Genomic DNA, 54367 nt, shown 5'->3' with positions numbered 1-54367 from the left:
GCTGGTAGCGGGTCTTGTAGTGCATCTTGGCGGAGCCGCGCACCCAGTAGCCGAGATAGACATGCGGCAGGCCCATCTGGTGGGTACGCGCAATGTGGTCGAGGATCATGAAGGTGCCGAGCGAGCGGCGGTCGAGCTTCGGGTTGAAGAAGGAATAGACCATCGACAGGCCATCGCTCATCAGGTCCGTCAGCGCCACGCCAACCAGTTCGCCCTTGGGCTGGTCGCCGAGCCCGGCGCCCGGCACGCGCTTGCGGTATTCTATGAGGCGGGTGTTCACATGCGTGTCCTCCACCATGATCGCATAGTCGAGCGCCGACATGTCGGACATGCCGCCGCGCGGGTGGCGGTCGTCCAGATAGCGGCGAAACAGCGCGAACTGTTCGGTGGAGGGCTGGGCCGGCAGCATGGTGCCGACGAGATCGCCGTTGACGGCGATCAGCTTGCGCATGGTGCGGTTGGGCACGAATTCATTGGCCAGGATGCGCACGGACACGCAGGCGCGGCAGCCTTCGCAGGCGGGGCGATAGGCGATGTTCTGCGAGCGGCGGAAGCCGCCTTGTGTCAGAAGGTCGTTCATCTCCGTCGCACGCTGGCCAACCAGATGGGTGAAGACCTTTCGCTCCATCTCGCCGGGAAGGTAGGGACATGCTGCCGGGGCTGTCAGATAAAACTGCGGAGAGGGCGTCGCCTGTGTATTCATCCGCGCAAATTGACCTTCGTTGCAAGACTTGCCGCTGAAATGCGTGGGTTGCGCAACATGATTTGCGAGCGCCACGGCAATAGCATGGCGCAAGTTAGAAAAACGTCAACCTTCCGCGAAGGTCATCCGCACCGGGAAGAGGCCGATGCGGGGCAAACGACTGTTCAGTCTGCACGGGCGATCACGGTGCCGAGCAGGAGATCATGCACAAGACGCGATCGGTTGGTAAAGAGGCCAGCCAGCAGGATGAGCGGCGTCAGCACCGAGTTCAGGATCCAGAACAGCACCATGTGAACGATGGCGGTCAGGAAGTCGATGCGCCGGCCATCGAGCCGCAGCATCACGAGACCCATCATCCGCATGCCCGGAGAGGCCTGCGTGCGGCCGCCCAGGGTGAAACCGAAGTAGAGCAGGGCAACGATGACGAAGAGGGCCGAATACAGGAACCAGCCGAGACCGAGCGTGATGACGCCGAGGAAGAACACCACGACGGAAGCCGGTATGCACAGCAGCAGCACCATCACGTAATCAACGATAAAGGCAAACACGCGCCGGGACAGCACACCGCTATAGGCGCGCCAGTCATCCGGTGCGGCAATGATGGGGGAATTGTCCAGCGACATGGTTTTCGGGCTCCGTTGTTCCACCCTGATATGGGAGCCTTCGGCCCCCTTCACAAGGTGGAAAGGCGAGGGGCGCGCTGGGCGCCCATACGATCCTGCCCGCCGGGGCTTCTTCAGGCGCTCTTCAGCTTGCGCGCCGCATCCACCGCGAAATAGGTGAGGATCCCGTCGCAGCCGGCCCGCTTGAAGCAGAGCAGCGTCTCCATCATGATCCGCTCGCCATCGATCCAGCCGTTCATGGCGGCCGCCTTGATCTGGGTGTATTCGCCGGAAACCTGATAGGCGAAGGTCGGCAGGCCAAAAGCCTCCTTCATGCGCCAGCAGATGTCGAGATAGGCAAGGCCCGGCTTCACCATCAGCATGTCGGCGCCTTCCTCCACGTCAAGTGCTGCGTCGCGCAGCGCCTCCGTGCCGTTGGCCGGGCTGATGTAATAACTGTTCTTGTCGCCCTTTAAGAGGCCGCCGGTGTTGATCGCCTCACGATAGGGGCCATAGAAGCCCGAGGAAAACTTCGTGGCATAGGACATGATGCCGACATCCTGGTGGCCGGCCGCGTCGAGCGCGCGGCGGATCGCGCCGATGCGCCCGTCCATCATTTCGGACGGCGCGATGATGTCGGCGCCGGCATCCGCTTGCATCACGGCGGCGCGTGCCACCTGGTCCACCGTCTCGTCGTTGACGATGATGCCGTCGCGCAAAATGCCATCATGGCCGTGGCTGGTGAACGGATCGAGCGCCACGTCGGTGATGAGGCCGATATTGGGCACCGCCGTCTTCACCGCGCGGGCGAACTGGTTGATCAGGTTGTCGCGCGCGAGAATTTCCGAGCCGGTCGGGTCGCGCTTGTCCATCTCCACGTCCGGAAAGGGGGCGATGGCTGGAATACCGAGATCGGCTGCCTCGCGGATGGCTTCCACTGCCTTGTCGACGCTCATCCGGTTGACGCCCGGCATGGCGCGGATCGGATCGACAATGTTTTGACCGGGCACGATGAAGATCGGCCAGATCAGGTCGTCCACCGTGAGCCTGTTTTCCTGGGTCAGACGCCGCGTCCAGTCGGCCTTGCGGTTGCGACGCATGCGACGGTGGCCGGTGATCTCGTCCACGAGGTGGGTCTTGTCGTTCATGGCGGGCTCGCTTTCGTCAATTCCAGTATTGCGGCTGGCTTATCATGCTGGTGCCCGCTTTGCGAAGAGGCAGGCTGCCGCAGGCAGAACGATCGCCCGCCTCGGCGGCCAGTGTGGACAGGGCGGCGGCGCGGCCGCCCTGTCCTCCCCATCCAAACACACCCTCCCGGCTGGCGGGCGGCACGGAACCGGTCTATCTTCCGCGCCATGGACGCTGATTCACCCGCGACACCGAGGCTCAGTCTCACCGAGATCCTGTTCGTGGTCTTCCTCAGGTTGATCGCCGTGGTCTGCCTGTGGTTCGGCCTGCAATACTGGGGCATGCTCGTTGGCTATTCCTTCGAGGGGCGCGCCCGTTTCGACCTGCTCAACCTTCCCTGGCGTGCCGCGGCAGCCTCGCTTGCCGTTGTCTATCCGGTGGCAGCGCTCGGCTTGTGGCTGGCGGTGTCCTGGGGCCCGGTACTCTGGGCCATCGCCGCCGGCATCCAGCTCGGCATGTACGAGGTCTGGCCTGAAATCTTCGGTCGCAATCTCATCATCCCGCTGACGCACGCGCTCGTGGCGCTGCTTTACGTGGTCTTCCGGCTCGCCATCTGGCTCGATGAACGGCGCAAGCAGGAGGAACGGGTAAGGGTCGATTTACCCTGATTGCGACGGATTTTCCGTGTCTCTTGCCACCGAAATCTTGCGCAAGTCCTTGAAAAATATGGGCGCATATTCGGGACGGGTTACGCTCCCGGGGGTGGCGCAAGCCGGTGGCTCAGCGGTTAAACCCTTGTTAGCCCTGTGTTTTAAGTCGAATTTTATGCGCATTCGATAGTGTCTCTCACAAGGCGGGAAAACAGACACCGCCAAACGAAACAGTGAGGCAGACATGTTGAACACCAAGATCAAGCCCCAGGCGCAGTCTGTGGCCGACGCCCAGGATGAAACGATCCGCAGCCTCTATATGGAGTCGCTGCATCTGGTCGAGCGACTGCATCGGCGACTGCTCGATGTCATCAAGGACGAGTTCGACCGCCAGGGTCGTGACGACGTCAACGCGGTGCAGGCCCTCCTGCTCTTCAATATCGGGACCTCCGAACTGACCGCCGGCGAGTTGCGCTCGCGTGGATACTACCTCGGTTCTAACGTTTCGTATAACGTCAAGAAACTGGTCGATCTGGGCTTCATCAACCATCAGCGTTCGCGCATCGACCGCCGCTCGGTCCGCATCAGCCTGACCAAGTCCGGCCAGGAGATCGCCGAGGTGGTTGCCAAGCTCTATGAGCGCCATATCGGCTCCATCGAAAAGGTCGGCGGCATCGGCGAGGGCGAATTCGCCCAGATGAACAAGCTGCTGCAGCGCCTCGACCGCTTCTGGAACGACTCCATCATGTACCGCCTCTGAAGAGTGCGCTCCTCCCGCGCTTTTCCTTCCCCATCGCCGCTGACTGATCCCAGAACCTCCAGTCGCGATCGGAACCGGATGCGTCCCCTGCGCATCCGGTTTTCGCGCTGTGTGCCCCGCCAGCGGCGCGCCGGCGATGAAGTCTTGCAACAGCAGGCAAAACTCACGTTGCAACACGCCGACGTGAGCGGCTTTGTGCTGACAAGATGTGGCCATATTGCTATGGGACCCGCCATATCTGGTTGTGGAATCTTCCGGCTTGCTTGAGCGGCCGGCCCATCCCGCAGGCTGCGGGATGGAACATCGCCACAGGATGCTTTGTTAACCATATCCGTGTATGCACGCCTGATGTGTTTGCGGATAACGTGGATCGAATGATGTCGAAAAAGAGCGAATCCGAACTTCTGTCCCGCCGGACCGTGCTGCGGTCGGCTGCTTCCTTGGGGGCGGTTGCTCTCGCGGCGCCTGCGCTTGCGCAGGATGCGCTGCAGGAGATCATTTCGGCCCCGCAACGCGGCACCTGGGATGACCAGTTTGATGCCAATGCCGCCTCCCGCACGGCCGTTGAGGTTGTGTCCAACAATCCGGTGCTGGGTCCGGCCTCGCCGATGTATCTCCAGCAGGCGATCGCCACTTACCAGACCATTGTTGCGAATGGTGGCTGGCCGCAGGTGCAGCCCAGCCAGGCCGGCATCCGCATCGGTTCTGCCGAACCTGCCGTCCAGCAGCTGCGCCAGCGCCTGATGATCGCAGGCGACCTGCCGCGCTCGGCCGGCATGTCCAATTCCTTCGATTCCTACGTGGATGGCGCCGTCAAGCGCTTCCAGGCCCGTCACGGCCTGCCGGTCGATGGTGTGCTCGGCGATTACACGCTGAAGGCGATGAACATTCCGGCCCAGACCCGCCTCGGCCAGCTGGAAACCAATCTCGTCCGCATCCAGTCGATGTCGGGCGATCTCGGCGACCGGCATGTGATGGTCAACATTCCCGCTGCCTATATCGAGGCTGTCGAAAACGGCCGCGTCGTGCTGCGCAACACCGCCGTCGTCGGCCGCATCGACCGCCCGACGCACATGATCAATTCCAAGATTTACGAGGTCATCCTCAACCCGTACTGGACGGCGCCGCGCTCGATCATCGAGAAGGATATCGTGCCGCTGATGCGCAAGGACCCGACCTACCTGTCGCGCAACAACATCCGTCTGTTCGATGGCCGCGGTCAGGAAGTGGCGCCGGAAACCGTGGACTGGTTCGCCCCCAAGGCGCCGAACCTGATGTTCCGGCAGGACCCCGGCAAGAACAACGCCATGGCGTCGACCAAGATCAACTTCCATAACCCGAACAACGAATACATGCACGACACGCCCCAGCAGGGCCTGTTCAACAAGCTGATGCGCTTCGAATCCTCGGGCTGCGTGCGCGTGCAGAACGTCCGAGACCTCATCACCTGGCTGCTGCGCGACACGCCCGGCTGGTCGCGCCAGGAAATCGAGCGCGTCATCGCCTCGCGCCAGAACAACCCGATCAAGCTTGCGGTCGAAGTGCCGGTCTATTTCGTCTACATCACCGCCTGGTCGGCGAAGGACGGCGTCGTGCAGTTCCGCGACGACATCTACCTGCGTGACGGTGCGACCGAACTTGCGTTGCAGACCAAGACCGGCGTCGAGCAGAATGCCGGCCCGATCGATGACGACATGCTGCCGCGCAATTGAGCGGCAGGTTCAGCACATCGGCATGGCCGCCCCACCGGGCGGCCATTTTCATGATGGGCTAAAGACGCGCGACACAGGGGAGCACGCCGATGGACAAGAACGGGCCTCTGGAAAAGAACTGGACCGTGCTCCGCTCGGAGCGCCTGCTGAAGGACCGCTGGATCGACCTGCGTGCCGATCGCTGCCAGACGCCGTCCGGCCGCGAGATCAGCCCCTATTACGTCCTCAGCTATGCCGACTGGGTGAACATCGTTGCGATCACCGAAGCCGACGAGGTGGTGATGGTGCGCCAGTATCGGCATGGCGTTGCCGCCTGGGTCACGGAACTGCCGGGCGGCGTTGCCGATCCCGAGGATCCATCGCTGGCCGGGGCCGCCGCCCGCGAACTGCTGGAGGAAACCGGCTACCGCGTGGCGGCCCTTCCGGAGCCCGTCTGTTCGCTCTATGCCAATCCGGCCACCAACACCAACCGCGTCCACACTTTTCTGGCCCGCGGTGTGACCTTCGATCGGGCGCCGAACCTGGAGGCGGGTGAGGAGGGCATGAGCGTGCATCTTGCGCCGGTTGCCGAGGTGGTCGCCGGCCTGCGCTCGGGGGGCATTCTCCAGTCCATGCATGTGGCGGCTCTCAGTCTGGCGCTGATGGCGACCGGCCATATCCGCACCTGACGCTGCCGGATTGGGGGCAGGAGACGGATGCGCGACCTCCTGACGCAGCGGAAAACCGCGGGAAAATGTGCGACGTAGCAATTTGGTCGCTGCCTCCCCCGGCAAATGTCGCTGCACGTATTGCCCTTGCCGGGGCGGGGGGATATGACGCCATCGCATCAGTTTCTTGCAGGAGCCCTGACATGTCGCATCGAGATGCATTCTTCTCCCGTCCGCTCTCCGAATCCGATCCGGAAATCTTTGGCGCCATCGAGAAGGAACTCGGTCGTCAGCGTCACGAGATCGAGCTGATCGCCTCGGAAAACATCGTCTCCCGCGCCGTGCTTGAAGCCCAGGGCTCGATCATGACGAACAAGTATGCCGAGGGCTATCCGGGCAAGCGCTATTACGGCGGCTGCCAGTTCGTCGATATCGCGGAAGAACTCGCGATCGAACGCGCCAAGAAGCTGTTCGGCGTCAACTTCGCCAACGTCCAGCCGAATTCCGGTTCGCAGATGAATCAGGCCGTGTTCCTGGCGCTCTTGCAGCCGGGCGATACCTTCATGGGCCTCGACCTGAATTCCGGTGGTCACCTGACGCATGGTTCGCCGGTCAACATGTCCGGCAAGTGGTTCAATGTCGTCTCCTACGGCGTTCGCGAAGATGATCACCAGCTCGACATGGACGAGGTGGCCCGCAAGGCCGAAGAGCACAAGCCGAAGCTGATCATCGCCGGCGGCACGGCCTATTCGCGCATCTGGGACTGGAAGCGTTTTCGCGAGATCGCGGATTCGGTCGGCGCCTATCTGATGGTCGACATGGCCCATATCGCCGGCCTCGTTGCCGGTGGCGTGCATCCGTCGCCGTTCCCGCATTGCCATGTGGCCACCTCCACCACCCACAAGTCGCTGCGCGGCCCGCGCGGCGGCATGATCCTCACCAATGACGAGGATCTGGCGAAGAAGTTCAACTCGGCCGTCTTCCCCGGCCTGCAGGGCGGTCCGCTGATGCATGTGATCGCCGCCAAGGCCGTTGCCTTCGGCGAGGCGCTGCAGCCGGAATTCAAGGACTATGCCGCCCAGGTAGTGAAGAACGCCAAGACGCTGGCCGAGACGCTGATCAAGCACAATCTCGACATCGTCTCCGGCGGCACCGACAACCACCTGATGCTGGTCGACCTGCGCAAGAAGAATGCCACCGGCAAGCGCGCGGAAGCCGCTCTCGGCCGCGCCTACATCACCTGCAACAAGAACGGCATTCCGTTCGACCCCGAAAAGCCTTTCGTCACCTCCGGTGTTCGCCTCGGCACGCCGGCCGGGACGACGCGCGGCTTCAAGGAAGCCGAGTTCGCCGAAATCGGCAACCTGATCGTCGAGGTTCTCGACGGCCTGAAGGTCGCCAATTCGGATGAGGGCAATGCCGCCGTGGAAGCCGCCGTGCGCGAAAAGGTCGTGGCTCTCACCGACCGCTTCCCGATGTACCCCTACATGTAAGAGGCAATTCGGTCGATGCGCTGCCCCTATTGCGGTTCCGAAGACACACAGGTCAAGGACTCGCGTCCGGCGGAGGATTTCACCTCCATCCGCCGGCGGCGCATCTGCCCGGATTGCGGCGGGCGTTTCACCACCTTCGAGCGCGTGCAGCTGCGCGAGCTGACGGTGACCAAGAAGACCGGCCGCAAGGTGCCTTTCGATCGCAACAAGCTGGTGCGGTCCTTCCAGATCGCCCTGCGCAAGCGCCCGGTCGATGCCGATCGCATCGAGCGGGCGGTATCCGGCATCGTGCGTCGGCTCGAAAGCTCGGGCGAGAGCGAGATCTCTTCCGAGCAAATCGGCCTGCAGGTGCTGGAAGCGCTGAAGAGCCTCGATGACGTGGCCTTCGTCCGCTATGCCTCGGTCTACCGCGATTTTTCGCATGCCGAGGATTTCGAGAAGGTGATTGCCGAGATCAACGCGAAGATCGGCCGCGACTCGACGGCGGAGTCGTGATCCGATGGTCGTGACACCCGAGGACCGGCGCTTCATGGCGGCCGCCATCCGGCTGTCGCGCCGCCACACGGGTCTCACCGCCACCAACCCGTCCGTCGGCTGCCTGATCGTCAAGGATGGCGTGATCCTGGGCTCTGCCGTCACGGCGCGCGGCGGGCGTCCGCATGCGGAAACCCAGGCCCTGGACCTTGCGGGCGAGGGCGCGCGCGGCGCCACTGCCTATGTCACGCTCGAACCCTGCTCCCATTACGGCAGGACGCCCCCTTGCGCCAATGCGCTGGTTGCGGCTGGCGTTGCCCGTGTCGTCGTGTGCCTCACCGATCCGGATCCGCGCGTCTCCGGCCGTGGCCTCACGATTTTGCGCGATGCGGGCATCGAGGTCGTCAGCGGCGTGCTGGAGGAGGAGGGGCGTCGGGCGCTCGAAGCCTATCTCATGCGCCAGATGAAGGGCCGCCCGCATGTGACGCTGAAGCTTGCGGTTTCCGCCGATGGCATGATCGGCCGGCGCGATGCCGGGCAGGTGGCGATCACCGGTCCCGTATCGCGTGCGCAGGTGCATGCCTTGCGCGCTGAAATCGATGCGATCCTCGTCGGCATCGGGACAGCCATCGCCGACGATCCGGAACTGACGGTCAGGCTGCCGGGTCTGGAAGAGCGTTCGCCGGTCCGTATCGTGCTCGACCGCCAGCTGCGTCTGCCGCTGACATCGAAACTGGTGCGGAGCGCGAGGGACGTGCCGGTCATCGTCGTTGCGGCTGGCAGCGCAGAGGGGGATTTTGCTCCCGACGTTTCCATTTCGGATGAAAACCTCCGCCGCCAGCATCTCACGCAAGCCGGCGTCGAGATCCTCGCCGCGGACGACCTCTCGTCGCTCCTCACGCAACTGGCCGACCGCGGCCTGTCCTCGCTGCTGGTCGAGGGCGGTGCCTCCGTTGCCCGTGCCTTCCTCGATGCCGGACTGGTCGATCGCATCCTGCTGTTCCAGGGCAAAGGCGTGATCGGCGCCGATGGCATTGAATCGCCGGTAACGGCACACGATATCCCGAAGGCGTACAAACCGGTCCGCCGCATGCGGTTCGGCACCGACACCTGCTGTGATTACGAAAGGGAATTTGAATGTTTACGGGTATCGTGACGGATGTCGGCACCGTGTCCGACCTGGTGCCGCTCGATGAGGGCATCCGCCTGCGCATTGCCACCAATTATGATCCCGCCACGATCGATATCGGCGCCTCCATTTCGCATGCCGGCGTCTGCCTCACGGTGACGAAGCTCTCCGAAAGCGACAGCAACATGCGCTGGTACGAAGTGGAAGCCTGGGAAGAGGCGCTGCGGCTGACGACGATCTCCTCCTGGAGCGTCGGCACCCGCGTCAACCTGGAGCGGGCGCTGAAGATCGGCGATGAACTCGGCGGTCACATTGTCTCCGGCCATGTGGATGGCAAGGCGGAAATCCTGTCCGTCACGCCGGAAGGCGAGGCCGTCCGCATCCGTCTGCGTGCACCGGTCGAGTTCGCACGGTTCGTGGCGCCGAAGGGATCGGTGGCGCTCGACGGCACCTCGCTCACCGTCAATGCCGTGGACGGTACGGATTTCGACATCCTGCTGATCCGCCACACGCTGGAGGTGACCTCCTGGGGCGAGCGCAAGGCCGGCGATTTCGTGAATTTCGAGGTGGATACCATGGCCCGCTATGCCGCGCGCCTGGCCGAGTTTCCGTCTGCCGTGAAGGCCGGTTGACCGGAGGCGTCCGGCCGGCTGCCGGACGCCGGTTCTTCCTGCGGAACCGCAGGTCGCGGATCAACGCATGTAGAGCACGAAGCTGCCATCGGCGGCTTCATCCGCATAGATGACGTTGCGGATCTCGACATCCTGTGCCTTCAGTTCCTTCGTCAGCACAGGGTTCTCGCGGATGGCCACCTGCAGGTCCTTCACCTCCTGGCTCTGCGGCGACAGGTCATTGAGATAGTCCTGCAGGCTGACATGATCCTCGATCTCGTCGGTCCGCATCAGCAGGAAACGCGGATTGTGATCCGCCGCCAGCGCTCGGTCCGCCGCCGACATCGCTGCCTGGCTGGTGCCCGCAAGGGCGGCGGTGGCCAGAAGACCGGTCATGCATACTGTGATCAGGCGTTTCATCGCTATACTCCTCCTCATGGGTCGGGAAAGCGGCCATGCCGTTGCCGACCGGGATCATGGTCGCGCCGATCGCCTTCAAATCCAATTCACCAGCCTGTCATAAATGGTTAAATCTTGGCCATGTTTCCGGGCGTCTCGGCTGTGACAGGCCGGCGCAGCACAACCACGTCGCCATGATAGTTGGCCCGCGCGAACTCCGTGAAGCCGAGGCGGCTGGCAAGGATGCGCGAGGGCGTGTTTTCCGGTGCGATGATCGCCGTCATCATGCGGCCTGCAAAGCGTTCATCCGCCCAGCCGATCAGCGCGGTCATCGCCTCCCGGGCGTAGCCTCGCCCATGAAACTTGGGCAACAGAACCCAGCCGGTCTCCAGCGTGCCGACGAGGGAGGGCGTCATGTCGCGACGCACCTCGTGAAATCCTGCCTCGCCAACAAAGCACCCGCTCTGCCGCTCCTCGATGGCCAGAAAACCGAAGCCCATGTAATGCCACATGCCGGCACGGTTCATGAGACGGATCCAGCTTGCCTCTGCCGTCGAGGGCTTGCCGCCGATATGGCGCACGACAGTCTCATCGGCCCAGAGCGCAGTAAAGTCCGGGTAGTCGGCAAGGCTGTGCGGTCTGAGGATGAGACGCTCGGTCTCGAGTATGGGCATGTCCGGCATCGGTCTGGCACTCCGGTCTCTGTCGCGAGGGCGTAATCTGACCGCTTCTGCCGGCCGCGGCCAGCCGGCCCTTTGCGAAAATCGCTTGCCATTCCGCGCGCGCCGTGGTTTGACCGGCCCAATTCCCAACATCTCAAATCGCAGAATTGCGACCAGGACGACCCATGACCGATTCTCTGAAGCCTCATCTCCTCATCGTCGAGGCCCGCTTTTACGACGATATGGCCGACGCGCTGCTCCACGGCGCAACCTCGGCGCTGGACGAGGCAGGCGCCACCTATGACGTGATCACCGTGCCGGGCGCGCTCGAAATCCCGCCGGCGATCGCCATGGCGCTCGACGCGGCCGAACAGGGCGGCGTCAACTACGACGGTTTCGTCGCGCTCGGCATGGTCATCCGTGGCGAGACCTATCACTTCGACATCGTCGCCAACGAATCCTCGCGCGCGCTGATGGATCTCGCCGTGTCGGAATCGCTTGCGATCGGCAACGGCATCATGACCGTCGAGAATGACGAGCAGGCCTGGGCGCGTGTGAAGAAGAGCGAGAAGGACAAGGGCGGTTTCGCGGCCCGCGCGGCTCTCACCATGATCGAGCTGCGTGAAAAGCTGGGTGCCTGAGCCATGTCCAAGGATCTGCAGCCGCCGGTGAAACCGGCCAACCAGCGGGGTGCCGCCCGTCTTGCCGCCGTGCAGGCGCTGTATCAGATGGATATCGGCGGCACTGGCGTGCTGGAAGTGGTGGCCGAATACGAGGAACATCGTCTCGGCCAGGAACTGGACGGCGATACCTATCTGAAGGCCGATCCCTCCTGGTTCCGTTCCATCGTCTCCGGCGTCGTGCGCGACCAGACGAAGATCGATCCGCTGGTGCGGGCCACCCTGCAGGAAGGCTGGCCGCTGTCGCGTCTCGATTCCACGCTGCGTGCCATCCTGCGTGCCGGCACGTTCGAAATCCTGGAGCGCAAGGACGTGCCCGTGCCGGTGATCGTCACGGAATATGTCGAGATCGCCCAGGCCTTCTTCTTCGAGGGCGACGAGCCGAAGATCGTCAATGCGGTGCTCGACCGCATTGCCAAGCAGGTGCGCGGCGAAACCAGGAAATAGGCAGGGATCATGGACAGCACAGGCGGCGGTGGACTGGAGCGGCAGCTTGCGGCCGCCAAGCGCACGGTCGCCCTGCTGGCCGGCACCCAGGCCATCCTCGGCTCGGCGGCGCCCATGACGATTTCTGTCGGTTCGCTGGCCGGCTATCAGTTGCTGGCCGCCGATAAATCGCTGGCGACTGCCCCGGTCACCGGTTTCAATGTCGGAACCGCGCTCGGCGCCATGGGCATTGCCATCGTGTCGCGCTTCCTTGGTCGCCGCGCGGCCTTCATGACCGGCGCCATGATCGGCGCCACCGGCGGCACGCTTGCCACCATCGCGCTGTTTCGTGGCGAGTTCTGGCTGTTTGCCTTCTCCCTGATGCTGATCGGCATCTGCGGCGGCTTCACCCAGAAGATCCGCTTTGCCGCCGCCGATGCCTCGCCATCCTCCTACAAGCCCAAGGCGATTTCCTGGATCCTCGGCGCCGGCATCGTCTCCGCCGTCATCGGGCCGCAGCTGGCGATCTGGGCAAAGGACGCCTTCGAACCGGTCACCTTTGCGGGCACTTTTCTGGCGCTTTTGCCGCTTTGCCTGGCGGCGATCGGCATCCTTGCCTTCCTGAAGCTTCCGCAGCCGACAAGGACCTCCGCATCCGGCCAGCCGGCCCGGCCGCTCCGCGAGATCATCGCCACGCAACGTTTCGCCACCGGCATGGTCTGCGGCATCGGCACCTATGCGCTGATGTCCTTCGTGATGACGGGCGCGCCGCTCGCCATGGTGGTCGGCTGCGGCTTTCCGACGGAGCTTGCCACGCTCGGCATCCAGTGGCATGTGCTCGCCATGTTCGGCCCGAGCTTCTTCACCGGCATGATCATCGCCCGCATCGGCGCGGAAAAGGTGGTGGCGCTCGGCCTCGTCACGCTGATGGCCTGCGCGGTCGTTGCCCACATGGGCATCGAACTGTGGAACTTCTGGGCGGCCCTCGTGCTGCTCGGCATCGGCTGGAATTTCGGCTTCATCGGCGCCACCTCCATCGTTGCCTCCACCTATCGCCCGCACGAGGCCGACAAGGTGCAAGGGTTCCACGACATCATCCTGTTCGGCACCGTGGCGCTTTCTTCCTTCTCTTCCGGCAAGGTCTTCACCGCCTATGGCTGGTCCTTCATGAACCTGTTCATCTGGCCTGTCGCGATTCTCTGCCTGGTGCTGATCGGCCTGCTTCTTCTGCGGCAGCAGTCCGCAACCTCAGCTTGATTTTTGGCAAATACGCCATTCTCCGTCTGAAGTAGGGTGTTCAGGCTCCCCTTGCCGGGCAAGCCCTTGACGCCATTTCATCACAACCGCAATCTCGCGGGCGAACGGCATCATACGTTCCTTGGGAGGGGAGCCTTGCCGTTCCATGCCGGCGTAATGTTTGCGGCCGGCCTTTTGGGAGAGGAACAATCGTATGACAGTGATACTGGGTGTGATCGTCTGCGGTCTCTTGTCGGTGGTCTACGCCGCCTGGGCCACACGGTCGGTCCTGGCCGCGGACCAGGGCAATCCGCGCATGCAGGAAATCGCCGGCTATATCCGGGAAGGCGCGCAGGCCTATCTGACGCGCCAGTACATGACGATCGCCATCGTCGGTGCGGTGGTGACGATCGGTACATGGCTGCTCTTGTCCGGCCTTGCCGCCATTGGCTTCGTCATCGGCGCCGTCCTGTCCGGGGCGGCCGGCTTCATCGGCATGCATGTGTCGGTGCGCGCCAATGTGCGCACCGCCCAGGCCTCCTCGCACAGCCTGTCGGCCGGCCTCGACATCGCCTTCAAGTCCGGTGCCATCACCGGCATGCTGGTGGCCGGTCTCGCGCTGCTTGGCGTGTCGATCTACTACTGGATCCTGGTCTACCTGCTGGGTAATGCGCCCGGCAGCCGTCACGTCATCGATGCCCTGGTCGCGCTCGGCTTCGGCGCCTCGCTGATTTCCATCTTTGCCCGTCTCGGCGGCGGCATCTTCACCAAGGGCGCCGATGTCGGCGGCGATCTCGTCGGCAAGGTGGAAGCCGGCATTCCCGAGGACGATCCGCGCAACCCGGCCACCATTGCCGACAATGTCGGCGACAATGTCGGCGATTGCGCCGGCATGGCGGCCGACCTGTTCGAAACCTATGCCGTCTCGGTGGTGGCGACCATGGTGCTGGCGGCAATCTTCTTCGCCGGCGTTCCGGCGCTTGGGCTCATCATGCTCTATCCGCTGGCCATCTGCGCGGTCTGCATCCTCACCTCGATAGCCGGCACCTTCTTCGTCAAGCTCGGTTCCAATGGTTCGATCATGGGCGCGCTTTACAAGGGGTTGATCGCCACCGGCCTGCTCTCCATCGTCGGGCTCGGCATTGCCACCAGCCTCACCATCGGCTGGGGCGCCATCGGCACCGTGGCCGGCAAGGAGATTACCGGCGCCAACCTGTTCGCCTGCGGCATTCTCGGCCTCGTGGTGACCGCGCTGATCGTGGTGATCACCGAATACTACACGGGCACCAACAAGCGCCCGGTCAATTCCATCGCCCAGGCCTCCGTCACCGGCCACGGCACCAATGTCATCCAGGGGCTGGCCGTCTCGCTCGAATCGACCGCGCTGCCGGCCATCGTCATCGTTGGCGGCATCATCACCACCTATCAGCTGGGCGGCCTGTTCGGCACGGGCATCGCGGTCACCGCCATGCTCGGCCTTGCCGGCATGATCGTCGCACTCGATGCCTTCGGCCCGGTCACCGACAATGCCGGCGGCATTGCCGAAATGGCAGGCCTTCCGCCGGAAGTGCGCAAGTCCACCGATGCGCTGGATGCGGTCGGCAACACCACCAAGGCCGTCACCAAGGGTTATGCCATCGGCTCGGCCGGCCTCGGCGCGCTTGTCCTGTTTGCCGCCTATTCCAACGACCTCGCCTATTTCGCGGCGAACGGCCAGCAATATCCGTATTTCGCCGGCATCGGCGAGATCTCCTTCAGCCTCGCCAATCCTTACGTGGTGGCCGGCCTCCTCTTCGGCGGCCTGATCCCCTACCTGTTTGGCGGCATGGCGATGACGGCCGTCGGCAAGGCCGGCAGTGCTGTCGTGGAGGAAGTGCGCCGGCAGTTCCGTGAAAAGCCCGGCATCATGCAGGGCACGGACCGGCCGGATTACGGCCGTGCCGTCGACATGCTGACGCGGGCGGCGATTCGCGAAATGATCCTGCCCTCGCTGTTGCCGGTGCTGGCACCCGTCGTCGTCTATTTCGGCGTGCTGGTGATCTCGGGATCGAAGGCCTCGGCCTTTGCGGCGCTCGGCGCCTCGCTGCTCGGGGTCATCATCAACGGCCTGTTCGTGGCGATTTCGATGACCTCGGGCGGCGGCGCCTGGGACAATGCCAAGAAGAGCTTCGAGGACGGCTTTGTCGACAAGGACGGCCAGAAGCACTTCAAGGGCTCGGATGCGCACAAGGCTTCCGTTACCGGCGATACCGTGGGCGATCCCTACAAGGATACCGCGGGGCCTGCCGTCAACCCGGCGATCAAGATCACCAATATCGTGGCGCTGCTGCTGCTGGCGATTCTCGCCGCCTGACGCAATATCCCTCGACACAAGACCCCGAAATGAAGAAACCCGCGGATCGTCTCCGCGGGTTTCCTGTGTGTCGAATGTCTGCCGGACTCAGTTGCCGAGCAGGTTGCGGAAGGCTGCCGCGCCCGCATTGGCGCCCGAGCCGGCACCCGTCAGCAGCTGCTGCAGGAAGGTCAGGTCGCGGCCGCCGGTCGGCGTCGTGCGGCTGATCGTATCGAACACCTTGCCGTCCTGCATCGTGTAGACGGCGCGGCGGGTCACGATGCCCTTCTTGTCGAAGTAATAGGCGACGACCGTCTGGTCGACGATGCGCGGCTTCATGAAGGCGACCGGGCGCTGGCGCTTCTGGGAAATGTAATAGAACACTTCGCCGTCGAAGGTCGCCGTGGTCGACGGCGTGCCCATCGAGAGCAGAACCTGCTCGCGGCTGGAGCCCACGGGCGTCAGGTCGAGCGCATCCTTGTCCAGCACGTAGCCGTTATACATGGTTTCGCCGATGCCGGTGCTGCAGCCGGCCAGACCCAGCGTCATGGAGACCGCCAGGATCGCGGCCTTGCCGGCCATATTGACTTGAGACCCAAACACCCGCTTGCTCAACACGCTGTCCTCATGTGTTCCATCCCGCCTTCCGTAGACCGCCGTGCTGCGACAGCATTGTGGCTATTCCACGAATGCCCGGCGCTTTCACCGCCGGCTTTTCCCGAATTCCCGCCGGTCGGCAGTTGCCATGCCTCAACGGCATTGCAATTCGTGCCTGCTTCGGTAAACCAGCTTTCGTTTCCATGCAACACGGCTGGCATGGCCAGTCCCCGGTTTGACGGGCAAGAGTGCAGGGTTTGATGATCTTTGGTCTGTTCCGCAGGAAAAACGGCAATCGCGCCATCGTCGAGCGCCAGTACGCGGCCTTGACTTCGGCCGCCCGCATTCCTTTCTTCTATAGTGATCTCGGCGTGCCCGATACGGTCATGGGCCGCTTCGAGATGCTGTCGGTGGTGATGATCCTGTTCTTCCGGCGCACGGCCTCGTCTGCCACCAGCGGGCAGGAACTGGCGCAGGAGATCATCGATGCCTTCTTCCAGGATATCGACCATTCGATCCGGGAACTGGGGATTGGCGATCAGGGTGTGCCGAAGCGCATGAAGAAGCTGGCCGGCATGTTCTATGGCCGCGTGAAATCCTATGCGGCGGCCATGGATGCGGATGATGCGGCAGGCCTTGAAGAGGCGCTGCGTCGCAATCTTCACCCCGGTGATGCGGCAGCCCCTGCCATGGACGGGCTTGCCCGATGGATGATATCGGCGGAAGCAGCATTGAAAGAGGTGCCCGAGGATACGATCGCTCGCGGCATGCTCGTGCTGCCAACGCCCGAAACGTGAGGTTCAATCGTGAGTTCGAATCCGGATCATGGCGCACCGGCGCCCTTTTCCTATCCCGTCAAGGTCGGGCACATCTCTGCCAATGCCGTGACCGTGCATGTGGAGGCCGATCCGCGCGAGCGGAAGGCGCTTGCCGACCTCTGGCAGGTCCTGTCGGTGGAATCGCTGTCGGCAGAGATGCAGGTCGGCCGATGGAAGAAGGATGGCGTGCGGCTGAAGGGCCGGGTGAAGGCGCATGTGGTGCAGGCCTGCGTGGTGACGCTGGAGCCGGTCGACGGTTTCATCGACGAACCCTTCGAGCAGATCTTCGTGCCTGAAGGCTCAAAGCTTGCCCGTCTGATGACCGGCGACAGCGCCGAAATGGTGCTGGACCCCGATGGCCCGGACCTGCCGGAAACCTTTGTCGGCGATACCATCGATGCGGGTGCCGTGGTGGCCGAATTCGTGGCGCTGGCGCTCGATCCCTATCCGCGCAAGGCGGGCAGCGAATTCGCCGACCACATCGAATCGGACGAGAAGACCGACGCGCGCAAGCCCAATCCTTTCGCCGTGCTGAAGGACTGGAAAAACAAGGAATAGGGTTTGCATTTTCTGAGGAATGAGTTGTATGCGGCGGCAAAAGCAGTATTTTGGCCGCGATTTCGCCAAGCGCGGGACAGAAGGATCAGGAGCGCGTGATCAGGATTTCTCTCGACGCCATGGGTGGCGATTTCGGTCCCTCGGTTGTCATTCCGGGCGCCGCCAAGGCGCTTGAACGCCATCCGGATGTCACCTTCATCATCTTTGGCCAGAAGGCCGAATGCGAGCCGCTTCTCGCCCGTTATCCGAAGCTTCGCGAAAAATCCGTCTTCCATGATTGCGAAGTGGCCATCACCATGGATGAGAAGCCGAGCGCGGCCCTGCGCCGCGGCCGCTATACCTCCTCCATGTGGCGTTCCATCGAGGCGGTGAAGACGGGAGAGGCGGATGCCGTCGTATCCGCCGGCAATACCGGCGCCCTGATGGCCATGGCCAAGTTCTGCCTGCGCACCATGGCCAATATCGAACGACCGGCGATTGCCGGCATCTGGCCGACGCTGCGCGGCGAAAGCATCGTGCTCGATATCGGGGCCACGATCGGCGCCGATGCGCAGCAGCTCCTCGACTTTGCCCTGATGGGCGGCGCCATGGCGCGCGCCCTGTTCGAAATCGACCGCCCGACCGTCGGACTGCTGAATGTCGGCGTGGAGGAAGTCAAGGGCCAGGAAGAGGTCAAGGAAGCCGGGCGGATGATCCGCGAGGCGAGTCTTTCGACCATTGCCTATCATGGCTTCGTCGAGGGTAACGACATCGGCAAGGGCGTGGTCGACGTCGTCGTTACCGAAGGCTTCACCGGCAATATCGCGTTGAAGACGGCCGAAGGCACTGCCCGCCAGATGGCGGAACTGCTGCGCTCGGCCATGTCGCGCACGCTTCTGTCGAAGATCGGCTATCTGCTCGCCAAGAGCGCCTTCGACCTGCTGCGCGAGAAGATGGACCCGCGCAAGGTCAATGGCGGCGTCTTCCTCGGCCTCAACGGCATCGTCATCAAGAGCCATGGCGGCACGGATGCGGAGGGCTATGCCTCGGCCATCGATGTCGGCTACGACATGGTGCGCAATGCCCTCAACGACAAGATCGCACAGGATCTGAAGACCTATCATGCCCGCCGCCTGCCACCGGCAGGACCGGAAGAAGCGGCGTAAGAAACAGGAACAACGAGCATGATCCGTTCAGTGGTTCTCGGGTATGGCGCAGCGCTTCCCAAGCGCGTCGTCCCGAACAAGGAACTCGAAAGCCTGGTGGAAACGTCCGATGACTGGATCGTGCAGCGCACCGGCATTCGCCAGCGCTACATTGCCGGCGATGGCGAAACCAGCGCCTCGCTTGGCGAGCAGGCGGCCCGGGCAGCGCTGGACCGCGCCGGCCTGACGCCCGCCGATATCGATCTGGTGATCGTCGCCACCTCGACGCCCGATAACACCTTCCCGGCAACGGCAGTCAATATCCAGAACCGGCTCGGCATGACGCATGGCTATGCCTTCGACGTGCAGGCCGTCTGTACCGGCTTTGTCTATGCGGTGGCGACGGCCGATGCGCATCTGCGTGCCGGCCTTGCCCGCCGTGCGATCGTGATCGGCGCCGAAACCTTCTCGCGCATCCTCGACTGGACCGACCGCACAACGTGCGTGCTGTTTGGCGATGGCGCCGGCGCCATCGTTCTGGAAGCGCAGGAGGGGGAGGGCACCATTGCCGATCGCGGCGTGCTGACCGCGCATCTGCGCTCCGACGGCTCGCACAAGGACAAGCTCTATGTCGATGGCGGTCCATCCTCCACCGGCACGGTCGGCCATCTGCGCATGGAAGGCCGCGAGGTGTTCAAGCACGCGGTCGGCATGATCACCGACGTGATCGAAGCCGCATTCGAATCGACCGGCACCACCGCGGAGGATCTCGACTGGCTGGTGCCGCACCAGGCAAACCGCCGCATCATCGATGGCTCCGCCAAGAAGCTTGGCATTCCCCCGGAGAAGGTGGTGGTCACGGTGGACCTGCATGGCAACACGTCTGCGGCCTCGATTCCGCTGGCGCTGTCGGTTGCGGCTGACGACGGGCGCATCCAGAAGGGCGACCTCGTGATGCTGGAAGCCATGGGCGGCGGCTTCACCTGGGGCGCGCTTCTGATTCGCTGGTAATCTCGCGTTTACAAGTGCTTGACCGTGAACCGCAAGGAACATAGTGTTTGGGCGCTTCACCAATAAAACGAACAGTGACGGGCGGGGGCCATGGCCGGCAAGACAGTGACCAGAGCAGACTTGGCGGAATCCGTGTTTCGCAAGGTCGGCCTTTCCCGCACCGAATCTGCCGAACTCGTCGAGACGGTGATCGATGAGATCTGCAACGCCATCGTGCGCGGCGAAATCGTGAAGCTGTCGTCCTTCGCCACCTTCCAGGTGCGCGCCAAGAACGAACGCATCGGCCGCAATCCCAAGACGGGCGAGGAAGTGCCGATTTCACCGCGCCGCGTCATGACGTTCAAGGCCTCCAACGTGCTGAAGCAGCGCATCCTCAAGGCGCATCTCGCCCGCAAGGCCAAGCTGAAGCCGGTCAATCCGCCCGGTTGAGCGTGATTTTCACGCATTCGTCTGTTTATCATTTCTTGAAACGCTTGAATTCGACGCCGTAAGCCGTTGAAATGCGGTTTATCAATCGAAATGCCGTTGCGTGAGTCGGCGCTTTGCCGGCGGTGGAGATGAGAACGTGGACAAGAGCCCGGACGCCTTTCGCACGATCAGCGAAGTTGCCGACGATCTGGACCTGCCCCAGCACGTGCTCCGCTTCTGGGAGACCCGTTTTCCGCAGATCAAGCCGATGAAGCGCGGCGGTGGCCGCCGCTACTATCGCCCGGAAGACGTCGATCTTCTGAAGGGCATCCGTCACCTGCTTTACGATCACGGCTATACCATCAAGGGCGTGCAAAAGCTGTTGCGCACCAATGGCAACAAGTTCGTGGCCGCCATTGCCTCTGGCGACATGGCGACAATGGAGGCCATCATGGCCGCCAACAACGACCGGGTGGTGGAACCGAAGGTGGTGAGCCCCGACGACGACCAGATCGTCGGCCGGCCGAAGGCAAAGCCCAGCGGCCGCTTCTTCGGCTTCGGCGGTGGCAGCGAGGATGATTCGCTGGAAGTGTCGATCGGCAAGAGTTCCATCGGCAAGGAAGACCGCGCCCTCCTGCAGGAGGCTCTCTTCGATCTTCTGGAATGCAAGCGCCTGCTGGACCAGGTGCGCTGACGGCCGCCGTTTTGCTGCGGGAAGGGCCGGCGGTGTCGCCCGTTCCTGCCTGCGATCTCGCCAAGGACGTTTTCCGTGCAGCCTCCCTGTACCGCGACATTGCCTGTTTCTGAGGATACGGCCCACCAGCGCTGCCAGATTCTCTTCCGCAGTGTCCGGTTTCGCACTGGCTCCGAATCGGGATCGGACTGCGTGTCTTCTGGGGGATGAGGGAAGATGATGTCTCGGGAGTACGGTCCCGTGCGATCTCATGCGCCTGTCACGGCGGAGGAGACCTTTGGCCGGTTGAAAGCAATCCGGCAATCCGGCAGGAGGTTTCAAGCCATTTAGCTGCACAGTGAAACTCACCGCTGACCGCGACACATCAACGGGCAATAGTGCGGCACAGGCTGTTGAAGAAAAGCGAACCGCCATCTGGGGGATGGGAAGGTTCCGGGAAGAAATGGTCGGGGCGACTGGACTTGAACCAGCGACCCCTTGACCCCCAGTCAAGTGCGCTACCGGGCTGCGCTACGCCCCGACCTGCTTCCTTGGAAGCACGCCCTCCTTACTGACTTGCCGCGCAGGGTGCAAGACCTAATTCGGGCGTGAGGGAGAATTGCCTAGCGAAAAATCGGCGTACGGGTTGCGTTCATCAGCAGTTCCTGCTCCGAGGCAAAGGGCCCCAGCAGCTTCAGAAGCCGGTTCTCTTCCCGAGAATCCAGACGGTAGCGCCGTGCGAACTCGCTGACGTTCCAGACCTTGCGCAGGCCTTGCCTCTCGGTGACTTTTTGATCGACATGCTCGGTCATGATGCACCCTCTCGTTCTCTTTTTATGCGCTGCAGTTTTCTGCTATTCCCCGCATGATTGTATATCGCGAAAGGTTAATATTCGCAAACGTTCTCGCATTGAGGCAGGTCAATTCTGTTCCACTTTGACGCCATTGCTGGAAATGCTCATCTCCACGCCCTTCGGCTTGGTTTCCTCGTGCACGACATAGGCGCCCAGTCCGGCGACGACCACGACGAGCGCGCCGATGATCAGGTAAAGACTGTTGCTGCGGGCCATTTTCCAAAACTCCTTGATCGAGAACCCGCGTTCGAGCGGGCGCCGATCAACGACCCAGTCGTGGTTTTGTTCCAGGCAAATCGCGAGGGCGCACGAACCTGATGGCGTCGCGCCCGGCGCGGCGCGCCGCCTGCTTGTGTCGGGCGCAAAAGACGGCATAATTCGAGCAGTCGTCAGTTTTCGCGAGGTTCTCACGGTGACACTTCCCCTCTGGTTCGAGGTGGTCCTGGCCTGCATCTACATGCTGGTGGCGCTCGTCTTCCTGGGGCAGGCGATTCTCGATCGGCTGGCCTCGGGCGAGCGGTGGACAGGGCTGCGGGTCATTGGCCTTGTCCTGTGTCTGGTGTGGCCGCTGACGCTTTTCGGCGTGATGGTCTGGGCCGCACTTGGCCGTTTTCGCCACCGGCACGAGGATGCGTCCGTGGCGATCGCGCCGATGCGCCTCAACCGTCGTTGGCGGAGCTGAGATGTTCCGGACGCAGTCCCTCATCCGCCGGTGCCTGGCGCAAGCGGACGCCGGGGCCAGCCCCCGGATTATCCTCGCCTGCCGCCACAAACACGATGCCGTGGCCTTCCAGCGTTGCCTTCAGCCGCGCCAGATCGATGCCCGGCATTTCTCCGCGCTCCAGCGCTTCGATATCTTGAGATGAAAGACCGGACGCCCGGGCAAGGTCCTTGGCGGAAAGTCCAAGCATGGCGCGTGCGGCGCGGATTTGTTCGATGCTGATCATGCCTGATGAAATGGGCCTGCGCCGGCCGCGGTCAAGAGGGCTCTGTCGTCGCCGGAGCGGGAGCGGTTCGGTCGCGCTGATGGCGCTGCTCCAGCGCAAAGCAGCCCCAGACGATGCCGAACAGCAGATAGACATGGCGCCAGTGGTCGATGTCGATGACATTGCCGATCAGCGCATGCCCGGCAATCAGGATCCAGGCGATCATCAGATAGGGTTGCCAGGGCCGCTCCCGGAGCAGTGATCGAAAGCCGATGATCAGCGTGGACCAGATCAAGGTCACGTAGCAGACGAATCCCAGCCAGCCATAGGTGGTGAGCGATTTCAGCCAGATATTGTGCTCGTCCTCGCCGAACATCTTTCCAAGCACCATGGGGCCGAGCCCGAGCGGCCGCTCCATCGCCATCAGGAAGCCGATCTTGTGCCGCTCGAAGCGGCCGAGGCGCGCCCCGTCATAGGATTGCACCAGCTTGGCGCGATTGAGGAACAGCTCGTCCACCTTCTTTGATTGCAGTACGCCGCCGATCGCCACGATCAGCAGCACCATGGCGGCAAGCGAGAGCGAGAAGATCTTCAGCCGGAAGGCGGCGGTGCGCTCCTTCAGCAGCATCACCGCCACCAGCATCAGCGTGGCAAACAGGTAAAGCCCCCAGGCGGCGCGGGAGAAGGAGAGGAAGATGCCGAGCGTCAGCACCAGCAGGCCGGCGATGTAAAGCGGTGCGCGGGCAAGCGAGCCGGAGAGAAGCCTGTACATCAGGTAGAGCGCCGGCGCCACGAGATAGGGCCCGAACACATTGGGATCCTGGAAGGCACCCTTGGCGCGGTCGTAGAGCGTAAAGATCTCGGCCCCCGCAAAGGCATGGAAATAGCCGAGAATACCGAGAATCGCCGTGATGAGAGCCCCGGCCACCCAGGCACGGAAGATCAGCAGCAGGCGTTGGTGGCCATCCTCGATGATGGCGGCATAGAAGACGGCGCTGAGGGCGAGGAAGGTGGAGACCGCCATATACATCGGCCCCTCGGAGATATCCGCCATCACCGTCAGGGACAGGATGCCGCCGACATTGAAGAGCAGCAGCAGGATGAGGAGCGGTGCCACCGGCCGCGAGATCTTCAGCCCCAGCAGGAACCAGAGCGCGATCTGCACCGCCATCATCAGCTCGTAAGGGGCGGGTTCCGAGATGACGAAGCCGGACAGGAAGACGCCGAAGGCCACCATGCCGGAACCGACCAGCCTCAGCGCCGCCCGTTGCGGGTGAAACGGCGGGGCAGGGCTGTCGGCCAGCGCGCTCAATAGGCATTCTCCGTGTTGAGCAGGCGGATCGGCGTGAGGAACAGGATCTTCAGGTCGAACAGCAGCGACCAGTTTTCGATGTAATCGAGGTCGTAGGCGGTGCGGGCGCGGATCTTCTCGTCGCTGTCCAGCTCGCCGCGCAGGCCGTTGATCTGCGCCCAGCCGGTCACCCCTGGCTTGACCCGGTGGCGGGCGAAGTAGCTCTCGACGACGTCCACATATTTGCGTTCGCCGGTCTGGGCATGCACCGCATGCGGGCGCGGGCCGACGAGGGAAAGCTCGCCGCGCAGCACGTTGAACAGCTGCGGCAGCTCGTCCAGCGAGGATTTGCGCAGGAAGCGGCCGACCGGGGTGACGCGCGGATCGTTCTTCGTCACCGCCTTGCGCGCGGTCGGATCGGCAAGCTCCGTGTACATGGAGCGAAATTTCAGGACGTTGATCACCTCGTTGTTGAAGCCGTGGCGCTTCTGCATGAAGAAGACCGGCCCTTTCGAGGTGGCCTTCACCGCAACGGCCGCCGCCAGCATCACCGGCCAGGCAACGAGCAGAGCGGCCACGGCAAAGGCGATGTCGAAGATGCGCTTGGCAACCGAATCCCAGTCGCGGATCGGCTTGTCGAACAGGTCGAGCATCGGCACGCTGCCGACATGCGAATAGGTGCGCGGGCGAAAGCGCAGGCGGCTGGCATGGGCGGCAAGCCGGATGTCGACCGGCAGCACCCAGAGCTTGCGCACCAGCTGCAGGATGCGTTCCTCGGCGGTGGCGGGCAGCGCGATGATCAGCATGTCGATGCGGGCGAGGCGGGCAAATTCCACCAGTTCATCGAAGGTGCCGAGTTTCGGATAGCCGGCGACCACATCGGGCGAGCGCTCGCTGCCGCGGTCGTCGAACAGGCCGCAGATGCGGATGTCGTTGTCCTCCTGCTGTTCCAGCGCGCGCACCAGATCCTTCGCCGGCTGGCCACCGCCGACGATGACGGCGCGCCGTTCCATGATTCCATTGCGCGACCAGTGACGGATGCCGAAGGCAAGAGCCTGTCGCAGCGCCAGCAGCAGGAGTGTGCCGACGAGATACCAGAGCGCCAGCATGGCCACAGACGACATCGGCCGGTCGATCGCGACGCTGCCCGCCATCTGCACGGCAAAGCCAATCGTCCAGGCCGTCATCACGCGACGCCACATGCGGTTCGGCGCCCGGAGCGACGGGATCTGATAGGCATCGGCGAGCTGCAGCAGCAAAACCGCCACCGCAGCCGCGCATGCGCTCACCAGAAGCGGAGCGAGAAGATCGGTGGCCTCTGCGATGCCTGCGGGCAGGGTGGCGACAAGACCGACACCAAGGATCAGGAGAAACTCGGCCAGCCGGATCTGTCCCGCCAGCATGGCGGGACTGCGGTTTGTGTCACGGAACTGCTCGGCAATCTGGCGGGCGAAGGGATTCAGTTCGACGGGCTTGTGGCCGCCTGCGGCCGGGGCTGCATCGGGCGCGATGGCAGTCACCTTCTGGCGCAGGGCCTCCACGTTGAACTCGTCCTGCCGCGCCGGTTCGTTCATCGTCGTGATCCCGCCTGCCTTACCCTTAAGTCCTCAGCATGCGCTTCAGGCGGCAGGAGCCGCGTGATGCGCGCTTGAAGCCGCAGCAATAGCAGCAAAGGTGCTAAGAAAGCTTTGAGTGGCGATTGTCGATCAGTGGGGGCTAATCAGCTCGCGGTAGAGCCCGAGCATTTGTCCCGCCATGGCGGAGACGGAGAAGGTGGCCCGGAATGCCTCCGGCAGCGGCATCACGCGCGCTTGCCAGTCGGGATCGATGAGAACGTCGGTCATGCGGCGGGCGAGGTCGCGGGCATCGCCTGGCGTTGCAAGTGCAGCACTGTCGACACCCAACACTTCGGGAATGCCGCCCACGCGGCTGGCAATCACCGGCTTTTCGGCGGCCAGCGCTTCAAGCACGATGTAGGGCATGGCCTCGGCGCGGGAGGGAACGACGACCGTGCGGGCCAGCGAAAAGGCAGTCCGCGCCGGCATGGCGTCCTCCACCCGGATGCGCCGGCCAAGTCCGGCCTCGACGATCATCTCCCGGTAGCGCTGCTGGTCCGGCCCGTCGCCCACCATCACGGCCGAGAGCGGGCGGCCAACGGCGCGTTCGGTCTCGGCAAAGGCCTCGATGAAAACATCCGGCCCCTTCAGGTCGCGCATCATGCCGATATAGAGAAAATCGGCCCCTTGCGGGGCCGTCGTCACGGGAGAAAATTCACTGTCGGTGATGCCGTTGTAGATCACCCGGGCCGGCGCGCGAGGCTTGCCCACCTTCGCCTCATAGGTTCGCTGCTCATAATCGCACACGAAGACGAGGCTGTCGGTGAAGCGCTCCTGCAGGCGTTCCAGACGCAGCACCACCTGACCGGCCGGGCGCGACCGGTCATAGTGCAGGCTGCCGCCATGCGGAGAATAGAGGCGGGCTACGCAATACCTGTTCACCCGCAGCACTGAGCCGATGAGCCGTGCCACGACGCCACCCTTGGCGCCGTGTCCGTGCAGAACATCCGGCCGCAAACTTTTGATATGTCGATAACTTCTGTAGAGCGCCGCCAGATCGGAGGGAGCGATCGAGCGACGGATGGGAAGGCGCGTCAGGCCCAGCGCAAGCCGGGGCGCGATCGCCTCGAAGAGTTTCTCCTCATGCGTGCCCCCGGTGGAGCTGTCGCAGAGAATGCCGACCTGATGGCCAGCCGCCGCATGCTCCTCCACCAGATCGCGCACATGGCGGAAAATTCCGCCGACGGGCGACCGAAAGCAATGGATGATCCGCAGCGGACGTGCCGTCATGGTCTCAGAACAGCCGTTCGCGCACGTAGATGGTGTCGCCGGCCAGAATCGGGCTCGAAATGCTTGTGCGGCCCGTCAGGACGTCTCCATTGATCTTGCGTGTGATGTCGATATCGCGCTGGTTGCCGCGCGGGGTAAAACCGCCGGCAATCGCGATCGCGTTCTGTGCCGTCATGCCCGGCACGTAGGAATACTGTCCGGGACGGCCGACTTCGCCCATCACGAAGACGGGGCGATAGCGGTCGACCTCGATCGTCACGTCCGGGTTGCGCAGATAGCCCTGCTTCAGCTTCGTGGCAATGGCGCCCTCAAGGCCGGCAAGGGTCTGACCGCGCGCCGGCACCTGACCGATCAGCGGGAAGGAGATGTAGCCCGCCTGATCGACCGTATAGGTGTTCGACAGGCTCGGCTGTTCGAAGACGGCGACGCGCAGACGGTCGCCGCTGTCGAGACGGTAGGGCTGGATGGTTGCCTGGGCGAAGGCCTTCGGTGCCGGGCTGTAGCTGGTGCAGCCGGCAAGCGCGGCCGAGAGGCAGGCTGCTGCAACTAGCGACAGGGCAGATCTTTTTCGTGCGAACCACATTTCGCGCGAGGCTCCGGCTTCGGTGAGGCGATTGACCCTGTTATCGGCTGTTATGGTTAATGGCGGGTAAAGAGGTTTCAACTTTTCCGCGTCCGGTTGTGCGCGAAAGCGACAGGAGCCCGCGCCGCGGCGTGCCATTAACGCCGGGGTTACCGCGATCCCCTAGAGTTTGGAATAACTTGGAAGCGGAGTTGTTCATGGCGGGCGTCAGCGGCAATCAGGATGCGGATATCGATCTCGGCCAGCTGTTTTCCGCTGTCTGGGAAAAGCGGCGGCGCATTCTTCTCACCACGGCGCTGGCGGCCGTGGCGGCCTTTGCCGTCTCGAGCCTGATGTCGCCCTATTACAAGGCCGAAAGCCGGCTGGTCATCGAGGCGCGCGGGGCAGGCCTTGCCGGTGATGGTGCCCAGGGTGCCAATGACGGCCTGCTCGATGCCTCCAACGTGGCAAGCCAGGCGCAGATCCTGCAATCGGCCGATCTTATCCGCGCCATTGCCCGCGAGATGAATCTCGGTGCCCGCAAGGAGTTCGATCCGGATGCCTACGCGCTGCTGCCGGACCCGCTTGTGCTTGTCGGTCTGAAGCCTGATCCGCTCGATCTTCCGGCAGAGGACCGCATCCTCAAGACCTTTCGCGAGCGGCTGCAGGTCTATCCCGTCGAAGGCTCGCGCGTGATCGCCATCGAATTCAGCTCGAAGGATCCGAAGCTTGCTGCGGCCATCCCCAACCGGCTGGCGGCGGCCTATCTCGCGTTGCAGAGCGATGCCAAGCGCGATACGCATTCGGATGCCACACGTTGGCTTCAGCCGGAGATCGAGACGCTGCGGGCGCGCGTCGAGGCGGCCGAGAAGAAGGTGGCCGATTATCGCGCCGCGCACGGCCTCTTTCAGTCCGGTGACAATACCAGTTTCACCACGAAGCAGCTCGCGGACATGTCGGCTGAACTGGCGAAGGTGCGCAGCGATCGTGCCTCGGCGGAAGCACGCGCCGGAAATGTTCGCGCCGCACTCGCCGCCGGACGCGGCACCGATACGTTGAGCGATGTGGTCGGCTCGGCCATGATCCAGCGTCTGAAGGAAAGCGAGGCTGGATTGCGCAGCCAGATCGCCGATGCCTCGACCACGCTGATGGAAGGGCATCCGCGCCTGAAGGCACTGCGCGCGCAGCTTGCCGGCATCGGCCAGCAGATCGAGGCGGAAACGCGCAAGATCCTCGCCAGCCTCGAAGGCGAGGCGACGGTGGCGCGGCTGCGCGAGCAGCAGCTGATGCAGCAGCTCGGCAGCCTCCAGGCCGAATCCTCCCGCAGCGACGAGGGGGAGGTGGGCCTGCGCGCGCTGGAGCGCGAGGCGGCGGCCGAGCGCCAGCTGCTGGAAACCTATCTCGCCCGATATCGCGAGGCGGCCTCGCGGATCGATGTTCAGTCGACACCCGCCGATGCCCGCATCGTCTCCACCGCGATCGAGCCGCCGGAGCCCTATTTCCCCAAGGTGATCCCGATCACCATCGTTGCAGCGCTCGCGGCCTTCGTGGTGCAGGTGATCGTGCTCATTCTGATGGCGCTGTTTTCCGGACGGGCGCTGCGCCCGGCCGGTGGCGAGATCGATGTCTCATCGGTGCCCCGGTCGAACCCCGTATCTGCCGCTCCGCCAGAGGAGATGACGCCCGTTGCCGCGGTTCTCCCCGAGACACAGACCCCCGGTCCGGTCATCGAAACGCCCCGTCTCGGACCGTCATTGACGCCACAGCCGGAGAGCGTGCGGACCACTGCGCAGCCGTTAGATGACGCCAACGCCATCATCCCGTCGCTCGAGACGCCACCCGGGGCCACGCCACCACCGCCTGATGAGGCTGCCTTCGAAGCCCCGGCGGTATCCGCTCCAGTGCCTCCGGTGCCGTCGGCGGCGGTTCCGGCGCTCGGCATCGAGGCGGTCAGGGATTACCTTTTGCGACGGCGCGATGCGCTGGTCATCTCGGTTTCGCCGCAGGGAGATGCGGGATCGGCCGCCGCCGTCATGCTGGCGCGGGCGCTCGCCGCGCGCCGCCGCTCGGTCGTGCTGGTGGATCTGACCGGCTCGGCCTGCCCGACCGGCCTGATGGCAGGCGATGCGCGCCTTGCCGGCATCACCGACCTTCTGTGCGGCGAAGCAGCCTTCGGCGATACGATCCATCCGGACCGGCTCTCGGAGGCGCATGTGATTCCGCAGGGCACGGCCGATGCGGCGGAAGCCATGCGGGCTGCGGATCGGTTGACCATGATCATCGATGCGCTGACGGGCGCCTATGAAATCGTGCTGGTGGAATGTGGACCGGCGGATGTGCGGGCGCTGGAGCGGCTTATGCGCGGCAGCCATGCCGAGCTGATTCTCTCCCTGTCCGGGGCCTCGGAGGATGTCATTGCCGAGACCGTCGCCCGGTTCGCCGCGGCCGGCTATCCGGATGCGCTTGTGATGACCGGTGGCACCCATCTGACCGGCACGCCGCACGGGCGTCATGCCGCCTGAAGGCTCCTGAAGCCTCCTGAGTGCGCTATTCGGTCAGGGTCGGCACCAGCCGTCCAGCCCGCACACGCTGCGCCAGATGATAGAGGAAGCGGTTGCGCTTGAGGTGTGTCTTCATGGCGACCAGAGCGCTGTGCAGGCCTGCCGCCAGCTTACCTTTCGGGGTCAGCGGAAGGAGGATGTCGTGCAGCACGGTTTCCACCGGGCACCAGCTTCGCTTGTATGGTTGGTCGCCGACGCCGAAGTCAAACAGGAGGGCTCCCTCGCGACAGGCCTTTTCGATCATCAGCCAGAACAGAAGCTCGCCGGGGCTCGCCTCCGGCAGGCGTGATTCGTCGATCGAGCCGAACTGGCAGATCACGTGGTCACCCTTGCGGGACAGCCCGGCAATTGCGGCAATGGGTTTGCCCGGCTGACCGCTGAGGCGGACGGCATGCAGCGTCAGCGGATGGTCATCTCCCTTCGGTGGCAGATCCAGCAGTGCATGCAGGAAGTTGCGCACTGACGGGCTGGCGAAGGAGTCCGGCAGGCCGTGGGCGTCGAAGCGGACCTTCTTCTGCCGGAAGAATTCCTCCAGCAGCGCATGACGCTCGATGCTGGTGCGCGGCATGTAATGCTCGAATCCGCCGGCTTCTTCCAGCCGGCGCGTCTGTGTCCGGAATTTCTTGCGCCGGCGTTTGGCGTTTACCTGTGCGAGCGTGGCCGCCATGTCGCCCTTCAGCGGCAGCTGGAAGGAATGGTTCTGGTGGGCCACGCGGGTGAGGGCCGCGAAGGGATGGGGGCGACCACGCCAGACCAGCGGCACGGCCTCCAGCACCACGAGATCCACCTCCTCGCCCAGGTGTTTGGCGAGATCGCGAACGAGGGCCTGCTGCGCCCGGGCCGACAGGGCGAGATCATCGGCAAACAGGCCGCTGTTGATGTTGTTATAGCGATGCGCGAGGAAAACGGCGCTGGTGATGCCGCAGCGACGATGGATCTCGAGCGGCAGGATCATTGCGATCCGTCCCTCGATGCGGCCAACCACCAGCGTCAGCGGAGCGCGGTGCGCCGCGACCCAGGCCTTGCACCAGTCGAGACCCTGATGCAGCGAATTGCGCGGCAGTGCTTCCAGGCGCCGCCACTCGGCCTCGATCTCCGTGATGTCGCGGACGATCGACAGGGTCATCGGACTCGTCCTGTCGCGTATCGTGATCTGCAGCGCGGGCCTGCCGCGCCCCGCCGTCTCCATCGATCCCAGCAATCCGTCCTGCACGCTCAACCCCTGCCACTGCATCGTTGCACGGCAAGGCTAGCAGCTGGAGCGAAAGGCGACCTTTACCTCCTGCAAAACGCAGGGAGGATTTGGCCGTCACGGTTAAGTGACGATGAAGGCGGGAGCTTTGCCGGGTCAGCGCTGGCGCGGTCCGGCCATCCATTTGATGATCAGCATGGCGGGCAGAACCCACAGCACGCCGGTCAGCGCGAAATAGGCAAGATGCACCCACCACGGAGATTGCGACAGCGCAAGCGTGGCGAATGTGGTCGCAAGCAGGGCATAGAGCATCACGAGAATGACGATCAGCACGGTGCCGATGAGTTTCTTCAACCGAACTGGCATTGTCTCTCTCCCCGCCCGTGCCGACCTGCGACGTCCCCAACCTGCCGCGACGGCATGCCGCAAAGCCTCTCCCCTTGTTTTGCACGGGGGCATCAGGCAAATCAACGGCAGATGGACATTGTTGACGAATGTCAGGAGAACGCCATGGCGACCTTGGATATCACGCAGACCGGCAGAGCCGAGGCCGTGCACCGGCTTGAACGAAACCGCCTGCTGTTGCGGCGCTGGCTGCAGGTCGTCATCATCACGCTTTTTTGTCTGGTGCTGGTGGGCGGCGCCACGCGGCTGACCGATTCGGGCCTGTCCATCACCGAGTGGAAGCCGATCCACGGGGTCATCCCGCCGCTGTCGGTTGCGGAATGGGAGGAAGAGTTCCAGCTCTACCAGCGCATCCCGCAATATACTCAGCTGAACCAGGGCATGACGCTCGATGCGTTCAAGACGATCTTCTGGTGGGAGTGGGCGCACCGCCTGCTGGCGCGCACCATCGGCCTCGTCTTCGGCCTGCCGCTTCTGGTGTTCTGGCTGAGCGGCCGGGTGGAAAGGCGCCTGCGGCTGCCGCTGGTCGGATTGCTGGCGCTCGGCGGCTTCCAGGGTTTCGTCGGCTGGTGGATGGTCTCTTCCGGACTTTCCGTGCGCACGGATGTGTCGCAGTACCGCCTCGCCACCCATCTGACGATCGCCTGCCTGATCTTTTCCGCCTGCGTGTGGATCATGCGCGGGCTGACACCGCAGCGCGTCGATGCCCCGCCGACCGCGCATTCGCATCTTGCCGCGGGCGGTCTCGCTTTTCTCGCGTTGTTCCAGATCTATCTCGGCGCGCTGGTGGCGGGTCTCGATGCCGGCTTTTCCTACAACACCTGGCCGCTGATGGATGGATCGCTGATCCCCGGCGATCTCTTTCTGCGCCAGCCCTGGTGGATCAACCTCTTCGAAAACCCGAAGACGGTGCAGTTCGTCCACCGCTGCGGCGCCTATCTGCTGCTGACGCTGACCTTCGTCCACATGATCGTCTCGATCGCCAGAACGCCCGGCAGCACGCATGCCAAGGGTGCCATGGCGCTGTTCGGGCTGGTCTGCCTGCAGGCCTGCATCGGCATCGCCACGCTGCTTCTGCATGTGCCGATCGAGCTTGGCCTGCTGCATCAGGGCGGCGGTCTGGTGGTTCTGGCCTATGCCATCACCCATTGGCGGGGCTTCTACGGCGAATTCCGCCGCAGCCCGGCCGCCGCCTGATCCTTCAGCCGAAGCGGAAGGCGGAATAGGGCTTGCCGAGGAAGGTGGTCCGCAGGATCCGCGTGCCGCGGTCTGCGCCGGCTGCCCCCGCTGCCACGAACAGCGGTACCAGATGGTCATGGTCCGGCACATGGCAGGCGCGGGCATCCGGATTGTCCGGCCAGAGGGCAAGCTTTTGGGCACGCGCATCCGGGTCCGGCGTCTCCACCGCCTCGGTCAGCCAGTCATCGAAGCGGATGGCTTCGGCCACGTGGTCGGGCTCGGCGCTGCGGAACTTGCGCATGTTGTGATAGCTCATGCCGGATGCGATGATCAGCACATCCTCGTCGCGCAAGGGTTCCAGCGCCTTCCCGATCGCCACATGGCTTTCCACGTCGAGCGTGTTCTTCAGCGAGATCATGGTGATCGGCACATCCGCCTGGGGATAGATCAGCATGAAGGGAATGAACACGCCGTGGTCGAAGCCGCGGGCGGGATCTTCCGCCGAGTCGATGCCGGCGTTCGACAGCAGCTGGCGGGCGCGGGCGGCAAGCTCCAGCGAGTTTGGCGCCGGATATGACAGTTCATAGGTGTGCGGCGGGAAATTGTAGTAATCGAACAGCATCGGCGGCTGTGCGGCCGTGCTCAGCGTCGGCAGCGGTTCCGTCTCCCAGTGTCCGGACACGACCAGCACCGCCTTGGGACGGCGGCCGATCTCGGCGTCCAGCCCGCGCAGGAAATCGCCCAGTTCGTCCCAGGGGCCCTTGCCCTCGTCGTTCTTCGGAAAGTCCATGAAGGGCCAGGGGCCGCCGCCATGGGGAATGAAATATACGGGAAAACGCGTCTGCTGCATGGAAGGTGATCTCCGATCCTGAGGCGACCATAGCGGGGATCGGCTGTTCACACTACAACACAAATTTCAAACAGATTGTTGCCCGATCAGTGAACGAACGAAACCGGCAACGGCAAGCCGCTCCCGGATGTTTTCCGTCGCGTTCGGGTTGTCCGGCTCATTCAGCGACCAGGCGGTCGAGAGCATGGCATGCGCACCGGCATAGCGCAGCACCGTTCGCGGATCGCAGCCCGGCACAGGTGCGAAGGTTTCGGCGAGCCGCACCACGCGGGCCGGTTCGAACAGATGCGCGCCACCGGGATTGCCGAAGATATTGGCCACCTCATAGGCGGGATCGCCGATCAGGCCCTGCGGGTCGATGACGCGCCAGGTGCCGTCTATGCCCCTCATGACATTGTCGTGGTGCAGGTCGCCGTGCAGCGGGATCTGTCGCGTCTGGTGGTCGATGAGGTCGCGTGCGTGCCGGGCCGCCCAGACCGCCATCTCCCGGTGCGGGCCGTCCTTTTCAGCAAGCCGGAACAGGCTGCGGAAATGCCGCTCCAGCGGGATCAGGTCCGGAGGTGGAGGCCGGTCGGAGGGCGCATGCAGCAGCGGCAGAAGCTCGCAGAGGACCGGCGTTGCGGCCTCATCGCCCTCCGCCTTGTGCAGGTCGGCGAGGCTTTGCGTGCCGGCATCGTCCAGCAGGCAGGCGTCGTCCGACTGCTCCAGCAGACGCACGCAACCCAGCCCGTTGCGCCACGCGAGATAGGCAAAGCCGGCCCTCTCGCGAAGCCCCTCGGGCTTCAACTGCTTGAGGATGGCGCCGCTGCCATCGGCGCGCCGCACGCGGTAGAGGCGGCTGGAATGGGTATCGGCGATCAGGCGCGGCGCGTTCAGAGACCAGCCCCGCAAGAGGTCGGACCGCAGCAGCGGATCGACGGACGGGGAGCCTTCGTCCATGCTCACGCGTCCATCGGCGGCAGATGGCAGACGGCTTCGATATTGTGACCGTCGGGATCGAGCACGAAGGCGGCGTAGTAGTGGGGATGGTAATGCTCCCGCACGCCCGGTGCGCCGTTATCCGTGGCGCCCGCCGCCATGGCCGCGGCATGGAAGGCATCGACTGCGGCGCGGCTGTCGGCCACGAAAGCCACATGCAGGCTGCCTCGGGTACGACCGCCGCTGCCGATCCAGAAGGAGGGCTTGCCGTTGCGGCCATAGCCTGCGCCCTCATAGGTGCCGCCGGTTTCCTCCGCCGTCACCGCCATCACACAGGCCGCGCCGAGCCTCGGCATCACGGCGTCGTAGAAGGCGCGAGAGCGGGCAAGATCGGCCACCGACAGTCCGATGTGGTCCAGCATCCTGCCCCTCCCGTCTTGCGTGATGTCTCAGGCCGAGAGCATCAGGTCCATGTTCTGTACCGCAGCACCCGAGGCGCCCTTGCCAAGGTTGTCGAGCAGGGCGACGAGGTTGACATGCGCGCCGCCCGGCGTGCCGAACACGAAGAGCTTCATCGTGTCCTGCCCTGCCAGTTCCTCGGCATCGATCCGCGCCAGCGCGCTGCTGTCGGCAAGCGGCACGACGGTGACAATGTCCTGGCCCTGGTAATGGGCCACGAGGGCGGCATGCACGCTCTCCAGCGTCGCGCCATCCTTGAGGTCCTCGAGGAACAGCGGCACCTGCACGATCATGCCCTGCGCGAAACGTCCCACGGAGGGCGAGAAGAGGGGGGCACGGTCGAGCAGGCCATGCACCTTCATCTCCGGCACGTGCTTGTGCTTCAGCGTCAGGCCGTAGAGGAAGTTGTTGGCGCTGATCGCATCCTCGCGGCTCTGGTCCTCCATCTGGGCGATCATCTGCTTGCCGCCGCCCGTATAACCGGAAACGGCGTTGACCGTGACGGGGTAGCCATCCGGCAGCAGGCCGGCGGCCCGCAGCGGACGGATGAGGCCGATCGCGCCGGTCGGGTAGCAGCCGGGATTGGCAACACAGCGCGCCGAGCGGATCCTGTCCGCCTGCGCCGCGTCCATCTCGGCAAAGCCATAGGCCCAGTCCTCGGCGACCCGGTAGGCGGTCGAGGTGTCGATGATGCGCACCCGGTTGTTGCCCGAGAGCATGGACACCGCCTCGCGGGAAGCATCGTCCGGCAGGCAGAGAATGGCGATGTCCGCGCTGTTCAGCAGGTCCTCGCGCATCGCGGCATTGCGGCGCTCCGCTTCCGGGATCGACAGGAGCTGCACATCGCGGCGGCCGGCCATGCGGGTGCGGATCTGCAGGCCCGTGGTTCCGTGTTCGCCGTCGATGAAGATTTTCGCGCTCATGTCTTTATCCAGAAAATCAGGGGTTTAACCGGGGTTGCGGACTCAGTTTATCCGCGACTTGATTCAGTTTGTTAAAGGCCCGCCGCAAGACGCTCGGCCCTGAGGCCAAGCATATACATGGCGACCGTTGCACCGGCAATGGCGGTGATGTCGGCATGGTCGTAGGCCGGCGCCACCTCTACCACGTCAGAGCCGCGGATATCGAGAGCACCCAGCTTGCGCAGCACCGACAGGATCTTTGCCGAGGAGGGACCGCCCGCCACCGGCGTGCCGGTTCCCGGCGCAAAGGCCGGGTCCAGGCAGTCGATGTCGAAGGTGAGGTAGCAGGGAGCGTCGCCGACATGCGCGACGATCGCGTCGGCGATTGCCTGCGCGCTCATGTCCTCCACGGCGTAGCCGTGCAGGATGCGGATGCCGAAATCCTCCGGCGCCTGCGTGCGGATGCCGATCTGGATCGAGCGGGCCGCATCGATCACGCCCTCGCGCACCGCACGGCAGACAAAGGAGCCGTGGTCGATGCGCTCGCCATCGTCGTCCCATGTGTCCTGATGCGCATCGAAATGCACGAGCGCCAGAGGTCCGTGCTTCGCGGCATGCGCCTTCAGCAGCGGCCAGGTCACGAAATGGTCGCCGCCCAGCCCCAGCAGATAGGCGCCGGTTTCCAGAATCTCGGCGGCCTGCCGTTCGATCCGCTCCGGCGTTTCGCGGTGGTTGCCATAGTCCAGCAGCACGTCGCCGTAATCGGCCACCGCCATGGCCTCGAACAGGTCGCGGGCGAAGGGATATTGCGGATCGTTGTCGAAGATGGCGGAGGCGCGGCGGATCGCCTGAGGCCCGAAACGCGCGCCGGGGCGGTTGGAGACGGCGGCATCGAAGGGAATGCCCAGCACCACCGCATCCGCCCCCTCGATCACCTTGGTGAAGGGGCGGCGCATGAAGGACAGCGCGCCGGCATAGGTCGGATCGGTGGCGGCGCCCCGCAGGCTTCTGGCGGTGAAGGCGTTGTCGATGGATTTCGAGGCCATGGCTCAGGTGCTTTCGAATGCGTTCTCGTCTGTGGCTGCGGCAGTCTCCGGCCGGTCGAAACCATAGGCCCGGTGGATGACACCGATCCGCACCGCATAGTGCCGATACCAGTCCCGCCGTCCCCGCCGCTGGGCGGCGAGATGATCCACCACCTGCTTCCAGGCCCGGATGCTTTCCTCGTCACGCCAATAGGAATTGGTGATGCCGAAGCCAGCCTCGTCGCGTGCGCTTTCGGCGCCGAGAAAGCCCGGCTGCTGCCCGGCCAGCGCCAGCATGGCATCGGCCATGGCGCCATAGCCGTTATCGCCGTCGGTTCGCTGGGAGGCGAAGGTGACGACATGGTAGGGCGGGGCGGGCAGGGTGGCAAATGATGGAAGGCTCATGGGCGATGTCCGGTGGTCTGGTGGCCGACATGATGCCGAAACGCCGTTGATGAACAAGTTCCAAATGCTGATGGATGGCGCGCTGCGGGGTGTTTGCAGACGCCGTGGCGGGCCTGACCCGCAACGAAAAAGGCGGAGCCGAAGCCCCGCCTTTTCCAATTCCGGAAACCGGTTCCCGGTGCGCGATCAGCGCTTGGAGAACTGGTAGGAACGACGGGCCTTGGCCTTGCCGTACTTCTTGCGCTCGACCACGCGGCTGTCGCGTGTCAGGAAGCCGCCCTTCTTCAGAACGGAGCGCAGGCCCGGTTCGAAGTAGGTCAGCGCCTTGGAGATGCCGTGACGAACGGCACCGGCCTGGCCGGACAGGCCGCCGCCGGCAACCGTGGCAACGATGTCGAACTGGCCGTTACGGGCAGATGCGACGATCGGCTGCTGCAGGATCATCTGCAGGACCGGACGGGCGAAATAGGCCGAATAGTCCTTGCCGTTGACGATGATCTTGCCCGAGCCAGCCTTGACCCAGACGCGGGCGACTGCGTTCTTGCGCTTGCCGGTGGCGTAGGAGCGGCCGAGCGAGTCAACCTTGCGCTCGTGAACCGGAGCGGAAGCCTGGGCGACCGTGCCGAGGTCCTTGAGGGAAGAAAGGTCAGCCATGATCAGGCGCTCCGTGTGTTCTTGTTGGACAGCTTGGCCACGTCGAGGGCGACCGGCTGCTGAGCTTCGTGCGGGTGGTTGGTGCCGGCGTAGACGCGCAGGTTCTTCATCTGGCGACGGCCGAGCGGGCCGCGCGGAATCATGCGCTCGACGGCCTTCTCGAGAACGCGCTCCGGGAAGCGGCCTTCGATGATGGCGCGTGCGGTGCGCTCCTTGATGCCGCCCGGATAACCGGTGTGCCAGTAGTACTTCTTGTCGGAGTACTTCTTGCCGGTGAAGACCACCTTGTCGGCATTGATGACGATGACGTTGTCGCCGTCGTCAACGTGGGGGGTGTAGGTGGCCTTGTGCTTGCCGCGCAGACGGTTTGCGATGATCGTGGCGAGACGGCCGACGACGAGACCTTCGGCGTCGATCAGGATCCACTTCTTCTCCACCTCGGCGGGCTTCTGTACGAAGGTAGACATATGTGCTCTCTTCTTGGTGATCCCGAAACGAGGAAATCCTCGGCAACGGGCGTTTCTTGTTGCTTGGTTTGGCCTGTTGCGGCCGGGGATGCCGGGCGCGCATACGGCTCCCGTCATCCTGGCGCGGCTTATACGGATGTGCTGAAATCCGGTCAAGATCGACCGGACCGACGCCTTGGAAAATAGGCGAGCAAAAACAATGACTTGATAATGTGGTTTCATGTTACCACAAAATAATCGTCGTCGAGGCTGCCTTTTCTGCCGCGGGCAGGGTGTCAATCGAGCCCGAAGCAGCCGGGTTCGAGAAAATTGCGGCAGTCTTCCGGCTCCGGCCGGCGCTCGCAATGGCGCACCGGGCAATTTTGCCGGTCGGCGGTCGGAACCGTCGAGGCCTTGGCGAATTCATCGAAGGAACACTGCCGGCCGGACGCCACGTAGCGGTCGTAGAGCGGAATGCCCTTGCGGCCGCTGTAGCGCAGGATGACGGCCCCTTCCCGTGCGATCTTCGCCTGCACGTCGGCACAGGCCATCTGCGTGGACGTGTAGCGGGAAACCGCCAGCACCGGCGTGGCAAGCGTCAGCATGGGCAGCAGGAGGGCAAGGGTTGCAGCGTGTATGGCTCGCATCTTAAATGTCCTGTTAAGGATCCCGGAAGGGAACTAGCGCAGACTATCGTCAGGCCAAGGGCCGGAGGAGGACGACGCGATGAATCACGATCGATACGAAGACGGTTACGTTGCCGACATCCTGAAGACGGTCAAAACCGTCGCGGTGGTGGGCGCCTCGCCCAATCCGTCGCGGCCAAGCCACGGCGTCATGGGGTTCCTGCTGTCGAAGGGTTATCACGTCATTCCGGTCAATCCGGGACAGGCGGGCAAGACCATTCTGGGCCGCACCGTCTATGGCCGGCTCGCCGATATCCCCGAACCGGTGGACATGGTCGATGTGTTCCGCGCTTCCGAGTATGTGGATGCCGTGATCGATGAGGCGCTGGCGCTTGATCCGTCGCCGAAGGTGATCTGGACCCAGCTTGGCGTGCGCGACGATGCGGCGGCGGGCAGGGCCGAAGCAGCCGGTCTGAAGGTCGTGCAGGATCGCTGCCCGGCCATCGAATATCCGCGGCTCATCGGGCGGCGGTAAATCGCCTCTGCGGGTCCGGCAATCCGCGCCGGACGCCCGGGGGCTGCGGCTTTACGGGTCTCTCCCTGCATGCGGTCAAGAAAAAGGGGCGGCGCGCGTTGCCACCCCAGTCTGCCTTTTCGTTTCTTCTCGCTTATTCGCGCAGCAGCGGCGGCTCCGCCCGCATCACGTTGAGGGCCTGCGCATTGGCACAGTATTCGCCGAAGGTCACCGCGGCGCTGCCGTCTTCCAGTTCGTGGCGGCAGCGGCCCTTGTGGCCGCAGGTGGCACAGGTCACCTGCATGTCGCGGAACAGTTCCGGCAGGTGGGTCTGCAGATCGACCGGATCGATGTGCAGGGCCTTCAGCATCCTTTCCATTTCATCGGCGCCATGCGGGCCGGCGCGGACCACGTCCAGCAGCTGGTCGATGGCGATGTTGCAGTCTTGCGCCAGCTTGCGGCGGCTTTCCGCATCGAGATTGATCAGGGAGCGCTCCTCCTCGTGGCGGATGCGCAGGTCGGAATACCAGTCAACGAGCTGCTTGCGGACCCGCTGCCCGAGATGGGAGGTGGCGTCGTTCATGGTCATGGCAGTGCTCCAGGGCGTGATGTGTTCGTCCTGACAATGGCACTCTGCGGGCCAACGGCCTTGATCCTGGTCAAAATCTCTTTTGCGCCCGTCGTTTCTCCAAGGCTGTGTCTTGCGGACAAAAAAATCCACGCCGCGAACGGATCGCCGGACCGGTCCGCTGGCGCTGGCGGATTCGGCCGCTATAGTTCGCGCCGGAAGGCCGGTCAGGCCTTGCCATGACGAGAACGTCATGCGGAAAATCATACGGGAGGATATGTCATGACTGATCACAATCCGGGCTTTTCGACGCTCGCCATCCATGCGGGGGCAAAGCCCGATCCGGCAACGGGCGCCCGCGCCACGCCAATTTACCAGACCACCTCCTTCGTGTTCGAAAATGCCGATCATGCCGCCGCCCTGTTCGGCCTGCAGCAGTTCGGCAACATCTATACCCGCATCATGAACCCGACTCAGGCCGTTCTGGAGGAGAAGGTGGCGGCGCTTGAAGGCGGCACGGCGGCGCTTGCGGTTGCCTCCGGTCACGCGGCACAGATGCTGGTCTTCCACACCATCATGCAGCCGGGCGCCAATTTCGTCGCGGCCAGGCGGCTTTATGGCGGCTCCATCAACCAGTTCGGCCATGCCTTCAAGAATTTCGGCTGGGAGGTGCGCTGGGCCGATCCCGCCGATCCCGCAAGCTTTGCTGCTGCGGTTGATGAAAATACCCGCGGCTTCTTCATCGAAAGTCTTGCCAATCCGGGCGGCACCTTCGTCGATATCGCCGCGATTGCCGAGGTGGCGCAGGCGCATGGCCTGCCCCTCATCGTCGACAACACCATGGCGAGCCCCTATCTGGTACGGCCGCTCGAACATGGGGCCGATATCGTCGTCCACTCGCTGACAAAATTCCTCGGCGGTCACGGCAATTCCATGGGCGGCATCATCGTTGATGGCGGCACCTTCGACTGGTCGGCCTCCGGCAAATATCCGATGCTGTCGGAACCGCGCCCGGAATATGCCGGCGTGGTGCTGCACCAGACGTTTGGCAATTTCGCGTTTGCCATCGCATGCCGCGTGCTTGGGCTTCGCGATCTCGGTCCGGCCATTTCGCCCTTCAACGCCTTCATGATCCTGACCGGCATCGAGACGCTGTCCCTGCGCATGCAGCGCCATTGCGACAATGCGGCTGCGGTCGCCGCCTGGCTGAAGGCGCATGACAAGGTGTCCTGGGTCAATTATGCCGGCCTTGCGGACGATCCCAACCATGCCCTGCAGCAGCGCTATTCGCCCTCAGGCGCCGGCGCCGTCTTCACCTTCGGCCTGAAGGGCGGTTACGAGGCGGGCAAGAATTTCGTCGAAGGGCTGAAACTCTTCTCGCATCTGGCCAATATCGGCGACACCCGCTCGCTCGTCATCCATCCGGCCTCGACTACCCATCGCCAGCTGACGCCGGAACAGCAGGTGGCGGCCGGTGCCGGGCCGGACGTGGTGCGCCTGTCGGTCGGTATCGAGGATGTCGCCGATATCATCGCCGATCTGGAACAGTCGCTGGCGAAGGTCTAAGAGACGGGGGGAGGTGGCGCGCGCGGCGCCGCCCCCCTCACCGGAGCCTGCCGATGTCCCGTTTTCTCTCCTTCGACCTGTCCGCCATCACCCCGGAAGAGGGCGCGCCAGCACCGGACCGCCTGATCTCCGGCGATCCGCGTTTCACCACCTGGAACATCGAGGAGGCGCAAGGCGGCCTCTATGCCGGCGTCTGGCAGTCGACGCCCGGAAAATGGCGGATCGCCTACGACGAATGGGAGTATTTCCACATCCTCGAGGGGTATTCCATCGTGACGGAGGAGGGCGGCACGCCGATCCATCTCAAGGCCGGCGACCGCCTCATCCTGCGTCCCGGTTTCCGGGGCACCTGGGAAGTGGTGGAAACCACGCGCAAGGACTATGTGATCCGGCTTTAAGGCGCGATATCGCCTATACGCACGCCAGCACGCCATTCGCCTGCGCGGCGGCGGCCAAGGCCCTGTCGAAAGTCGCAAGCTGCCCGTCGACCCGGAGCGCGAGTTCGAGATAGGCCGCGTCGTAGATGGTGAGGGTGTGGCGGGCGCTCAGCCACATGATGTGATCCCACCCCTCCATGGAGGCCGTGACGATCGGCAGGCTCGCCAACGTTTCCAGCGCCTTGACGATTCCAACCGGACCGAGCCTGCCCCGCTTTTCGCAGATCCGCAAAATGTTGCGGACCTCGTATTGCCATATGGCCGGTACGGCTGCGCCCTGGCGTAGGGTTTTCGTGAACCATGCCTGTCCGCCCGCGCTCTGCTCGTCAGGAAGAAGCCAGGAGGCGGTGATGGATGCGTCGATGACCAGCGTCATCAACGATCATGCCCTTCGTGGCGGTAGCTCATCAGTTCTTCGAGCGTGACACCCTGAATCGAACTGCGCAGCTCCGCCAGATCGCGCTGCAGCGCCTCGATATCCACGGGGCGTCGCGGCGCCGGCGCGGCCTTCAGCTCCACCACGGTCTTCCCGTCTTCGGTCAGCACGATGGTCTCGCCGTCGCGTGCAAGCGCGATCAGTTCATCGAACTGTTCCCGGGCCTCTGCAATCGAAACATGGCGCATGTCTCTTCTCCGCTGTGGATGGCGGCAGAATACATGCAAAGCGCAGAGCTGGCAAAATGTGGCGCTGTGTCACCAGGCGAGATCGAGCCGCTCCAGTCCGTGGAAATGGTAGACGTCCTTCACAACAGGTGTCCCGGCCATCCGCAGCCCCGGCAACCTCTTGAAGAGAAGCGGCAGCACGATGTTGAGTTCGAGCCGGGCCAGTGGCGCGCCGATGCAGAAATGGATACCGGCTCCGAAGGAAAGATTGGCGGCTTCGTTGCGCTCTGGCTTGAAGATCAGCGGTTCCGGGAACTTGCCCGGATCGAGATTGGCGGCGGCAAGGATGAGGCTCACCTTGTCGCCGCGCCTGAACGGCACGCCATCCACCTCGACATCTTCGAGCGCCCAGCGCTGGAAGATGTGCACGGGCGCGCAGATGCGCAGGGTTTCCTCCACCGTGCGTTCGGTGGCGGCGGCATCGGCAAACATCGCCTGCGGATCGAGGCCGCTTTCGAGGATCACCCGCACGGAATTGCCGATCTGGTGCACCGTCGCCTCGTGGCCGGCATTGAGCAGCACGATGGTGGTGGAGATCAGTTCCTCCTCGGACAGGAACTGGCCCTTGTGCTCGGTGTGGATCATGTGGCTCAGGAGGTCGTCGCGCGGGTTTGCGCGGCGCTCGGCGATCACCGTCTTCACATAGTCCGCAAATTCCTTCGCGGAGCGGTCGGCGGCGTCCTCGTCGGCGCGGGAGCGCTTGAACATGTACATGCCGACATAGTCGTGGCTCCATCTGAGAAGCTGCGGCCCCATCTCCTCGGGAATGCCGATCATGCGGGCGATCATCGTCACCGGAATGATGTCGGCGAAGGTCGAAAGCAGTTCGGTTCGTCCGTCCCGTTCGAAACCGTCGATCAGCCGGTTGGCGAGGTCGGCAATCTCGCCACTCATCTTCTCCACATGGCGCGAGACGAAGGCGCGGTTGACGAGGGTGCGCAGGCGGGTGTGTTCCGGCGGCTCGATTTCCAGCAGCGAGTGGCGTTCGGCGAGATCGAAGTTGGCGGTATGGGCGGCGGGCTCGGGAAGGCCCAGCTCTTCGCGGCTGGCGATATGCAGGATCTGCCGGCCGAAACGACGGTCACGCAGAAGCGCGTTCACATGGTCGTAGCCGCAGAAGAACCACTGCTTCTGCTCCCGCCAGTAGAAGGTCGGGCAGGCTGCATGCAGCGCGGCGTAGGTCCGGTTCGGATCGCCGTAGAAGGCGGGATTGCGGGCGTCCAGCGAGACCGTGCGGGTGGAGGGATCAATCGTGAGGAAATCAGGCAGCTGTGTCATGCCCGATTGGGTAGGATATCTTGCGCGCCAAGAAAAGCGGGTTTTGACATCCGTCCCTGTGACCTGCCGTCGCCGGCGTGCTGCACCTTCACCGGTCGTCAGGCCGAAAGCGGCGGCAGGGGCGGAAGCGGAAAGGAGGTAACGCTGGTGTCCTGGCCGGACGTTTGTGGCGGCTCTTCGCGCGGCTGGCCGTCACTGACGCGGTAGCTCGCCTTGCCGTCGTGCAGCACGGTTGCATTGCGGCCCGCAGCCTTGGCGGCATAAAGTGCGCGGTCGGCATTCGACAGCATATCGTCCACCTCCGCATCGAGGATCGAGGAGACGGTCACGCCGCAGCTGACGGTGGCGATGATAATCCGGTCTGTGCCTGCAAGGCCGATCCGCTGGCGCATCAGCGACAGGCGGATGGCCTCGATGATGCCGACGGCTTCCGCCGGGCTTGCCACATGCAGCAGGCAGGCGAATTCTTCGCCGCCGATGCGGCCGAAGATGCCGCGCGTGCCGATGCATTCGATGGACGAGCGGCAGAAGGCGATGAGCACCGCATCGCCGCCCTTGTGGCCATAGCGATCGTTGATGCGCTTGAAGTGATCGAGGTCGAAGACGGCCAGCGCCAGCATCAGCTTTCCGGCCGGGGGACGGGCGCGCATGGCCTGGACCTGTTCCAGAAAGCCACGCCGGTTCAGCACGCCGGTCAGCGGATCGGTGACGATCAGCTGCTGTAACCGACGCTCCGTGCGGGACATCAGAAGATGCGCACCAAATAATATTCCGGACACCAGACAGAATATGTTGATGACCGTATAGAAAAAACCGTTGGGGATTTCGCTGAACGTTTCCGGCCTGACGAACAGGCAGGCGATGCCGGTATAGATCATCAGCAGGCTCTGGACGAGTGCGATGCACGCAAACACCAGACGCCCGTTGCGCGGCGGCAGCTTTGGTTCCGCCAGCACATAGGCAATCATACCATAGCCGAGAGCGGAGATGCACTGGAACAGGAAGACGCGCATCCAGAAGGTGGACGCGAAGAAGGGAAAATGCATGCCGATCAACCAGATCGTCACGGGCGTCAGCAGCCAGACGGTGAACTTGCGGTCGTCGTAATGGCGCACGCCGGCTGCCCAGCAGGATAGCGCCAGCGCCTGAAAGCCGTTGCCGACAACGATCGACAGGTAATCCGGAATCTCGCCGCGCAACCCCACCAGCGCTGCACCGAGCGCATTGGCGGCAAATCCCAGCGACCACGCCAGCACGACCGTCTGGCGGCGATCGTTGGCCCACATGGCCAGCAGCAATACTGAAAGCGTTGCCGCCTCTACCGCCCAGAGTAGCAGTGCCGTCTTCAGCACGTTGTCAGATCTCCGAATTATGCTTTGGAAGCAGTAGCACGGCTGCAACCATATAAAGAAGCCCTTATCATAAAAATCGGATTTTGCTCCGTTTGCGAATTGTTAGCTTCATGCGGCACGGATTAAGGATATCCTCCGGGCCGTCTTGAAGTACGGGGCCGCAACACTCTATGTAGGGAGTTGACCGATTTGTAGACGATTCCTGGCGCGGCAACGCCGTCGGGCGCCCGATGAAACAAAGGAACACCATGAGAAATCCCGTTGATACCGCCATGGCCCTGGTGCCGATGGTTGTGGAGCAGACCAATCGCGGCGAGCGGTCCTACGACATCTACTCGCGCCTTCTGAAGGAGCGTATCATTTTCCTCACCGGTCCGGTGGAAGATCATATGGCCTCGCTCGTCTGCGCGCAGCTGCTCTTCCTCGAGGCCGAGAACCCGAAGAAGGAAATCGCGCTCTACATCAATTCGCCGGGCGGCGTCGTGACCGCCGGCATGTCGATCTACGACACCATGCAGTTCATCAAGCCTGCGGTGTCGACGCTGTGCATCGGCCAGGCTGCCTCGATGGGTTCGCTGCTGCTGGCCGCTGGCGAGAAGGGCATGCGTTTTGCCATGCCGAACTCGCGCATCATGGTCCATCAGCCGTCTGGCGGTTTCCAGGGTCAGGCGTCGGATATCGAGCGTCATGCTCGTGACATATTGAAGATGAAAAAACGCCTGAACGACGTTTACGTGAAGCACACCGGTCGCACCTACGAGGAAGTTGAAAAGACCCTCGACCGCGACCACTTCATGGATTGCGACGAGGCGCTGGCATGGGGCGTGGTCGACAAGGTCCTGACCTCGCGTCTGGAACTGGAAGGCGGCTCCGCCTGATGATGCGGAGCAACATGCCTGCCGTCACCCCGTTGTGACCGAGAACGGGGCTTTCATCTGGCGGGCAACGCGCTAATAGTTCATATTAAGGCTGTGTTGAATTATTATGACATAGCATTCGGTCGAAACGGGGTTTCGTTGCCACCGGATCGGGGACGGGTAACATCCCACCGGTAGAGTATCCCCGGTAGCGAAGCGGGCAGGTGTCCGGAAGGACCCTGCCAGCCGGCAAGAGAAGGATCCGCGCCTGGGTGACGGGCGAGCGGTGTGCTGGAAGGGAAGTGATATGAGCAAAGTCAGCGGCAGCAACGGCAGCGACTCCAAGAATACGTTGTATTGTTCGTTCTGCGGCAAGAGCCAGCACGAAGTCCGCAAGCTGATTGCCGGACCGACGGTGTTCATCTGCGATGAATGCGTCGAATTGTGCATGGACATCATCCGCGAGGAGAACAAGAGCTCCATGATGAAGTCGTCCCGCGATGGCGTTCCCACGCCGCAGGACATCATCAAGGTGCTGGATGAATATGTCATCGGCCAGAAGCAGGCGAAGAAGATCCTCTCCGTCGCCGTGCACAACCATTACAAGCGTCTCGCCCACGCCTCCAAGAACAGCGATGTCGAGCTGGCAAAGTCGAACATCATGCTGGTTGGCCCGACGGGCTGCGGCAAGACCTATCTGGCGCAGACGCTGGCGCGCATCATCGATGTGCCCTTCACGATGGCCGATGCCACCACGCTGACGGAAGCCGGCTATGTCGGCGAGGATGTGGAAAACATCATCCTGAAGCTCCTGCAGGCCGCCGACTACAATGTCGAGCGTGCGCAGCGCGGCATCGTCTATATCGACGAAGTCGACAAGATCAGCCGCAAGTCCGACAACCCGTCGATCACGCGTGACGTGTCGGGCGAGGGCGTGCAGCAGGCGCTTCTGAAGATCATGGAAGGCACGGTTGCTTCCGTTCCGCCGCAGGGCGGCCGCAAGCATCCGCAGCAGGAATTCCTGCAGGTGGATACCACGAACATCCTGTTCATCTGCGGCGGCGCCTTCGCCGGTCTCGACAAGATCATCTCGGCGCGCGGCGAGAAGACCTCGATCGGCTTTGCCGCTACCGTCAAGGCGCAGGACGACCGCCGCGTCGGCGAGGTGCTGCGCGAGCTTGAGCCGGAAGATCTGGTGAAGTTCGGCCTCATCCCGGAATTCATCGGCCGTCTGCCGGTGCTCGCCACCCTGGAGGATCTCGACGAGGCAGCCCTCATCCAGATCCTGTCGGAGCCGAAGAACGCGCTCGTCAAGCAGTACCAGCGCCTGTTCGAGATGGAGGAAGTGGAACTGACCTTCCACGAGGACGCGCTCCGCGAGATCGCCAAGAAGGCGATCATCCGCAAGACCGGCGCCCGCGGGCTGCGCTCGATCATGGAAAAGATCCTGCTCGACACCATGTTCGAACTGCCGGCGCTGGAAGGTGTGCGCGAAGTGGTGATTTCGGAAGAGGTCGTGCGCGGCACGGCCCGCCCGCTCTACATCTATGCGGATCGCCAGGAGGAAAAGGCCAACGTGTCGGCCTGATCCAAAGCCTTTCGGACAAGGGAGCCGCGGTTCCCCTGTCCCCTGTTTGGACGGGGTTTTTGCAATCCTGTCCTGAACGGCTGGACCGGTCTCCGCAGGACGGAGCCGGTCTTTTCGCCCTCTGGGTGCCCGGCGGTGCCGGCGCGATGATCCGGGCGGCATGACGGCGTCCAGTCACGCGTAAGCAATCCGCGTTAAGTCTCTGGCCTTGGGCCGCATCTGTCCGGCGTTGGCGTGCGCAAGGCTTGAAAACCCCATTCAAAACCTCCACGTTGGGGAGGACAGAAAGACCCGGATCGATTTCGGGCCGTCTCCCGCAAGCGGGACGAGTGAAAGGAAATGACATGACGAATACAGCGTCTGCGGCACCTGGCGGTGATACCTATCCGGTTCTGCCCCTGCGCGACATTGTGGTCTTCCCCCACATGATCGTGCCCCTGTTCGTCGGCCGCGAAAAATCCATTCGCGCCCTGGAGGAAGTCATGGGCTCCGACAGGCAGATCATGCTTGTCACCCAGATCAATGCCGGCGACGACGATCCGGCGCCGTCCGCCATCCACAAGGTCGGCACGGTGGCCAATGTCCTGCAGCTTCTGAAGCTGCCCGATGGCACGGTGAAGGTTCTGGTCGAAGGCCGCGCCCGCGCCAAGATCGATACCTACACGTCGCGCGAGGATTTCTATGAGGCGACCGCGAAGGTCCTCGCCGAGCCGGAAGAGGATTCCGTCGAGGTGGAGGCGCTGGCCCGCTCCGTCGTCTCGGAATTCGAGAACTATGTGAAGCTCAACAAGAAGATTTCGCCGGAAGTGGTGGGCGCCGCCAGCCAGATCGACGACTATTCCAAGCTTGCCGATACGGTTGCCTCGCATCTCTCCATCAAGATCACCGAGAAGCAGGCGATGCTCGAAACGGTGAGCGTGAAGATGCGCCTCGAAAAGGCGCTCGGCTTCATGGAAGGCGAAATTTCCGTCCTGCAGGTGGAAAAGCGCATCCGCTCGCGCGTCAAGCGCCAGATGGAGAAGACCCAGCGCGAATACTATCTGAACGAGCAGATGAAGGCGATCCAGAAGGAACTCGGCGAGGGCGAGGACGGCCGCGACGAGATGGCCGAACTGGAAGACCGCATCTCCAAGACGAAGCTGACCAAGGAAGCCCGCGAAAAGGCCGAGGCGGAACTGAAGAAGCTGAAGCAGATGAGCCCCATGTCGGCGGAAGCCACCGTGGTGCGCAACTATCTCGACTGGCTGCTCACCATTCCGTGGAACAAGAAGTCCAAGATCAAGGCCGACCTCAACAATGCCGAAAAGATCCTCGAGCAGGATCACTACGGCCTGGACAAGGTCAAGGAACGCATCGTCGAATATCTCGCGGTGCAGGCGCGCGCCACCAAGATCAAGGGCCCGATCCTGTGCCTCGTCGGCCCTCCGGGTGTCGGCAAGACCTCGCTCGCCCAGTCGATCGCGAAAGCCACCGGCCGCGAATATGTGCGCATGGCGCTCGGCGGCGTGCGTGACGAGGCCGAGATCCGCGGTCACCGCCGCACCTATATCGGTTCGATGCCCGGCAAGGTCATCCAGTCGATGAAGAAGGCGAAGCGTTCCAACCCGCTCTTCCTGCTCGATGAAATCGACAAGATGGGCATGGATTTCCGCGGCGATCCGTCCTCGGCCCTGCTCGAAGTGCTCGATCCGGCGCAGAACTCCACCTTCATGGATCACTATCTGGAAGTGGAATACGACCTGTCGGACGTGATGTTCATCACCACGGCGAACACGCTGAACATCCCGGCGCCGCTGATGGACCGCATGGAGATCATCCGCATCGCCGGTTACACGGAAGACGAGAAGCGCGAGATCGCCAAGCGGCACCTGCTGCCGAAGGCCATCAAGGAACATGCGCTGAAGCCGGAGGAATTCTCCGTCAGCGACGATGCGCTGATGGCGGTCATCCAGCAGTATACCCGCGAAGCCGGCGTGCGTAACTTCGAACGCGAACTGATGAAGCTCGCCCGCAAGGCGGTGACCGAGATCATCAAGGGCAAGACCAAGACGGTGGAGGTCACGGCCGCCAACATCCACGATTATCTCGGTGTTCCGCGCTTCCGCCACGGCGAGGCCGAGCGCGAGGATCAGGTGGGGGTCGTCACGGGCCTGGCCTGGACGGAAGTCGGCGGTGAACTGCTCACCATCGAAGGCGTCATGATGCCCGGCAAGGGCCGCATGACCGTCACCGGCAACCTGAAGGAGGTCATGAAGGAATCGATCTCGGCAGCGGCATCTTACGTCCGCTCGCGCGCCGTCGATTTCGGTATCCAGCCGCCGCTGTTCGACAAGTCGGACATCCACGTGCATGTGCCGGAAGGGGCAACCCCGAAGGACGGCCCGTCGGCCGGTATTGCCATGGCCACGGCCATCGTCTCCATCATGACCGGCATTCCGGTCTCCAAGGATGTGGCGATGACGGGCGAGGTGACGCTGCGCGGCCGCGTGCTGCCGATCGGCGGCCTGAAGGAAAAGCTGCTGGCTGCTCTGCGGGGCGGCATCAAGAAGGTTCTGATCCCGGAAGAGAATGCCAAGGACCTGGCGGACATTCCGGACAACGTGAAGAACAACATGGAGATCATCCCGGTCTCGCTGATGTCGGAAGTGCTGCAGCATGCGCTGACGCGCCAGCCGGAACCCATCGAATGGGACGGCACGGTGGAAACGCCGGTCATTGCGACCGTGGAAGGCGTCGATGATGCCGGGGCCTCTCTGGCCCACTGAATGATGACAGCCTGTGTTGTATCCACAGGCCGAAAGCAAAAAGGCCGGCGTTTTGCCGGCCTTTTTTGTGAAAACTCGCTAAAGCCCCTTGTTTTTCAGGCGATCGCGGCGCTTTTGAGTGTCCGAAGGGGTCGTCGAAATCAGAGTCGCCCCCGACAGATCCATGTATGTGAAACCATTGAAAGGGGTGGAAACATGAACAAGAACGAGCTGGTCGCCGCAGTGGCTGAAAAGGCTGGTCTCTCCAAGGCTGATGCAGCTTCGGCTGTCGACGCCGTGTTCGAGACCGTTCAGTCGGAACTGAAGAACGGTGGCGACATCCGTCTTGCCGGTTTCGGCAGCTTCTCCGTATCCCGCCGCGAAGCTTCGAAGGGCCGCAACCCGTCGACCGGCGCTGAAGTCGATATTCCGGCTCGCAACGTTCCGAAGTTCTCCGCCGGCAAGGGCCTCAAGGATGCCGTCAACAGCTGATTGCTGTGACGAAGACAAGGCCACGCCGCGCTGCGGCGTGACGGTTCAGGGCCCGGCGGCAGCGTCGGGCCTTTTCTCGTTTTGGCCACCCGCCTTCGGATTTGAAGATGTGCCGTTGGCGCTTGCCATTCCCCGCCCGCTGCCCTAACCATGGGCATGCCGGTTTTTCCGGCAGCGTTCTCGGGGCGGGGTGAAAATCCCCACCGGCGGTAGGCAACCCGGAAAGGGGTCGCAAGCCCGCAAGCGCCCGTGCCGATCTGTCGGCGTGGGGTCAGCAGATCCGGTCGAACTCCGGAGCCGACGGTTACAGTCCGGATGGAAGAGAGCGGGGAAGGGCGTCATCGTCGGATGCGCGCCTGTGTCTTGCCGTTTCCGCGGCAGGCGTTGCAATGCCGTTTGGCCTGGCTATCCCCGTCGTCCTGATCGCGTCAGAGGGTCGGACAGAAAAGGGAATGGCATGAACAGTTCGAAAGCCGCATCACTGATCCGCTCGCGGGCCGTTGTGGGCGCCGTCTACATGGTGCTGGCAGGCATCACCTTCGCCCTGGTCAATGTCGCGACCCAGCGGCTGGCCATGACGCTTGCCTTTCCGGCGGCCTCCACGGCCTTCTGGCAATATGGCTTTGCGCTCGTCATCTCGCTGCCGCTTTTGCGCCGTCTCGGCCTGTCTGCCATGCGCACCCGCTATCCGGGGCGGCATGTGGTGCGGGTCGCGCTCGCGGCACTCGGCGTTCAGGCCTGGATTACGGGGCTTGCCACCGTGCCGATCTGGCAGGCGATTGCGCTCGTCATGACCTCGCCCTTCTTCGTCATTGTCGGGGCGCGGCTGTTCCTCGGCGAGACAGTCGGCCTGCACCGGTGGCTGGCAACGCTGACGGGCTTCGTCGGGGCGATGATCATCCTGCAGCCGTGGTCGGACACGTTTTCTGCGGCGGCGCTGCTTCCGGTGCTCTCGGCCCTGCTCTGGGGCGGTTCCTCGCTGATCATGAAGGACCTGACGCATCACGAGGCACCGGAAACCGTGACCGTCTGGCTGCTGGTGCTGCTGACGCCGATCAATGCAGGCCTGGCACTGGCGGAAGGCTTTGTCCTGCCGTCCGGCGCAGCACTCTGGCTGCTGCTTGCTGCAGGCCTGTTGACGGCGCTGGGGCAATATCTGCTGACGCTCGCCTACAACGCGGCGGATGCCGCCTATGTCCAGCCCTTCGATGATCTGAAGCTGCCGCTCAACGTGATCGCCGGCTGGCTGGTCTTCGGCTATGCGCCGAGCGGCTATCTCTGGCTCGGCGCACTGCTGATTCTCTCCGCATCGCTGGCGCTGATGCTGAAGGAGGCGCGGGCGGGGGACGCCGGCGCCTGAGGCAGGCCAGACCTTCGCAAGCCATCGGGAATGTCGCCTTCGCAGCCCCGGTCCGCAAAAGCCGGGCCGCATGAGGTTGCAATGGCGGCGGGAATGCTTTTCTATCCGCCGCCACGACAGAGGGAGACAGACCTGACATGCATTACCTTCTCACGGGAACCGCGGGCTTTATCGGCTTTCACCTTGCCCGCCGTCTGCTGGAGGAGGGGCATCGGGTCACCGGCTTTGACGGGATGACGCCCTATTACAATCTGCGCCTCAAGGAAGCCCGCCACGCGGCGCTGGCGCAGTTTCCCGCCTTCCGCCCTGTCATCGGCATGCTGGAGGACCAGCGCGTGCTGGAGAGCACGCTGGAGCAGGGCGTGCCGGACGTGATCATCCACCTCGCGGCGCAGGCGGGTGTGCGCTACAGCCTGGAAAATCCCAAAGCCTATCTCGATTCGAACCTCGTCGGATCCTGGAACGTGCTGGAACTGGCAAAAAACGCCGGTGTCAGCCACCTGATGCTCGCCTCCACCTCATCCGTCTACGGCGCCAATGACAAGATTCCCTTTGGCGAAAGCGACAAGGCGGATGAGCCGCTCACCTTTTATGCCGCCAGCAAGAAGGCGATGGAGTTGATGGCGCACAGCTATTCGCATCTCTACCGCCTGCCGACCACCGCCTTCCGTTTCTTCACCGTCTACGGCCCCTGGGGCCGGCCGGACATGGCGCTCTTCAAATTCGTCAAGGCGATGCTGGAGGACGAGGAGATCGAGATCTATGGCGAGGGCCTGATGAGTCGCGATTTCACCTATATCGACGATCTCGTCTCGGGAATCATTGCGCTCTCGCGTATCGCGCCGAACGAATCGAATCGCGTTACCGCCGCCGGTGTCTGCGATACGCTGTCCCATCAGGCGCCGTTCCGCGTCGTCAATATCGGCGGCGGCCAGCCCGTCGGTCTCATGGATTTCGTGAAAACCATCGAAAAGGTGCTGGGCAAGCCCGCGCGCCGGAAAATGCTGCCCATGCAGCAGGGCGATGTGCCACGCACCTATGCCAGCCCCGATCTCCTGATGGCATTGACGGGGCGGAAGCCTGAAATCGGGCTGGAAGAGGGCGTCAGCGCCTTCATCGACTGGTATGTCGATCATCGCGCTGCGCTGCAGCTGTGAGGCGTCGCAGCGCCCCGTCGTGTCACGACAGGGATGTGTTCTGTGGAATGCGCCGGTTAAATGGAACGGTCACGTGTTCTCGTGACAGCAACGTGACGTCAATCTGCCGCCCGACCCCGTTCTAAAGATAACGGCGGTCGCGTTCCGATGGCGCTTGTGCCAGAGGCTGAATTGCGTGTCCAGAACTTGTTGGGGAGGCGTCTCCGCCGTCCCGGCAATCGCTCTGCAGGCCACCCCGTTTAAGGATTGCTTCTCTCCTCAGCGAGCCTTGGCCGAGCAAGCGGTGAGCGGATGAGGGGCGTCGGGACCTACCCGTCACAGACACCAGCTGGACAGACAATATACGGGCCACTCGCCGCATCGCGCACTTGAAGCGCCCGAGCGCCAAAGACCAAGGAGCGAAGAAAACAATTATATAGAGGAAAATGGTGGGCGATGAGAGACTCGAACTCCCGACATCCTCGGTGTAAACGAGGCGCTCTACCAACTGAGCTAATCGCCCGTCCGCTGTGCGGTTCGTGTCCGCCGCGTCGGTGGCCGTGATCTATGCGGATCGCGGGAATGACGCAAGAGGGTTTGTGAAGTTTTTTTGATTTTTTTTGTCGTCCGAAGCAAGGCGGATGGTGAAAAGCCCTGCGGTTCCGGCCATTTGAGTGAATACGAAAATAGATCCGTCCACAGCATGCCTTGGGTGCCTCGAGGGGTCTCTCCAAGAAAGCGCATGACGTCACGGTTTTGTCGTGAAACCTGCTTGACACCCCGGGATGAACCCCTTAGAGAGCCGCTCATCGACTGGCGCTGCCGGTCGGCGGGAAGACTTCTTCCTTCCCTGGAAACGATGCGCGGGTGTAGCTCAG

General features: G+C 63.4%; 59 protein-coding genes, 2 tRNA genes and 1 riboswitch (1 of these 62 cut by a window edge). Of the genes, 30 read left to right on the top strand and 31 right to left on the bottom strand.

Annotated features, from left to right (window positions below):
* The 3 genes from FNA46_RS12445 to hemB form a co-directional block, all read right to left on the bottom strand.
* Window positions 1-703 carry the 5' portion of an arginyltransferase gene (locus FNA46_RS12445; protein WP_143125525.1) on the bottom strand. Its footprint begins 65 nt before the window's first position, so only the first 703 of its 768 coding nucleotides appear in the window; it begins with the start codon at window positions 701-703; the stop codon falls past the left edge of the window.
* A 164-nt stretch (window positions 704-867) separates the two neighbouring features.
* The gene (locus FNA46_RS12440; protein ID WP_143125524.1) at window positions 868-1326 is read right to left on the bottom strand and encodes an RDD family protein; all 459 of its coding nucleotides are present in this window, start codon (window positions 1324-1326) and stop codon (window positions 868-870) included.
* A 113-nt stretch (window positions 1327-1439) separates the two neighbouring features.
* Window positions 1440-2453, bottom strand: coding sequence for a porphobilinogen synthase (gene hemB / locus FNA46_RS12435; RefSeq protein ID WP_143125523.1), 1014 nt, complete (start codon window positions 2451-2453; stop codon window positions 1440-1442).
* 207 nt (window positions 2454-2660) lie between these two features.
* Between hemB and FNA46_RS12430 the strand changes: the two genes are divergently transcribed.
* From FNA46_RS12430 to FNA46_RS12395, 8 genes are all read left to right on the top strand, one after another.
* On the top strand, window positions 2661-3101 hold the full coding sequence (locus FNA46_RS12430) for a DUF6163 family protein (protein ID WP_143125522.1): 441 nt from the start codon (window positions 2661-2663) through the stop codon (window positions 3099-3101).
* Window positions 3102-3330: 229 nt separating this feature from the next.
* The gene (ldtR, locus tag FNA46_RS12425) at window positions 3331-3843 is read left to right on the top strand and encodes a transcriptional regulator LdtR (protein ID WP_185969839.1); all 513 of its coding nucleotides are present in this window, start codon (window positions 3331-3333) and stop codon (window positions 3841-3843) included.
* Between the two features lie 377 nt (window positions 3844-4220).
* Window positions 4221-5555: a L,D-transpeptidase family protein gene (locus tag FNA46_RS12420; RefSeq protein ID WP_143125520.1), complete on the top strand. Its 1335-nt coding sequence runs from the start codon at window positions 4221-4223 to the stop codon at window positions 5553-5555.
* 89 nt (window positions 5556-5644) lie between these two features.
* The gene (locus tag FNA46_RS12415) at window positions 5645-6223 is read left to right on the top strand and encodes an NUDIX hydrolase (protein ID WP_246103050.1); all 579 of its coding nucleotides are present in this window, start codon (window positions 5645-5647) and stop codon (window positions 6221-6223) included.
* 182 nt (window positions 6224-6405) lie between these two features.
* Entirely contained in the window at window positions 6406-7695 is a 1290-nt protein-coding gene (glyA, locus tag FNA46_RS12410; protein WP_143125519.1) for a serine hydroxymethyltransferase, read from the top strand.
* 15 nt (window positions 7696-7710) lie between these two features.
* On the top strand, window positions 7711-8190 hold the full coding sequence (gene nrdR / locus FNA46_RS12405) for a transcriptional regulator NrdR (RefSeq protein WP_143125518.1): 480 nt from the start codon (window positions 7711-7713) through the stop codon (window positions 8188-8190).
* 4 nt (window positions 8191-8194) lie between these two features.
* Entirely contained in the window at window positions 8195-9325 is a 1131-nt protein-coding gene (gene ribD / locus FNA46_RS12400) for a bifunctional diaminohydroxyphosphoribosylaminopyrimidine deaminase/5-amino-6-(5-phosphoribosylamino)uracil reductase RibD (protein WP_143125517.1), read from the top strand.
* Complete coding sequence (locus tag FNA46_RS12395) at window positions 9307-9930, top strand: riboflavin synthase (protein WP_143125516.1); 624 nt, start codon at window positions 9307-9309, stop codon at window positions 9928-9930. Before ribD ends, FNA46_RS12395 begins: the two co-directional genes overlap by 19 nt.
* A 60-nt stretch (window positions 9931-9990) precedes the next feature.
* Here FNA46_RS12395 and FNA46_RS12390 read toward each other — a convergent pair whose 3' ends face one another.
* Both FNA46_RS12390 and FNA46_RS12385 read right to left on the bottom strand, forming a co-directional pair.
* Complete coding sequence (locus tag FNA46_RS12390; protein ID WP_143125515.1) at window positions 9991-10329, bottom strand: hypothetical protein; 339 nt, start codon at window positions 10327-10329, stop codon at window positions 9991-9993.
* Between the two features lie 107 nt (window positions 10330-10436).
* Entirely contained in the window at window positions 10437-10991 is a 555-nt protein-coding gene (locus FNA46_RS12385; RefSeq protein WP_143125514.1) for a GNAT family N-acetyltransferase, read from the bottom strand.
* Between the two features lie 164 nt (window positions 10992-11155).
* Between FNA46_RS12385 and ribH the strand changes: the two genes are divergently transcribed.
* The 4 genes from ribH (at window position 11156) to FNA46_RS12365 (ending at window position 15665) form a co-directional block, all read left to right on the top strand.
* On the top strand, window positions 11156-11611 hold the full coding sequence (gene ribH / locus FNA46_RS12380) for a 6,7-dimethyl-8-ribityllumazine synthase (RefSeq protein ID WP_143125513.1): 456 nt from the start codon (window positions 11156-11158) through the stop codon (window positions 11609-11611).
* A 3-nt stretch (window positions 11612-11614) separates the two neighbouring features.
* Complete coding sequence (gene nusB / locus FNA46_RS12375) at window positions 11615-12097, top strand: transcription antitermination factor NusB (RefSeq protein ID WP_143125512.1); 483 nt, start codon at window positions 11615-11617, stop codon at window positions 12095-12097.
* A 9-nt stretch (window positions 12098-12106) separates the two neighbouring features.
* Complete coding sequence (locus FNA46_RS12370) at window positions 12107-13333, top strand: MFS transporter (RefSeq protein ID WP_143125511.1); 1227 nt, start codon at window positions 12107-12109, stop codon at window positions 13331-13333.
* A 193-nt stretch (window positions 13334-13526) separates the two neighbouring features.
* Window positions 13527-15665 carry a sodium-translocating pyrophosphatase gene (locus FNA46_RS12365; protein ID WP_143125510.1) on the top strand — a complete coding sequence of 713 codons (2139 nt, stop codon included), beginning with the start codon at window positions 13527-13529 and terminating at the stop codon, window positions 15663-15665.
* An 87-nt stretch (window positions 15666-15752) separates the two neighbouring features.
* Here FNA46_RS12365 and FNA46_RS12360 read toward each other — a convergent pair whose 3' ends face one another.
* Window positions 15753-16259, bottom strand: coding sequence for an outer membrane protein assembly factor BamE (locus FNA46_RS12360; protein ID WP_244617836.1), 507 nt, complete (start codon window positions 16257-16259; stop codon window positions 15753-15755).
* 242 nt (window positions 16260-16501) lie between these two features.
* Here FNA46_RS12360 and FNA46_RS12355 point away from each other — a divergent pair, with 242 nt between their 5' ends.
* The 6 genes from FNA46_RS12355 (at window position 16502) to FNA46_RS12330 (ending at window position 20854) form a co-directional block, all read left to right on the top strand.
* Window positions 16502-17038, top strand: coding sequence for a ubiquinol-cytochrome C chaperone family protein (locus tag FNA46_RS12355; RefSeq protein ID WP_143125509.1), 537 nt, complete (start codon window positions 16502-16504; stop codon window positions 17036-17038).
* A gap of 9 nt (window positions 17039-17047) precedes the next feature.
* Window positions 17048-17617, top strand: a complete 570-nt coding sequence (locus FNA46_RS12350) for a YceD family protein (protein WP_143125508.1) — start codon at window positions 17048-17050, stop codon at window positions 17615-17617.
* 95 nt (window positions 17618-17712) lie between these two features.
* Window positions 17713-18762, top strand: coding sequence for a phosphate acyltransferase PlsX (gene plsX / locus FNA46_RS12345; protein WP_143125507.1), 1050 nt, complete (start codon window positions 17713-17715; stop codon window positions 18760-18762).
* 18 nt (window positions 18763-18780) lie between these two features.
* Window positions 18781-19752 carry a beta-ketoacyl-ACP synthase III gene (locus FNA46_RS12340; RefSeq protein ID WP_143125506.1) on the top strand — a complete coding sequence of 324 codons (972 nt, stop codon included), beginning with the start codon at window positions 18781-18783 and terminating at the stop codon, window positions 19750-19752.
* Between the two features lie 90 nt (window positions 19753-19842).
* Complete coding sequence (locus FNA46_RS12335; protein WP_143125505.1) at window positions 19843-20181, top strand: integration host factor subunit alpha; 339 nt, start codon at window positions 19843-19845, stop codon at window positions 20179-20181.
* 136 nt (window positions 20182-20317) lie between these two features.
* Window positions 20318-20854 (top strand): MerR family transcriptional regulator, encoded by a 537-nt coding sequence (locus FNA46_RS12330; protein ID WP_143125504.1) that lies wholly within the window; start codon window positions 20318-20320, stop codon window positions 20852-20854.
* A gap of 443 nt (window positions 20855-21297) precedes the next feature.
* On the opposite strand, the gene FNA46_RS12325 is transcribed toward FNA46_RS12330, so the two are convergent.
* From FNA46_RS12325 to FNA46_RS26040, 3 genes are all read right to left on the bottom strand, one after another.
* Window positions 21298-21374: transfer RNA gene (locus tag FNA46_RS12325), tRNA-Pro, on the bottom strand.
* A gap of 82 nt (window positions 21375-21456) precedes the next feature.
* Window positions 21457-21645 carry a hypothetical protein gene (locus tag FNA46_RS12320; RefSeq protein WP_143125503.1) on the bottom strand — a complete coding sequence of 63 codons (189 nt, stop codon included), beginning with the start codon at window positions 21643-21645 and terminating at the stop codon, window positions 21457-21459.
* A 108-nt stretch (window positions 21646-21753) separates the two neighbouring features.
* Entirely contained in the window at window positions 21754-21903 is a 150-nt protein-coding gene (locus FNA46_RS26040; RefSeq protein ID WP_185969833.1) for a hypothetical protein, read from the bottom strand.
* Window positions 21904-22099: 196 nt separating this feature from the next.
* Between FNA46_RS26040 and FNA46_RS12315 the strand changes: the two genes are divergently transcribed.
* On the top strand, window positions 22100-22369 hold the full coding sequence (locus tag FNA46_RS12315) for a hypothetical protein (protein WP_143125502.1): 270 nt from the start codon (window positions 22100-22102) through the stop codon (window positions 22367-22369).
* Here the strand turns inward: FNA46_RS12315 and FNA46_RS12310 are convergent.
* The 5 genes from FNA46_RS12310 to FNA46_RS12290 form a co-directional block, all read right to left on the bottom strand.
* Window positions 22347-22634: a helix-turn-helix domain-containing protein gene (locus FNA46_RS12310; RefSeq protein ID WP_143125501.1), complete on the bottom strand. Its 288-nt coding sequence runs from the start codon at window positions 22632-22634 to the stop codon at window positions 22347-22349. The two genes, FNA46_RS12315 and FNA46_RS12310, sit on opposite strands and share 23 nt — an antisense overlap.
* A 31-nt stretch (window positions 22635-22665) precedes the next feature.
* The gene (locus FNA46_RS12305; protein ID WP_143125500.1) at window positions 22666-23925 is read right to left on the bottom strand and encodes an O-antigen ligase family protein; all 1260 of its coding nucleotides are present in this window, start codon (window positions 23923-23925) and stop codon (window positions 22666-22668) included.
* Entirely contained in the window at window positions 23922-25478 is a 1557-nt protein-coding gene (locus tag FNA46_RS12300) for an undecaprenyl-phosphate glucose phosphotransferase (RefSeq protein WP_143125499.1), read from the bottom strand. The genes FNA46_RS12305 and FNA46_RS12300 overlap by 4 nt, the downstream gene beginning before the upstream one ends.
* 132 nt (window positions 25479-25610) lie before the next feature.
* Window positions 25611-26750, bottom strand: coding sequence for a glycosyltransferase family 4 protein (locus tag FNA46_RS12295; RefSeq protein WP_143125498.1), 1140 nt, complete (start codon window positions 26748-26750; stop codon window positions 25611-25613).
* Window positions 26751-26754: 4 nt separating this feature from the next.
* Window positions 26755-27333 carry a polysaccharide biosynthesis/export family protein gene (locus FNA46_RS12290; protein WP_143125497.1) on the bottom strand — a complete coding sequence of 193 codons (579 nt, stop codon included), beginning with the start codon at window positions 27331-27333 and terminating at the stop codon, window positions 26755-26757.
* Between the two features lie 197 nt (window positions 27334-27530).
* Here FNA46_RS12290 and FNA46_RS12285 point away from each other — a divergent pair, with 197 nt between their 5' ends.
* Window positions 27531-29834, top strand: a complete 2304-nt coding sequence (locus FNA46_RS12285; RefSeq protein ID WP_143125496.1) for a GumC family protein — start codon at window positions 27531-27533, stop codon at window positions 29832-29834.
* Window positions 29835-29859: 25 nt separating this feature from the next.
* Here FNA46_RS12285 and FNA46_RS12280 read toward each other — a convergent pair whose 3' ends face one another.
* Both FNA46_RS12280 and FNA46_RS12275 read right to left on the bottom strand, forming a co-directional pair.
* A complete protein-coding gene (locus FNA46_RS12280; protein WP_143125495.1) occupies window positions 29860-30999 on the bottom strand; it encodes a GNAT family N-acetyltransferase in 1140 nt (379 codons plus the stop codon).
* A gap of 222 nt (window positions 31000-31221) precedes the next feature.
* Window positions 31222-31431: a DUF2842 domain-containing protein gene (locus FNA46_RS12275; RefSeq protein ID WP_143125494.1), complete on the bottom strand. Its 210-nt coding sequence runs from the start codon at window positions 31429-31431 to the stop codon at window positions 31222-31224.
* Window positions 31432-31575: 144 nt separating this feature from the next.
* Between FNA46_RS12275 and FNA46_RS12270 the strand changes: the two genes are divergently transcribed.
* Window positions 31576-32667 (top strand): COX15/CtaA family protein, encoded by a 1092-nt coding sequence (locus FNA46_RS12270; protein WP_143125493.1) that lies wholly within the window; start codon window positions 31576-31578, stop codon window positions 32665-32667.
* A 4-nt stretch (window positions 32668-32671) separates the two neighbouring features.
* Here the strand turns inward: FNA46_RS12270 and FNA46_RS12265 are convergent, their stop codons facing one another.
* From FNA46_RS12265 to FNA46_RS12225, 9 genes are all read right to left on the bottom strand, one after another.
* A complete protein-coding gene (locus FNA46_RS12265; RefSeq protein WP_143125492.1) occupies window positions 32672-33499 on the bottom strand; it encodes a DODA-type extradiol aromatic ring-opening family dioxygenase in 828 nt (275 codons plus the stop codon).
* A 66-nt stretch (window positions 33500-33565) separates the two neighbouring features.
* Window positions 33566-34438, bottom strand: coding sequence for an aminoglycoside phosphotransferase family protein (locus FNA46_RS12260; RefSeq protein ID WP_143125491.1), 873 nt, complete (start codon window positions 34436-34438; stop codon window positions 33566-33568).
* 2 nt (window positions 34439-34440) lie between these two features.
* A complete protein-coding gene (locus FNA46_RS12255) occupies window positions 34441-34839 on the bottom strand; it encodes a VOC family protein (protein WP_143125490.1) in 399 nt (132 codons plus the stop codon).
* Between the two features lie 27 nt (window positions 34840-34866).
* Window positions 34867-35799: an N-acetyl-gamma-glutamyl-phosphate reductase gene (gene argC / locus FNA46_RS12250; protein ID WP_143125489.1), complete on the bottom strand. Its 933-nt coding sequence runs from the start codon at window positions 35797-35799 to the stop codon at window positions 34867-34869.
* 71 nt (window positions 35800-35870) lie between these two features.
* A complete protein-coding gene (gene speB, locus FNA46_RS12245) occupies window positions 35871-36824 on the bottom strand; it encodes an agmatinase (protein ID WP_143125488.1) in 954 nt (317 codons plus the stop codon).
* Window positions 36825-36827: 3 nt separating this feature from the next.
* Complete coding sequence (locus FNA46_RS12240; protein WP_143125487.1) at window positions 36828-37208, bottom strand: antibiotic biosynthesis monooxygenase family protein; 381 nt, start codon at window positions 37206-37208, stop codon at window positions 36828-36830.
* Between the two features lie 186 nt (window positions 37209-37394).
* The gene (rpsI, locus tag FNA46_RS12235) at window positions 37395-37862 is read right to left on the bottom strand and encodes a 30S ribosomal protein S9 (RefSeq protein WP_143125486.1); all 468 of its coding nucleotides are present in this window, start codon (window positions 37860-37862) and stop codon (window positions 37395-37397) included.
* 2 nt (window positions 37863-37864) lie between these two features.
* Window positions 37865-38329 (bottom strand): 50S ribosomal protein L13, encoded by a 465-nt coding sequence (rplM, locus tag FNA46_RS12230; protein WP_143125485.1) that lies wholly within the window; start codon window positions 38327-38329, stop codon window positions 37865-37867.
* Between the two features lie 275 nt (window positions 38330-38604).
* Window positions 38605-38955, bottom strand: coding sequence for a hypothetical protein (locus FNA46_RS12225; RefSeq protein ID WP_246103048.1), 351 nt, complete (start codon window positions 38953-38955; stop codon window positions 38605-38607).
* Window positions 38956-39034: 79 nt separating this feature from the next.
* Between FNA46_RS12225 and FNA46_RS12220 the strand changes: the two genes are divergently transcribed.
* On the top strand, window positions 39035-39469 hold the full coding sequence (locus FNA46_RS12220; RefSeq protein WP_143125484.1) for a CoA-binding protein: 435 nt from the start codon (window positions 39035-39037) through the stop codon (window positions 39467-39469).
* Window positions 39470-39602: 133 nt separating this feature from the next.
* On the opposite strand, the gene FNA46_RS12215 is transcribed toward FNA46_RS12220, so the two are convergent.
* Window positions 39603-40037, bottom strand: coding sequence for a DUF6455 family protein (locus FNA46_RS12215; RefSeq protein ID WP_143125483.1), 435 nt, complete (start codon window positions 40035-40037; stop codon window positions 39603-39605).
* A 261-nt stretch (window positions 40038-40298) separates the two neighbouring features.
* Here FNA46_RS12215 and FNA46_RS12210 point away from each other — a divergent pair, with 261 nt between their 5' ends.
* Complete coding sequence (locus FNA46_RS12210) at window positions 40299-41582, top strand: O-acetylhomoserine aminocarboxypropyltransferase (RefSeq protein WP_143125482.1); 1284 nt, start codon at window positions 40299-40301, stop codon at window positions 41580-41582.
* A gap of 53 nt (window positions 41583-41635) precedes the next feature.
* Window positions 41636-41980 carry a cupin domain-containing protein gene (locus FNA46_RS12205; RefSeq protein ID WP_143125481.1) on the top strand — a complete coding sequence of 115 codons (345 nt, stop codon included), beginning with the start codon at window positions 41636-41638 and terminating at the stop codon, window positions 41978-41980.
* A 13-nt stretch (window positions 41981-41993) separates the two neighbouring features.
* On the opposite strand, the gene FNA46_RS12200 is transcribed toward FNA46_RS12205, so the two are convergent.
* The 4 genes from FNA46_RS12200 to FNA46_RS12185 all read right to left on the bottom strand — a co-directional run bounded on the left by FNA46_RS12200 (window position 41994) and on the right by FNA46_RS12185 (window position 45312).
* A complete protein-coding gene (locus tag FNA46_RS12200; protein WP_143125480.1) occupies window positions 41994-42395 on the bottom strand; it encodes a type II toxin-antitoxin system VapC family toxin in 402 nt (133 codons plus the stop codon).
* Complete coding sequence (locus FNA46_RS12195; RefSeq protein WP_143125479.1) at window positions 42395-42643, bottom strand: type II toxin-antitoxin system Phd/YefM family antitoxin; 249 nt, start codon at window positions 42641-42643, stop codon at window positions 42395-42397. The genes FNA46_RS12200 and FNA46_RS12195 overlap by 1 nt, the downstream gene beginning before the upstream one ends.
* Window positions 42644-42712: 69 nt before the next feature.
* Window positions 42713-43960 carry a cytochrome P450 gene (locus FNA46_RS12190; protein WP_143125478.1) on the bottom strand — a complete coding sequence of 416 codons (1248 nt, stop codon included), beginning with the start codon at window positions 43958-43960 and terminating at the stop codon, window positions 42713-42715.
* Between the two features lie 98 nt (window positions 43961-44058).
* Window positions 44059-45312, bottom strand: coding sequence for a GGDEF domain-containing protein (locus FNA46_RS12185; protein ID WP_143125477.1), 1254 nt, complete (start codon window positions 45310-45312; stop codon window positions 44059-44061).
* A 248-nt stretch (window positions 45313-45560) separates the two neighbouring features.
* On the opposite strand from FNA46_RS12185, the gene clpP reads away from it, so the two are divergent.
* The 6 genes from clpP to FNA46_RS12155 all read left to right on the top strand — a co-directional run bounded on the left by clpP (window position 45561) and on the right by FNA46_RS12155 (window position 53510).
* A complete protein-coding gene (gene clpP / locus FNA46_RS12180) occupies window positions 45561-46190 on the top strand; it encodes an ATP-dependent Clp endopeptidase proteolytic subunit ClpP (protein ID WP_143125476.1) in 630 nt (209 codons plus the stop codon).
* Window positions 46191-46476: 286 nt separating this feature from the next.
* Complete coding sequence (gene clpX / locus FNA46_RS12175) at window positions 46477-47757, top strand: ATP-dependent Clp protease ATP-binding subunit ClpX (protein WP_143125475.1); 1281 nt, start codon at window positions 46477-46479, stop codon at window positions 47755-47757.
* A gap of 344 nt (window positions 47758-48101) precedes the next feature.
* Complete coding sequence (gene lon / locus FNA46_RS12170; protein WP_143125474.1) at window positions 48102-50522, top strand: endopeptidase La; 2421 nt, start codon at window positions 48102-48104, stop codon at window positions 50520-50522.
* Window positions 50523-50993: an HU family DNA-binding protein gene (locus FNA46_RS26705; RefSeq protein ID WP_483923585.1), complete on the top strand. Its 471-nt coding sequence runs from the start codon at window positions 50523-50525 to the stop codon at window positions 50991-50993.
* Window positions 50994-51165: 172 nt separating this feature from the next.
* Window positions 51166-51324: riboswitch (FMN riboswitch) on the top strand.
* A gap of 126 nt (window positions 51325-51450) precedes the next feature.
* Complete coding sequence (locus tag FNA46_RS12160) at window positions 51451-52353, top strand: DMT family transporter (protein ID WP_143125472.1); 903 nt, start codon at window positions 51451-51453, stop codon at window positions 52351-52353.
* A 137-nt stretch (window positions 52354-52490) separates the two neighbouring features.
* Window positions 52491-53510: an NAD-dependent epimerase/dehydratase family protein gene (locus FNA46_RS12155; RefSeq protein ID WP_143125471.1), complete on the top strand. Its 1020-nt coding sequence runs from the start codon at window positions 52491-52493 to the stop codon at window positions 53508-53510.
* Window positions 53511-53936: 426 nt separating this feature from the next.
* Here the strand turns inward: FNA46_RS12155 and FNA46_RS12150 are convergent.
* Window positions 53937-54012: transfer RNA gene (locus tag FNA46_RS12150), tRNA-Val, on the bottom strand.
* Window positions 54013-54367: the final 355 nt, after the last annotated feature.

This window comes from Affinirhizobium straminoryzae (assembly GCF_007004135.1).
Classification (GTDB): Bacteria; Pseudomonadota; Alphaproteobacteria; order Rhizobiales; family Rhizobiaceae; genus Neorhizobium; species Neorhizobium straminoryzae.
Note: the sequence above shows the minus strand (reverse complement) of the source record. Positions and strands in the feature narration are given on the sequence as shown.

Excerpts from the sequence above, each read along its gene's own strand:
- FNA46_RS12355 (WP_143125509.1), top strand. The coding sequence starts at position 16,502 with ATGATCTTTGGTCTGTTCCGCAGGAAAAACGGCAATCGCGCCATCGTC.
- FNA46_RS12370 (WP_143125511.1), top strand. The coding sequence starts at position 12,107 with ATGGACAGCACAGGCGGCGGTGGACTGGAGCGGCAGCTTGCGGCCGCC.
- FNA46_RS12295 (WP_143125498.1), bottom strand. The coding sequence starts at position 26,750 with ATGACGGCACGTCCGCTGCGGATCATCCATTGCTTTCGGTCGCCCGTC.
- FNA46_RS12340 (WP_143125506.1), top strand. The coding sequence starts at position 18,781 with ATGATCCGTTCAGTGGTTCTCGGGTATGGCGCAGCGCTTCCCAAGCGC.
- FNA46_RS12270 (WP_143125493.1), top strand. The coding sequence starts at position 31,576 with ATGGCGACCTTGGATATCACGCAGACCGGCAGAGCCGAGGCCGTGCAC.
- nusB (WP_143125512.1), top strand. The coding sequence starts at position 11,615 with ATGTCCAAGGATCTGCAGCCGCCGGTGAAACCGGCCAACCAGCGGGGT.
- FNA46_RS12430 (WP_143125522.1), top strand. The coding sequence starts at position 2,661 with ATGGACGCTGATTCACCCGCGACACCGAGGCTCAGTCTCACCGAGATC.
- FNA46_RS12160 (WP_143125472.1), top strand. The coding sequence starts at position 51,451 with ATGAACAGTTCGAAAGCCGCATCACTGATCCGCTCGCGGGCCGTTGTG.
- FNA46_RS12255 (WP_143125490.1), bottom strand. The coding sequence starts at position 34,839 with ATGCTGGACCACATCGGACTGTCGGTGGCCGATCTTGCCCGCTCTCGC.
- FNA46_RS12440 (WP_143125524.1), bottom strand. The coding sequence starts at position 1,326 with ATGTCGCTGGACAATTCCCCCATCATTGCCGCACCGGATGACTGGCGC.
- FNA46_RS12365 (WP_143125510.1), top strand. The coding sequence starts at position 13,527 with ATGACAGTGATACTGGGTGTGATCGTCTGCGGTCTCTTGTCGGTGGTC.
- FNA46_RS12300 (WP_143125499.1), bottom strand. The coding sequence starts at position 25,478 with ATGAACGAACCGGCGCGGCAGGACGAGTTCAACGTGGAGGCCCTGCGC.
- FNA46_RS12310 (WP_143125501.1), bottom strand. The coding sequence starts at position 22,634 with ATGATCAGCATCGAACAAATCCGCGCCGCACGCGCCATGCTTGGACTT.
- FNA46_RS12210 (WP_143125482.1), top strand. The coding sequence starts at position 40,299 with ATGACTGATCACAATCCGGGCTTTTCGACGCTCGCCATCCATGCGGGG.
- FNA46_RS12385 (WP_143125514.1), bottom strand. The coding sequence starts at position 10,991 with ATGCCGGACATGCCCATACTCGAGACCGAGCGTCTCATCCTCAGACCG.
- FNA46_RS12420 (WP_143125520.1), top strand. The coding sequence starts at position 4,221 with ATGTCGAAAAAGAGCGAATCCGAACTTCTGTCCCGCCGGACCGTGCTG.
- FNA46_RS12215 (WP_143125483.1), bottom strand. The coding sequence starts at position 40,037 with ATGACCATGAACGACGCCACCTCCCATCTCGGGCAGCGGGTCCGCAAG.
- FNA46_RS26040 (WP_185969833.1), bottom strand. The coding sequence starts at position 21,903 with ATGGCCCGCAGCAACAGTCTTTACCTGATCATCGGCGCGCTCGTCGTG.
- FNA46_RS12260 (WP_143125491.1), bottom strand. The coding sequence starts at position 34,438 with ATGGACGAAGGCTCCCCGTCCGTCGATCCGCTGCTGCGGTCCGACCTC.
- FNA46_RS12320 (WP_143125503.1), bottom strand. The coding sequence starts at position 21,645 with ATGACCGAGCATGTCGATCAAAAAGTCACCGAGAGGCAAGGCCTGCGC.
- glyA (WP_143125519.1), top strand. The coding sequence starts at position 6,406 with ATGTCGCATCGAGATGCATTCTTCTCCCGTCCGCTCTCCGAATCCGAT.
- FNA46_RS12225 (WP_246103048.1), bottom strand. The coding sequence starts at position 38,955 with ATGCGAGCCATACACGCTGCAACCCTTGCCCTCCTGCTGCCCATGCTG.
- nrdR (WP_143125518.1), top strand. The coding sequence starts at position 7,711 with ATGCGCTGCCCCTATTGCGGTTCCGAAGACACACAGGTCAAGGACTCG.
- speB (WP_143125488.1), bottom strand. The coding sequence starts at position 36,824 with ATGGCCTCGAAATCCATCGACAACGCCTTCACCGCCAGAAGCCTGCGG.
- hemB (WP_143125523.1), bottom strand. The coding sequence starts at position 2,453 with ATGAACGACAAGACCCACCTCGTGGACGAGATCACCGGCCACCGTCGC.
- FNA46_RS26705 (WP_483923585.1), top strand. The coding sequence starts at position 50,523 with ATGATGACAGCCTGTGTTGTATCCACAGGCCGAAAGCAAAAAGGCCGG.
- argC (WP_143125489.1), bottom strand. The coding sequence starts at position 35,799 with ATGAGCGCGAAAATCTTCATCGACGGCGAACACGGAACCACGGGCCTG.
- rplM (WP_143125485.1), bottom strand. The coding sequence starts at position 38,329 with ATGTCTACCTTCGTACAGAAGCCCGCCGAGGTGGAGAAGAAGTGGATC.
- FNA46_RS12395 (WP_143125516.1), top strand. The coding sequence starts at position 9,307 with ATGTTTACGGGTATCGTGACGGATGTCGGCACCGTGTCCGACCTGGTG.
- FNA46_RS12220 (WP_143125484.1), top strand. The coding sequence starts at position 39,035 with ATGAATCACGATCGATACGAAGACGGTTACGTTGCCGACATCCTGAAG.
- FNA46_RS12195 (WP_143125479.1), bottom strand. The coding sequence starts at position 42,643 with ATGCGCCATGTTTCGATTGCAGAGGCCCGGGAACAGTTCGATGAACTG.
- FNA46_RS12190 (WP_143125478.1), bottom strand. The coding sequence starts at position 43,960 with ATGACACAGCTGCCTGATTTCCTCACGATTGATCCCTCCACCCGCACG.
- clpX (WP_143125475.1), top strand. The coding sequence starts at position 46,477 with ATGAGCAAAGTCAGCGGCAGCAACGGCAGCGACTCCAAGAATACGTTG.
- FNA46_RS12205 (WP_143125481.1), top strand. The coding sequence starts at position 41,636 with ATGTCCCGTTTTCTCTCCTTCGACCTGTCCGCCATCACCCCGGAAGAG.
- FNA46_RS12335 (WP_143125505.1), top strand. The coding sequence starts at position 19,843 with ATGGCCGGCAAGACAGTGACCAGAGCAGACTTGGCGGAATCCGTGTTT.
- FNA46_RS12280 (WP_143125495.1), bottom strand. The coding sequence starts at position 30,999 with ATGACCCTGTCGATCGTCCGCGACATCACGGAGATCGAGGCCGAGTGG.
- ribH (WP_143125513.1), top strand. The coding sequence starts at position 11,156 with ATGACCGATTCTCTGAAGCCTCATCTCCTCATCGTCGAGGCCCGCTTT.
- FNA46_RS12275 (WP_143125494.1), bottom strand. The coding sequence starts at position 31,431 with ATGCCAGTTCGGTTGAAGAAACTCATCGGCACCGTGCTGATCGTCATT.
- ribD (WP_143125517.1), top strand. The coding sequence starts at position 8,195 with ATGGTCGTGACACCCGAGGACCGGCGCTTCATGGCGGCCGCCATCCGG.
- FNA46_RS12240 (WP_143125487.1), bottom strand. The coding sequence starts at position 37,208 with ATGAGCCTTCCATCATTTGCCACCCTGCCCGCCCCGCCCTACCATGTC.
- clpP (WP_143125476.1), top strand. The coding sequence starts at position 45,561 with ATGAGAAATCCCGTTGATACCGCCATGGCCCTGGTGCCGATGGTTGTG.
- FNA46_RS12200 (WP_143125480.1), bottom strand. The coding sequence starts at position 42,395 with ATGACGCTGGTCATCGACGCATCCATCACCGCCTCCTGGCTTCTTCCT.
- FNA46_RS12155 (WP_143125471.1), top strand. The coding sequence starts at position 52,491 with ATGCATTACCTTCTCACGGGAACCGCGGGCTTTATCGGCTTTCACCTT.
- FNA46_RS12265 (WP_143125492.1), bottom strand. The coding sequence starts at position 33,499 with ATGCAGCAGACGCGTTTTCCCGTATATTTCATTCCCCATGGCGGCGGC.
- rpsI (WP_143125486.1), bottom strand. The coding sequence starts at position 37,862 with ATGGCTGACCTTTCTTCCCTCAAGGACCTCGGCACGGTCGCCCAGGCT.
- FNA46_RS12290 (WP_143125497.1), bottom strand. The coding sequence starts at position 27,333 with ATGTGGTTCGCACGAAAAAGATCTGCCCTGTCGCTAGTTGCAGCAGCC.
- FNA46_RS12415 (WP_246103050.1), top strand. The coding sequence starts at position 5,645 with ATGGACAAGAACGGGCCTCTGGAAAAGAACTGGACCGTGCTCCGCTCG.
- FNA46_RS12285 (WP_143125496.1), top strand. The coding sequence starts at position 27,531 with ATGGCGGGCGTCAGCGGCAATCAGGATGCGGATATCGATCTCGGCCAG.
- FNA46_RS12390 (WP_143125515.1), bottom strand. The coding sequence starts at position 10,329 with ATGAAACGCCTGATCACAGTATGCATGACCGGTCTTCTGGCCACCGCC.
- lon (WP_143125474.1), top strand. The coding sequence starts at position 48,102 with ATGACGAATACAGCGTCTGCGGCACCTGGCGGTGATACCTATCCGGTT.